General features: G+C 72.9%; 55 protein-coding genes, 1 pseudogene and 1 riboswitch (1 of these 57 only partly in view). Of the genes and pseudogenes, 19 read left to right on the top strand and 37 right to left on the bottom strand.

All coding sequences use genetic code 11. The features are described from left to right. From V7S47_RS04380 to V7S47_RS04400, 5 genes and pseudogenes are all read right to left on the bottom strand, one after another. A pseudogene (locus tag V7S47_RS04380) lies at positions 1-371 on the bottom strand (HNH endonuclease signature motif containing protein); the annotation flags it as partial. Between the two features lie 371 nt (positions 372-742). Next, on the bottom strand, positions 743-2,002 hold the full coding sequence (efeB, locus tag V7S47_RS04385) for an iron uptake transporter deferrochelatase/peroxidase subunit (protein WP_336560434.1): 1,260 nt from the start codon (positions 2,000-2,002) through the stop codon (positions 743-745). 21 nt (positions 2,003-2,023) lie between these two features. Further along, positions 2,024-3,196, bottom strand: coding sequence for an iron uptake system protein EfeO (gene efeO, locus V7S47_RS04390; RefSeq protein WP_336560435.1), 1,173 nt, complete (start codon positions 3,194-3,196; stop codon positions 2,024-2,026). Beyond that, positions 3,189-4,049: an iron uptake transporter permease EfeU gene (gene efeU / locus V7S47_RS04395; RefSeq protein ID WP_336560436.1), complete on the bottom strand. Its 861-nt coding sequence runs from the start codon at positions 4,047-4,049 to the stop codon at positions 3,189-3,191. The genes efeO and efeU overlap by 8 nt, the downstream gene beginning before the upstream one ends. Positions 4,050-4,102: 53 nt before the next feature. Next, positions 4,103-4,810, bottom strand: a complete 708-nt coding sequence (locus V7S47_RS04400) for a DsbA family oxidoreductase (RefSeq protein ID WP_336560437.1) — start codon at positions 4,808-4,810, stop codon at positions 4,103-4,105. A 51-nt stretch (positions 4,811-4,861) separates the two neighbouring features. Here V7S47_RS04400 and V7S47_RS04405 point away from each other — a divergent pair, with 51 nt between their 5' ends. Further along, positions 4,862-7,207, top strand: coding sequence for an excinuclease ABC subunit UvrA (locus V7S47_RS04405; RefSeq protein WP_336560438.1), 2,346 nt, complete (start codon positions 4,862-4,864; stop codon positions 7,205-7,207). Between the two features lie 135 nt (positions 7,208-7,342). Here V7S47_RS04405 and V7S47_RS04410 read toward each other — a convergent pair whose 3' ends face one another. After that, the gene (locus V7S47_RS04410; RefSeq protein WP_336561002.1) at positions 7,343-8,050 is read right to left on the bottom strand and encodes a DNA polymerase beta superfamily protein; all 708 of its coding nucleotides are present in this window, start codon (positions 8,048-8,050) and stop codon (positions 7,343-7,345) included. Positions 8,051-8,162: 112 nt separating this feature from the next. Between V7S47_RS04410 and V7S47_RS04415 the strand changes: the two genes are divergently transcribed. Next, positions 8,163-8,519, top strand: a complete 357-nt coding sequence (locus V7S47_RS04415; protein ID WP_336560439.1) for a hypothetical protein — start codon at positions 8,163-8,165, stop codon at positions 8,517-8,519. On the opposite strand, the gene V7S47_RS04420 is transcribed toward V7S47_RS04415, so the two are convergent. The 9 genes from V7S47_RS04420 to V7S47_RS04460 form a co-directional block, all read right to left on the bottom strand. Further along, positions 8,516-9,658 carry a GDSL-type esterase/lipase family protein gene (locus V7S47_RS04420; protein ID WP_336560440.1) on the bottom strand — a complete coding sequence of 381 codons (1,143 nt, stop codon included), beginning with the start codon at positions 9,656-9,658 and terminating at the stop codon, positions 8,516-8,518. The genes V7S47_RS04415 and V7S47_RS04420 overlap by 4 nt on opposite strands. Next, on the bottom strand, positions 9,655-10,221 hold the full coding sequence (locus tag V7S47_RS04425; protein WP_090853081.1) for a TetR/AcrR family transcriptional regulator: 567 nt from the start codon (positions 10,219-10,221) through the stop codon (positions 9,655-9,657). The genes V7S47_RS04420 and V7S47_RS04425 overlap by 4 nt, the downstream gene beginning before the upstream one ends. Positions 10,222-10,421: 200 nt before the next feature. Beyond that, entirely contained in the window at positions 10,422-11,657 is a 1,236-nt protein-coding gene (locus V7S47_RS04430; RefSeq protein WP_090853087.1) for a calcium-binding protein, read from the bottom strand. A 71-nt stretch (positions 11,658-11,728) separates the two neighbouring features. Beyond that, complete coding sequence (locus V7S47_RS04435) at positions 11,729-12,892, bottom strand: calcium-binding protein (protein WP_336560441.1); 1,164 nt, start codon at positions 12,890-12,892, stop codon at positions 11,729-11,731. Continuing rightward, complete coding sequence (locus V7S47_RS04440) at positions 12,886-14,112, bottom strand: hypothetical protein (protein WP_336560442.1); 1,227 nt, start codon at positions 14,110-14,112, stop codon at positions 12,886-12,888. Before V7S47_RS04440 ends, V7S47_RS04435 begins: the two co-directional genes overlap by 7 nt. A gap of 142 nt (positions 14,113-14,254) precedes the next feature. Continuing rightward, positions 14,255-15,283 (bottom strand): ketol-acid reductoisomerase, encoded by a 1,029-nt coding sequence (gene ilvC, locus V7S47_RS04445; RefSeq protein WP_336560443.1) that lies wholly within the window; start codon positions 15,281-15,283, stop codon positions 14,255-14,257. Between the two features lie 56 nt (positions 15,284-15,339). Then, a complete protein-coding gene (gene ilvN / locus V7S47_RS04450; RefSeq protein WP_090853093.1) occupies positions 15,340-15,879 on the bottom strand; it encodes an acetolactate synthase small subunit in 540 nt (179 codons plus the stop codon). Positions 15,880-15,882: 3 nt separating this feature from the next. Beyond that, positions 15,883-17,634: an acetolactate synthase large subunit gene (locus V7S47_RS04455; protein ID WP_336560444.1), complete on the bottom strand. Its 1,752-nt coding sequence runs from the start codon at positions 17,632-17,634 to the stop codon at positions 15,883-15,885. A gap of 224 nt (positions 17,635-17,858) precedes the next feature. Then, entirely contained in the window at positions 17,859-18,539 is a 681-nt protein-coding gene (locus V7S47_RS04460; RefSeq protein ID WP_336560445.1) for a 4a-hydroxytetrahydrobiopterin dehydratase, read from the bottom strand. Between the two features lie 107 nt (positions 18,540-18,646). Here V7S47_RS04460 and V7S47_RS04465 point away from each other — a divergent pair, with 107 nt between their 5' ends. From V7S47_RS04465 to V7S47_RS04475, 3 genes are all read left to right on the top strand, one after another. After that, complete coding sequence (locus V7S47_RS04465) at positions 18,647-19,300, top strand: hypothetical protein (RefSeq protein WP_336560446.1); 654 nt, start codon at positions 18,647-18,649, stop codon at positions 19,298-19,300. A 166-nt stretch (positions 19,301-19,466) separates the two neighbouring features. Next, complete coding sequence (locus V7S47_RS04470; protein WP_336560447.1) at positions 19,467-19,688, top strand: histidine kinase; 222 nt, start codon at positions 19,467-19,469, stop codon at positions 19,686-19,688. Next, positions 19,685-20,326 (top strand): response regulator transcription factor, encoded by a 642-nt coding sequence (locus V7S47_RS04475; RefSeq protein ID WP_336560448.1) that lies wholly within the window; start codon positions 19,685-19,687, stop codon positions 20,324-20,326. Before V7S47_RS04470 ends, V7S47_RS04475 begins: the two co-directional genes overlap by 4 nt. Here V7S47_RS04475 and V7S47_RS04480 read toward each other — a convergent pair. Beyond that, positions 20,295-21,011: a GNAT family N-acetyltransferase gene (locus V7S47_RS04480; RefSeq protein WP_336560449.1), complete on the bottom strand. Its 717-nt coding sequence runs from the start codon at positions 21,009-21,011 to the stop codon at positions 20,295-20,297. The genes V7S47_RS04475 and V7S47_RS04480 overlap by 32 nt on opposite strands. Before the next feature lie 22 nt (positions 21,012-21,033). On the opposite strand from V7S47_RS04480, the gene V7S47_RS04485 reads away from it, so the two are divergent. Beyond that, the gene (locus V7S47_RS04485; protein WP_336560450.1) at positions 21,034-21,678 is read left to right on the top strand and encodes a Pr6Pr family membrane protein; all 645 of its coding nucleotides are present in this window, start codon (positions 21,034-21,036) and stop codon (positions 21,676-21,678) included. 9 nt (positions 21,679-21,687) lie between these two features. Further along, complete coding sequence (locus V7S47_RS04490) at positions 21,688-22,026, top strand: UBP-type zinc finger domain-containing protein (RefSeq protein WP_336560451.1); 339 nt, start codon at positions 21,688-21,690, stop codon at positions 22,024-22,026. A gap of 6 nt (positions 22,027-22,032) precedes the next feature. Here the strand turns inward: V7S47_RS04490 and V7S47_RS04495 are convergent, their stop codons facing one another. From V7S47_RS04495 to V7S47_RS04525, 7 genes are read right to left on the bottom strand one after another with little or no spacing between them, the layout of a single operon-like run. After that, complete coding sequence (locus V7S47_RS04495; protein ID WP_336560452.1) at positions 22,033-23,046, bottom strand: S66 family peptidase; 1,014 nt, start codon at positions 23,044-23,046, stop codon at positions 22,033-22,035. 5 nt (positions 23,047-23,051) lie between these two features. Further along, positions 23,052-24,251 (bottom strand): kynureninase, encoded by a 1,200-nt coding sequence (locus tag V7S47_RS04500; RefSeq protein ID WP_336560453.1) that lies wholly within the window; start codon positions 24,249-24,251, stop codon positions 23,052-23,054. 34 nt (positions 24,252-24,285) lie between these two features. After that, positions 24,286-24,672, bottom strand: coding sequence for a hypothetical protein (locus V7S47_RS04505; RefSeq protein WP_090853123.1), 387 nt, complete (start codon positions 24,670-24,672; stop codon positions 24,286-24,288). A 56-nt stretch (positions 24,673-24,728) separates the two neighbouring features. Beyond that, positions 24,729-25,760: a hypothetical protein gene (locus tag V7S47_RS04510; RefSeq protein WP_336560454.1), complete on the bottom strand. Its 1,032-nt coding sequence runs from the start codon at positions 25,758-25,760 to the stop codon at positions 24,729-24,731. Continuing rightward, complete coding sequence (locus tag V7S47_RS04515) at positions 25,757-26,317, bottom strand: pyridoxamine 5'-phosphate oxidase family protein (RefSeq protein ID WP_336560455.1); 561 nt, start codon at positions 26,315-26,317, stop codon at positions 25,757-25,759. The genes V7S47_RS04510 and V7S47_RS04515 overlap by 4 nt, the downstream gene beginning before the upstream one ends. A gap of 15 nt (positions 26,318-26,332) precedes the next feature. After that, positions 26,333-28,027, bottom strand: coding sequence for a dihydroxy-acid dehydratase (gene ilvD, locus V7S47_RS04520; RefSeq protein ID WP_336560456.1), 1,695 nt, complete (start codon positions 28,025-28,027; stop codon positions 26,333-26,335). A gap of 55 nt (positions 28,028-28,082) precedes the next feature. Beyond that, positions 28,083-28,562, bottom strand: a complete 480-nt coding sequence (locus tag V7S47_RS04525) for an SRPBCC family protein (RefSeq protein ID WP_336560457.1) — start codon at positions 28,560-28,562, stop codon at positions 28,083-28,085. Between the two features lie 95 nt (positions 28,563-28,657). Here V7S47_RS04525 and V7S47_RS04530 point away from each other — a divergent pair, with 95 nt between their 5' ends. Genes V7S47_RS04530 through V7S47_RS04540 form a run of 3 tightly spaced genes read left to right on the top strand, consistent with a single transcriptional unit; the run spans position 28,658 to position 33,110 of the window. Then, the gene (locus V7S47_RS04530; protein WP_336560458.1) at positions 28,658-29,389 is read left to right on the top strand and encodes an HAD family hydrolase; all 732 of its coding nucleotides are present in this window, start codon (positions 28,658-28,660) and stop codon (positions 29,387-29,389) included. Between the two features lie 26 nt (positions 29,390-29,415). After that, a complete protein-coding gene (locus tag V7S47_RS04535) occupies positions 29,416-31,995 on the top strand; it encodes a glycoside hydrolase family 65 protein (RefSeq protein WP_336561003.1) in 2,580 nt (859 codons plus the stop codon). Between the two features lie 32 nt (positions 31,996-32,027). Continuing rightward, positions 32,028-33,110: an SGNH/GDSL hydrolase family protein gene (locus V7S47_RS04540; protein ID WP_336560459.1), complete on the top strand. Its 1,083-nt coding sequence runs from the start codon at positions 32,028-32,030 to the stop codon at positions 33,108-33,110. Positions 33,111-33,149: 39 nt separating this feature from the next. On the opposite strand, the gene V7S47_RS04545 is transcribed toward V7S47_RS04540, so the two are convergent. From V7S47_RS04545 to V7S47_RS04560, 4 genes are all read right to left on the bottom strand, one after another. Then, positions 33,150-33,890 carry a MerR family transcriptional regulator gene (locus V7S47_RS04545; RefSeq protein WP_336560460.1) on the bottom strand — a complete coding sequence of 247 codons (741 nt, stop codon included), beginning with the start codon at positions 33,888-33,890 and terminating at the stop codon, positions 33,150-33,152. Then, complete coding sequence (locus tag V7S47_RS04550) at positions 33,877-35,109, bottom strand: MFS transporter (RefSeq protein ID WP_336560461.1); 1,233 nt, start codon at positions 35,107-35,109, stop codon at positions 33,877-33,879. Before V7S47_RS04550 ends, V7S47_RS04545 begins: the two co-directional genes overlap by 14 nt. Positions 35,110-35,152: 43 nt before the next feature. Beyond that, positions 35,153-35,362 (bottom strand): hypothetical protein, encoded by a 210-nt coding sequence (locus V7S47_RS04555; protein ID WP_336560462.1) that lies wholly within the window; start codon positions 35,360-35,362, stop codon positions 35,153-35,155. A gap of 127 nt (positions 35,363-35,489) precedes the next feature. Beyond that, a complete protein-coding gene (locus V7S47_RS04560; RefSeq protein WP_336560463.1) occupies positions 35,490-36,569 on the bottom strand; it encodes a WD40/YVTN/BNR-like repeat-containing protein in 1,080 nt (359 codons plus the stop codon). Positions 36,570-36,612: 43 nt separating this feature from the next. Here V7S47_RS04560 and V7S47_RS04565 point away from each other — a divergent pair, with 43 nt between their 5' ends. The 4 genes from V7S47_RS04565 to V7S47_RS04580 all read left to right on the top strand — a co-directional run bounded on the left by V7S47_RS04565 (position 36,613) and on the right by V7S47_RS04580 (position 39,886). Next, complete coding sequence (locus V7S47_RS04565; protein ID WP_336560464.1) at positions 36,613-37,479, top strand: EamA family transporter; 867 nt, start codon at positions 36,613-36,615, stop codon at positions 37,477-37,479. Positions 37,480-37,574: 95 nt separating this feature from the next. Next, positions 37,575-37,796 carry a hypothetical protein gene (locus tag V7S47_RS04570; protein ID WP_336560465.1) on the top strand — a complete coding sequence of 74 codons (222 nt, stop codon included), beginning with the start codon at positions 37,575-37,577 and terminating at the stop codon, positions 37,794-37,796. A 22-nt stretch (positions 37,797-37,818) separates the two neighbouring features. Then, entirely contained in the window at positions 37,819-38,733 is a 915-nt protein-coding gene (locus V7S47_RS04575) for an alpha/beta fold hydrolase (protein ID WP_336560466.1), read from the top strand. A 1-nt stretch (position 38,734) separates the two neighbouring features. Continuing rightward, a complete protein-coding gene (locus tag V7S47_RS04580) occupies positions 38,735-39,886 on the top strand; it encodes a PQQ-dependent sugar dehydrogenase (RefSeq protein ID WP_336560467.1) in 1,152 nt (383 codons plus the stop codon). Here the strand turns inward: V7S47_RS04580 and V7S47_RS04585 are convergent. The 8 genes from V7S47_RS04585 to gatC all read right to left on the bottom strand — a co-directional run bounded on the left by V7S47_RS04585 (position 39,873) and on the right by gatC (position 49,342). Continuing rightward, positions 39,873-40,688 (bottom strand): ECF transporter S component, encoded by an 816-nt coding sequence (locus tag V7S47_RS04585; protein WP_211752784.1) that lies wholly within the window; start codon positions 40,686-40,688, stop codon positions 39,873-39,875. The two genes, V7S47_RS04580 and V7S47_RS04585, sit on opposite strands and share 14 nt — an antisense overlap. Then, positions 40,685-42,253 (bottom strand): ABC transporter ATP-binding protein, encoded by a 1,569-nt coding sequence (locus V7S47_RS04590; protein WP_336560468.1) that lies wholly within the window; start codon positions 42,251-42,253, stop codon positions 40,685-40,687. The genes V7S47_RS04585 and V7S47_RS04590 overlap by 4 nt, the downstream gene beginning before the upstream one ends. Next, positions 42,250-43,347, bottom strand: coding sequence for a CbiQ family ECF transporter T component (locus V7S47_RS04595; protein ID WP_336560469.1), 1,098 nt, complete (start codon positions 43,345-43,347; stop codon positions 42,250-42,252). Before V7S47_RS04595 ends, V7S47_RS04590 begins: the two co-directional genes overlap by 4 nt. After that, on the bottom strand, positions 43,344-44,252 hold the full coding sequence (locus tag V7S47_RS04600; RefSeq protein WP_336560470.1) for a hypothetical protein: 909 nt from the start codon (positions 44,250-44,252) through the stop codon (positions 43,344-43,346). Before V7S47_RS04600 ends, V7S47_RS04595 begins: the two co-directional genes overlap by 4 nt. Before the next feature lie 2 nt (positions 44,253-44,254). Continuing rightward, on the bottom strand, positions 44,255-45,751 hold the full coding sequence (locus V7S47_RS04605; RefSeq protein WP_336560471.1) for a hypothetical protein: 1,497 nt from the start codon (positions 45,749-45,751) through the stop codon (positions 44,255-44,257). 66 nt (positions 45,752-45,817) lie between these two features. Further along, positions 45,818-45,970, bottom strand: a riboswitch (cobalamin riboswitch). Positions 45,971-46,032: 62 nt separating this feature from the next. Then, on the bottom strand, positions 46,033-47,526 hold the full coding sequence (gatB, locus tag V7S47_RS04610; RefSeq protein WP_336560472.1) for an Asp-tRNA(Asn)/Glu-tRNA(Gln) amidotransferase subunit GatB: 1,494 nt from the start codon (positions 47,524-47,526) through the stop codon (positions 46,033-46,035). Further along, on the bottom strand, positions 47,523-49,046 hold the full coding sequence (gene gatA / locus V7S47_RS04615; RefSeq protein ID WP_336560473.1) for an Asp-tRNA(Asn)/Glu-tRNA(Gln) amidotransferase subunit GatA: 1,524 nt from the start codon (positions 49,044-49,046) through the stop codon (positions 47,523-47,525). The genes gatB and gatA overlap by 4 nt, the downstream gene beginning before the upstream one ends. After that, positions 49,043-49,342: an Asp-tRNA(Asn)/Glu-tRNA(Gln) amidotransferase subunit GatC gene (gatC, locus tag V7S47_RS04620; protein WP_090853493.1), complete on the bottom strand. Its 300-nt coding sequence runs from the start codon at positions 49,340-49,342 to the stop codon at positions 49,043-49,045. Before gatC ends, gatA begins: the two co-directional genes overlap by 4 nt. 81 nt (positions 49,343-49,423) lie before the next feature. On the opposite strand from gatC, the gene wrbA reads away from it, so the two are divergent. Then, positions 49,424-50,035 carry an NAD(P)H:quinone oxidoreductase gene (gene wrbA / locus V7S47_RS04625; RefSeq protein ID WP_090853184.1) on the top strand — a complete coding sequence of 204 codons (612 nt, stop codon included), beginning with the start codon at positions 49,424-49,426 and terminating at the stop codon, positions 50,033-50,035. Between the two features lie 69 nt (positions 50,036-50,104). Here wrbA and V7S47_RS04630 read toward each other — a convergent pair whose 3' ends face one another. Then, positions 50,105-50,533, bottom strand: coding sequence for a hypothetical protein (locus tag V7S47_RS04630; protein WP_336560474.1), 429 nt, complete (start codon positions 50,531-50,533; stop codon positions 50,105-50,107). Between the two features lie 129 nt (positions 50,534-50,662). On the opposite strand from V7S47_RS04630, the gene V7S47_RS04635 reads away from it, so the two are divergent. Both V7S47_RS04635 and V7S47_RS04640 read left to right on the top strand, forming a co-directional pair. Beyond that, positions 50,663-51,181, top strand: a complete 519-nt coding sequence (locus tag V7S47_RS04635; protein ID WP_336560475.1) for a SigE family RNA polymerase sigma factor — start codon at positions 50,663-50,665, stop codon at positions 51,179-51,181. Further along, positions 51,174-52,271, top strand: a complete 1,098-nt coding sequence (locus V7S47_RS04640; RefSeq protein ID WP_336560476.1) for a hypothetical protein — start codon at positions 51,174-51,176, stop codon at positions 52,269-52,271. Before V7S47_RS04635 ends, V7S47_RS04640 begins: the two co-directional genes overlap by 8 nt. On the opposite strand, the gene ligA is transcribed toward V7S47_RS04640, so the two are convergent. Next, positions 52,259-54,364, bottom strand: coding sequence for an NAD-dependent DNA ligase LigA (ligA, locus tag V7S47_RS04645; RefSeq protein ID WP_336560477.1), 2,106 nt, complete (start codon positions 54,362-54,364; stop codon positions 52,259-52,261). The genes V7S47_RS04640 and ligA overlap by 13 nt on opposite strands. A 75-nt stretch (positions 54,365-54,439) precedes the next feature. On the opposite strand from ligA, the gene V7S47_RS04650 reads away from it, so the two are divergent. Then, positions 54,440-55,078, top strand: a complete 639-nt coding sequence (locus tag V7S47_RS04650) for an alpha/beta hydrolase (RefSeq protein WP_336560478.1) — start codon at positions 54,440-54,442, stop codon at positions 55,076-55,078. Between the two features lie 88 nt (positions 55,079-55,166). Then, positions 55,167-55,347: the start of a TetR/AcrR family transcriptional regulator gene (locus V7S47_RS04655; RefSeq protein WP_336560479.1), read on the top strand. Its footprint extends 410 nt past the window's final position; the window shows 181 of its 591 coding nt (coding positions 1-181); its start codon is at positions 55,167-55,169; its stop codon lies off the right edge, out of view.

Raw genomic sequence — 55,347 nt, forward strand, 5'->3', positions numbered from 1 at the left:
CGGGCCTTCCACACCGGCAGGTCCAACGACTGGACGCGTTCGTAGACCCGCGGTAGGCGGTGGGCGAGCTCGACGGCGTGGCCGAGGTAGATCCGCCCCGAGTCCGACGACAGGCCCAGCGCGGCGGAGAACTCCAGCACACTGAACTCCGCGATCAAGGGTGCGCCGGGGCCGGCGATGGCCATCTCGTCCTCACAACCAGGGATCCACACCGCTGCCGCATCCTGCAGGGAGCCGGTGGAGTGCATGCCGGCCCAGGCGACCGCAGCAGCGAGCTGGTTCGCGGCCGCGCGCAGCTCGTCTCGTCGCTCGAAGCGCACGTACGACAGCACCGCCGCAGCGGTGTCGCAGTCGTCGAGGTCCCGAGCCATGGCCCCATTCTAGTCGAACAGGTGATCGAATGCGATGGTTGTTCACAGCCTTGTTCGAACGGTCGACCCCAAGGAACCGAAAGCCAGAAGCAGCCTCGTGATGGCCCTTGATCACCGCGGACGGTGAGCCCCCTTGTCTCTGTAAAAAGTCTTTGAACCGGCCTGGTGCAGCGAGCAGACGCCGCGGCAGGGACCGCCCTACCGAAAGGTTGCTTGTTGGCTGCGGGGGTCTCGACGGACGCTCGACCGCTAGCGCGGCCTCGCTGCTCGACCACCGGAGGGGCGACTGGTCCGAACGATGTCGCTTGTTGGCTGCGGGGGTCTCGACGGGCGTTCAGGACTTCGTCTTTCGCTGCTCGACCACCGGGGGATCAACCGCCGAAGAGGGACTGGCCGACGTACTCGCCGGGGGCGGCGCCGGGAGGGACGGCGAAGAGGGCGGAGCCGGTGAACTTCAGGTACTCCATGAGGGCGTCGGAGCGGGCCATGGCGTTCTGGATCGGGATGAAGTGGGTGCGGGGGTCGCGGACGTAGGCGATGAAGAAGAGGCCGGCGTTCAGGCCGCCGAGGGCGTCGGTGCCGTCGACGAAGTTGTAGCCGCGGCGCAGCATCCGGGCGCCGTCGTGGAGGTCGGGGTGGACGACGCGGACGTGGGCGTCGGTGGGGATCGCCGGGCCGTTCGAGCCGGGGAGGTCGAAGTCGGGCTCGGTGAACTCGGAGCCGCCGGAGAGCGGGGCGCCGGAGTCCTTGGTGCGGCCGACGAAGTTCTCCTGGTCGCCGAGCGGCTGGCGATCCCAGACCTCGATGGTCATGTTGATCCGGCGGGCGACGAGGTAGGAGCCGCCGGCCAGCCAGTCGCCGGGCGAGTCGCCGGCGGCGACCCAGACGTGCTTGTCGAGGGCGGCGGCCTCCGACGACTTCACGTTGGCCGTGCCGTCCTTGAAGCCGAACAGGTTGCGCGGGGTGTCCTCCCCCACCGACGTGGTGGAGGTGCGGCCGAAGCCGAGCTGCGACCAGCGGACCGCGACGGTCCCGAAGCCGATCCTGGCCAGGTTGCGGATGGCGTGCACGGCGACCTGCGGGTCGTCGGCGCAGGCCTGGATGCACAGGTCCCCGTCGGAGCGGGCCGGGTCGAGGTTGTCGGCCGGGAAGTGCGGCAGCCGGGCCAGCGCCTCGGGCCGGCGGTCGGCGATCCCGAACCGATCACGGCCGGACGCGTCGCGGAACAGCGACGGCCCGAAGCCGAAGGTGATGGTCAGCCCGCTCGCCGGCAGCCCAATCGCCTCGCCGGTGTCGTCCGGCGGCAGGTTCGACGCACCCTCGACCGGGCCGACCGGACCGGCCGGTCCTCCCCCGGTCATCCGGTCGGCGGCCTCGGTCCACGCCTGGAGCAGCGCGACCAGCTCCTCGCGCGACTCCGTCCGTACGTCGAAGGCCGCGAAGTGCAGCCGGTCCTGGACCGGGGTGTCGATGCCGGCCTGGTGCTCGCCGCGGAACGGGTAGGTCTTCTCGCGCGCCGGACCGGCGGACGACGGCGACGCCTCCGAGGCCCGGCCGGCCACGAAGGCGCCCGCCACCCCGGCGGCGGCAGCGCCGCCACCGAGGAGGCCACGGCGGGAGAGTCGAGTCACGGGATCATCATGAGCCAGGACTCAGGAAAGAACCGCAGCGGTGAGCCGTGAGAGCGGCTCGGAGAGCGCGTTGACCGCGTCCGAGAGGCCCTTGACCTGGTCGGCGCTCATCTCGTCGTAGAACACGAAGCCGTCGCCGGAGCGCTCGGCGTCGAGCAGCTCCTGGAGCTCGGCGAACCGGGCGTCGAGCTGCTCGGCGAGCGCGGCGTCCTTCTGCTCGACGAGCGGGCGGACGCCGTCGTACCCGACCTTGGCGCCGTCGACGTTGGCCTGGAAGTCCCACAGGTCGGTCCGCGACCAGTACTCCTCCTCGCCGGTGACCTTGCCGGTCGCGACCTCCTCGAGCAGCCCGCGCGAGCCGTTGGCGATCTGGTCGACGGTGAAGTCGAGGTCCTGGATCCGGCCGTCGAGGGTCTCGGTGTTGGTCAGCAGGTCCTGGGCGTACGTCGTCCGCTCATCGGGCGTCAGCGCGGTGTAGCCCTTGGCGCGGGCCGGCCAGAGGTCCTTCTCGATGAGGTGCCAGCCCGTCCACTTCTGGCCGGGCTCGAGGTCGGCCTCGCGGGCGTCCATCATCGGGTCGAGGTCGCCGAACGACTCGGCCACGGTCTCGATCCGCTCCCAGTGGGTGCGGGCGACCGGGTAGAGCTCGCGGGCGGCGTCGTCGTCACCGGCCTCGTAGAGCTCGACGAACTCGCGGGTCTTCACCAGCAGCTGGTCGGACTGGTCCTGCACGTAGGCGGCGTAGTTGGTCTGCGCCGCGGTGATCAGCTCCTGCTCGTCGGTCGAGACCTTCACGTCCTCGTCGGACTCGGTGACCGTGAACGTGTCGCGGATGCCGTCGCCCTTCATGCCGGGCTTGCAGGCGGTGACGTACTCGCCGGCGGGCGCGTTGACGGTGAGCTTCCGGTCGAGGTTGGGACCGATGTTCTCGACCTCGGCGACGATCCGCAGGCCGTCCTCGCCGAGCAGGTAGAACTCGGTGACCTGGTCGCCGGTGTTGGTCACGTCGAAGGTGAGCGTGCCGGCTGGCGCCTCGGTCGCCGACAGCTCGCAGGCGTCGGCCGAGGAGTTCACGCTCAGGGCGCGGACGTCGTCGGAGCCGCCGCCCCCACCGCCGTTGTCGGTGTTCTCGGTGCAGGCCGCGAGGGCCGGGGCCGCGACCAGCAGCGCGGTCACGATGAGCGCTTTACGCATCGGCGTTTTCCTTCTGGATGGGAGTGGAACGGCGTCGGACGCCGAGGAGGAAGAGAGTCATGACGGGGACGGCGTAGAGCACCCACGCCGCGGCCTCGAGCCAGGTCGTGGCGGGCGAGAAGTTGAAGACGCCCTTCAGCAGCGCGCCGTACCAGCTGTTCACGTCGACGGTGTCCGAGACGTCGAACGCGAGGTTGTTCAGCCCGGGCAGGAAGCGCGCCTCCTGCAGGTCGTGGACGCCGTACGCGAGGACGCCGGCGGCCACGATGATGAGGAAGCCACCGGTCCAGGTGAAGAACCGCGACAGGTTGATCGACACCGCGCCGCGGTAGATCAGCGCCGCCAGGACGACGGCCGTCGCGATGCCGAGGGCCGCGCCGAGCAGCGGCTCCCAGGTCGGCGGCGCGACGCCGCCGGCGTCGCGGGTGCCGGCGCGGGTGGCGGACCAGAGGAAGAGGGCGGTCTCCAGACCCTCCCGACCGACGGCCAGGACGGCGACCAGCACCAGCGACCAGCGCCCGCCCTCGGCGGCCTCGTCGATGCGGCCGCGCAGCTCGCCGGAGAGGCTGCGCGCGGCCTGGGCCATCCAGAAGATCATGTAGGTCACGAAGCCGACCGCGACGATCGACAGCGTGCCGCCGATCAGCTCCTGTGCCTCGAAGGTCAGGGTCTGCGGGCCGTAGGTCAGGGCGGCGCCGAAGGCCAGGCTGATCACGACGGCGACCCCCACGCCCGCCCAGATCCGCGGGAGCAGGTGGCGTCGGTCGGTCTTGACGAGGTAGGCCACCAGGATGCTGACCACCAGGCCGGCTTCGAGGCCCTCGCGGAGGCCGATCAGGTAGTTGGCGAGCACGAACGACGAGCGTACGCCTGCCTACTTAGGTTCGCCTAAGTGATACGTGTCTCTCAGATCGCGCAGCCGTCGGGACCGCACGCGTCCGCGTCGCCGCCGACCGACTGCAGCACCGGGTGCGCCTCGGTCCAGGCCGTGTCCAGCACCTGCGCGAAGACCGCGGCCGGCTGGGCGCCGGAGACGCCGTACTTCTTGTCGACGACGAAGAACGGCACGCCGGTGGCGCCGTACGCGCGGGCCTGGGCGATGTCGGCCGCGACCGCGTCGGCGTACTCGTCGGAGACCAGGACCTCGGACACCCGCGCGGCGTCGAGGCCGGTCACCACGGCGACCGCGGTGAGCACGTCGTGATCACCGACGTCCTCGGCACGCGTGAAGTACGACGTCAGCAGCGCCTCCTTCAGCTCGCGCTGCAGCGCCGGGCCCCCGGTCTCCAGGGCCAGGTGGAGCAGGCGGTGCGCGTCGATCGTGTTGGTGTGCACGTTCTCGAAGAGCCGCAACTCCAGTCCGTCGGCCGCTGCGGTGTCGATGAGCTGCTGCTGCATGTCGCGCATCTCGTCCTCGCTGCGGCCGTACTTCCTCGCGATCACGCCGGTCGTCAGCTCGTGGCCGTGCCGGGGCGCGCTCGGGTCGAGCTCGAAGGAGCGGTAGACCACCTCGACGTCGTCACGGTGCTCGAAGTCCGCCAGGGCCGACTCCAGCCGGCGCTTGCCGACGAAGCACCACGGACACACGACGTCGCTCCAGATCTCGATCTGCATGTCCGGTGCAACGCACGCCGGGTCCGATTTACTCCGACTATGGTCACGGCCATGACGACGGAGCACACCGCCGACCGCCACGACCTGATCCGGGTGCACGGCGCCCGGGTCAACAACCTCAAGGACGTCAGCGTCGAGCTGCCGAAGCGCCGGCTGACGGTGTTCACCGGCGTCTCGGGGTCCGGCAAGAGCTCACTGGTCTTCGGCACCATCGCCGCGGAGTCGCGACGGCTCATCGACGAGACCTACTCGACCTTCGTCCAGGGCTTCATGCCGAGCCTCCCGCGCCCGGAGGTCGACGTACTCGAGGGCCTGACGACCGCGATCCTGGTCGACCAGGAGCGGATGGGGGCCAACCCGCGCTCCACCCTCGGCACGGTGACCGACGCCAACGCCATGCTGCGTCAGCTCTTCAGCCGACTCGGCGAGCCCCACATCGGCGGGCCGACGGCGTTCTCGTTCAACATCCCGACCACCAAGGTCGGCGGCGCCTCCGTCACGGAGTCGGGCAAGAAGAACGTCATCAAGCAGCAGACCTACCTCGGCGGCATGTGCCCGACCTGCGAGGGACGGGGCACCACCTCCGAGCTCGACCTGTCGGTGATCGTCGACGAGTCCAGGTCGCTGGAGGACGGCGCGATCCTGGTGCCGGGCTACACCGCCGACGGCTGGATGGTGGCGCCGTACAAGGAGGTCGTACCCCCCGACGTCCCGGTCAGCACGTTCACGGCGGCCCAGCGCGAGGACCTCCTGTACGCCGAGCCGCGCAAGGTCAAGGTCGACAAGATCAACATCAGCTTCGAGGGTCTGATCCCCAAGATCCGCAAGTCGATGTTCAGCAAGGACCCGGAGTCCCTGCAGCCGCACGTCAAGGCGTTCGTCGAGCGGGCGGCGGTCTTCGGGACCTGCCCCTCCTGCGCCGGCAGCCGCCTGAACGACTCGGCCCGGTCGTCCACGATCGGCGGCCGCGACATCGGTCAGGTCAGTGCGATGCAGGTGACCGACCTCGCCGGCTGGCTGCGCGGGATCGACGCGCCCGGCGTCGCCCCACTCGTCCAAGCCCTCCTGCACCTGCTCGACTCGTTCGTGGAGATCGGGCTGGGCTACCTCTCGCTCGACCGGCCGTCCTCCACCCTCTCCGGGGGCGAGGCGCAGCGCACCAAGATGGTGCGGCACCTCGGCTCGGCCCTCACCGATGTGACCTACGTCTTCGACGAGCCCACGATCGGGCTGCACCCCCACGACATCCAGCGGATGAACCAACTGCTCCTCGAGCTGCGCGACAAGGGCAACACGGTCCTCGTGGTCGAGCACAAGCCCGAGAGCATCGCCATCGCCGACCACGTCGTCGACCTCGGCCCCGGCGCCGGCAGCGACGGCGGCGAGATCGTCTTCGAGGGCGATGTCGAGGGCCTGCGGCGCAGCGGCACCCTCACCGGCCGGCACCTCGACGACCGCGCCACCCTCCAGGCCTCGGTCCGCGAGCGCAACGGCGTCCTGGAGGTGCGCGGCGCGGACCGACACAACCTCCGCGACGTCGACGTGGACATCCCGCTCGGCGTGCTCACGGTCGTGACGGGGGTCGCGGGCTCCGGCAAGAGCTCGTTGATCCACGGGTACGTCGCCGGACGCGACGGCGTGGTGACCGTCGACCAGTCCGCGATCAAAGGCTCCCGGCGCAGCAACCCGGCGACGTACACGGGTCTGCTCGAGCCCGTCCGCAAGGCCTTCGCCAAGGCCAACGGCGTCAAGCCCGCCCTGTTCAGCGCCAACTCGGAGGGCGCCTGCCCGGCGTGCAAGGGCGCCGGGGTGATCATCACCGAGCTCGGGTTCATGGACACCGTCTCGACCCCGTGCGAGGAGTGCGACGGCAAGCGCTTCCAGGCCGCCGTGCTGGACCTGCGCCTGGGCGGCCTCAACATCGCCGAGGTGCTCGACCTGCCGGTCACGCAGGCGCACGCGTTCTTCGCCGACGGGGACGCGAGGACCCCGGCGGCCGCGTCGATCCTGGCCCGGCTCGAGGACGTCGGCCTCGGCTACCTCCGGCTCGGCCAGCCGCTGAACACTCTCTCCGGCGGCGAGCGCCAGCGGGTCCGGCTGGCGATGAACCTGGGCGACCAGGGAGGCATCTACGTCCTCGACGAGCCGACGACGGGTCTGCACCTCGCCGACGTCGAGAACCTGCTCGGCATGCTCGACCGGATCGTCGACTCCGGCAAGACGGTCATCGTGATCGAGCACCACCAGGCCGTCATGGCGCACGCCGACTGGATCATCGACCTCGGTCCCGGTGCCGGCCACGACGGCGGCACGGTCGTCTTCGAGGGGACACCCGCCGAGCTGGTCGCCGCCCGGTCGACGCTCACGGGTGAGCACCTGGCGGCGTACGTCGGGTGAGCGGTCCCCCGGCCCAGTAGGCCAGGTGAGACCGGTGCAGCCAGGCGTCGACCCAAGCGTGGTCGGGGCGGGTGGGCACGTCGGCGCTGCTGGCCAGCTCGATCAGGCGGTGCTCGGCGCGGTCGACGGCCGCCATCACCTCGTCCAGGCGACCTCGCCCCGCCGTACGGCGCGCAGGTAGCCGCGGTCGGGCTCAGGGACCGGCAGGGTGATCCGGCCGGTGGTGAGCAGCTCGACACCCTGGAAGCCGAGCCGCAGTGCGTGCATGGCGAACTTGGTGTCGTAGCCGTGCACCGCCACCAGCTCGGGACGGTTGGTGTGCGCCCCGGACTCGCCGACCATCGCCTGTCGCTGAGACCGCAGGTAGCCGAGGAACCGCTCGGCCGCCAGCCGCGAGACGAACCGGTGGGCGTTGGCGACCAGCTCGGCCCCCGCCTCGTCGCGGAAGACGACCTCCTCGTCCGGGACGAACAGGGCGAGCAGGACGGTCGGGTTGCCGGCGAGCGCCAGGCGGCACCACTTGCGCGCGGAGTAGACGACCACGTCCAGGTCGCCCGCCCCCGAGCGGTTGGCCAGCCCACCGGGTCGGTCCCACACGGTGTGGCGCTGGTACTGCTCGAACTCGACCTCGCGGTCGGGGTCGTCGATGCCGCGAGGCACCCGGGCCAGGCCGGTGACGAACCGGGCCGGCTCGAGGCAGATGCCCATCTCGTCGCGGTCGTCCTGCCCGCTGATCGAGGTGCCGTGCACGCCGGAGCCGACCTGGACCCGCAGGATCAGGCCGGCCTCCGCGACCGCCCGTGCCTCCTCCGAGGCGTGCGGGTGCGCGAACCCGGGCGGCAGGGTTCGGTCCCCCGCGACGGGGTGACGGTCGACATGCGGCCGAGCCTAGGCACCGGCCCGTCCGCGGTGCCACGGGTTTCGGGCTCGCTCGCTGCGCGGAAGACTGCCGGGCATGGCTCGGTACGACGTCAACGACGCCGCGGTGGCGAAGGTGCGGTCGCTGATCGCGGCGCGGCAGTACGTCCTCGACAGCGACTGGGGCGAGGTCCAGCCCGATGCGGAGGCGGCCAACACCTTCCTCGACCGCCACACCTGGGACGAGTACGCCGCCTGGCACCTCGGCCTGACCGCGGGGGCCAACGACGAGACCAAGGCCCGCCACGCCTTCGGGTACGGCGACTTCCGCCGCGTGCACCGATCCGGCCTGATCGCCTGCGTCTACCGCGCCGCCGAGTGGCGCCACAAGCAGGTCGAGGTCGCCGCCCACGACCTGCTCCAGGAGCTGGACCGGGCCGCGGGCATCTCCTAGAACCCCAGCTTCGCGAACCGCTCCCCCATCAGGCGATGGGTGGCGGCGTCCGGGTGGAGCTGGTCGAGGAGCGGGAGCTCGTCGTGGTCGGCGGGGCCGTAGAGCTCGCGCCCGTCGAGGTAGCGCAGCTGCGGGTCGGCCGCGGCGCGCTGGGCGACGATCCGGGCCAGCTCGGTCCGGATCACGCCCAGCGTGAGCTTGCCGGCCGCCACCTCGGCGGGGTCGCCGGTGGCGCGGAAGGCCAGCCGACCCTCGGCCATCGCGGCGGGGTCCATCGCGGCCGGCCCGGGGGTGTCCTCGTGGATCGGGCAGTGGATCGCCGAGATCACCAGCAGCGGCGTCGCCGGGTGGCCCTCGCGGATCGTGTCGAGGAACCCGTGCACCGCGGCCGTGAACGCGCGCAGCCGCATCAGGTCGGCGTTGACCAGGTTGATCCCGATCTTGACGCTGATCAGGTCGGCCGGGGCGTCCCGCATCGTGCGGGCCGTGAACGGGTCGAGCAGCGCGCTGCCGCCGAACCCGAGGTTGACCAGGTCGACGCCGGCGAGCCGCGCCGCCACGGCCGGCCAGGTGCCGGTCGGCGTCGTCGCGTTGGAGCCGTGGCTGATCGAGCTGCCGTGGTGCAGCCAGACCGGGCGGTCGGCGGGCACCGGAGCCACGGCCGCGTCGGCGCGGAGCGCGACCAGCTCGGTGGTCTCGTCGTGCGGGAGCCAGATCTCGACCACCTTGTCGCGGTCCGGCAGGCCGGCGAAGCGCGCCGTCCCGGGCTCACCGGGCTGGAGGTCGAACGAGCCGGCCGCCACGTCGATGACCAGCGTCCGGCCGCCCGGCACGGTGGCGCTGCCGGCGGGCTCGCCGTCGACCAGCAGCTCGTAGACGCCGTCCGGCCGGGGGGGCACGCCCGCGTAGGCGCGCTTGGTGGGGATCGTGTCGAGCTCGACCACCGTGGCCGTCGTCCGGAGCACGAGGCGTACGCCGGAGGGCTGCGACTCAGCCATCGCGAGCTGGCCGTCGGCGACCTGGGCCCGCGCCCAGGCGGGCAGCCGGTGCGGCTGCAGGCCGGTGGCGGTCTCCTCGAGCTCGATCGCCCCGCGGACGAGGTCGGGGGTGATGGGCGTCCCCCTCAGGTGATCAGTCATGCGGTCCAGCTCCTCAGCATCGTGTCGACGGCATCGAGGACGCGGACCCAGCTCTCCTGCGCGTCGGGCGCACTGTGGTCGAACCCGCCCGCGAGCTCCAGGCTGGTGAAGCCGTGGAAGACGCTGCCGAGCAGCCGGACCGCGTGGGTCTGGTCGGTCTCGGTCAGGTCGTAGGCGCGCAGCACCGCGCGTGCGAGCGCCGCGTGCCGCGGACCGGCGCTGGTCGCCGCCGTGGCCGGGTCGAGCCGGTGTCGGGCGGCGTCGTACCGTCCCGGGTGCTCGCGGGCGTAGTCGCGGTAGACGTCGCCCAACGCGACCAGGGCGTCCCGGCCCGCGCGGCCGGCGAGCGCCGCGTCCCCGCGGTCGGCCAGCTCCTCGAGCGCGAGCAGGGCGATGCGGGTGCGCAGGTCGTCGGTGCCCCGGACGTGGGAGTACAGGCTCGCTACCTGGACCCCGACCCGGCGCGCGACGGCCGAGGCCGTGACGTGCGCAAAGCCGACCTCGTCGGCCAGCTCCGCCCCGGCCCGGGTCACCCGGTCCGGCGTCAGTCCCGCGCGAGCCATGCCCGCCTCCTCTGCCTAATGTGTTTAGGCAGCTTACATCAATGCTTAGGTCGGGACGACCTCGCCCCGCGGACGGCCCGTCCCGTCACGGCGCGGACCCGCCGGCCGTGACCGGGGCCTGGGTGAGCGACCTCCTCGGTCTCCCCCAGGCCCCGGCGCAGCCCGGTCGGGCCGCGTGGCTCCCGCCCGCGGCGCGGCCGTCAGCAGCTGACGCGGCGCTCCGCGTTGCGGCAGACGTCGTTGCCGAGCCCGCCCTTGACCACGTCGCGGCCCGGACCGCCGTCGAGGATGTCGTTGCCGTCGCGACCGTTGATCGCGTCGTCGCCGCCGTTGCCCGAGATCCGGTTGGGGCCGTCGTCGCCGCGGATGATGTCGCGCACGCCGCTGCCGCGGACGTACTCGATCGAGGCCAGGTTGGAACGGCCGCCCGCGACCCGGACCCGGCCGGACTCACCCGACTGCAGGTCGACGATGCCCTGGCGCCGACCCACGAGGCTGAGGATGTCGTTCCCCTCGCCACCGTCGACGGTGCCGCGGACGAAGGCCTTCCCGGCCCCACTGGCGAAGACCGGCGAGAGGACGTCGTTGCCCGCGCCACCGTTCAGCACGGACGGGAGGGCCGTCACCGGGCCGCCCTCCTTGAGCGAGCTGGCCGCGGTCAGCACGTCGGCGCCGGAGCCGCCGTTCGCCGTACCGCCGTAGCGCTGGTCGATGGTGTCGCGCCCGGATCCGCCCTCGACGACCGCGGCGTACGCGAGGACCCGGTCGCTGCCCGACCCGGCGTCCACGGTCCCGCCGTACGCGGTCACCGTGTCGTTGCCACCGCCGGTCCTGATCGTGTCGCCGTCGGTCGCATAGCTGGGCCCGATGCTGGACACGTAGACATCCGCTGCCGCGGTGCCGGTGAAGGTGTCCGCGAAGGCGCTCCCACGGACCCGGTTGATCCCGGTCACGGTCTCGGTGTCGCCGCCGTCGGTCACCGTGCCGGCCGCCAGGTCGACGGTGACGCCGGCGGTGGCCTTCTCGAAGGTCAGCACCGTGCTCGCGACGCCGGTGAACTGGTCCTTCCCGGGACCGGCGAAGATCTTGGTGCCCCGGCCGGTGCCGGCACCGGTCGCGACGTCGACCAGGACGTCGTCGCCCTCCCCGCCGTCGAGATCGGCGCGCGTGCCGGCGATCGCGCAGATGATGTCGGCGCCGCCCCCGCCCTTGACCTTGACCCCGGTGAAGCCTCCGGTGTGGATCACGTCGGCGCCGTCGGTCCCCGTCAGCGTCTGGGCGTCAGCGGTCGCCACGATCGTGGCGTCCTGGCCCTGGCACTGCTCGCCAGCCGCCTGCGCGGCCGGGCCCGTCACCGCGAAGCCCACGCCCGCGACCACCAGCCCCGACGCCGCTAGCGTCGCCTGAACCGTGCTCCTGCGTCCCTGCTTGCTCATCTGTCCTCCGAGTCGGTCACGCGTTTCTTTACTTTCCGGAACTTTCCCCGTGTACGACGATCCACGCCTGATCAGCAGGAACGCCTCACCTCTGCGCGGCAGTGGTCGCGCCCGGGCCCGCCATCGGCCAGGTCCCGCCCACCACGGCCGTTCAGCACGTCGCGGCCCTTCCCGCCCGCGAGCCGGTTGGACCGTTCGTTGCCGAGGAGGACGTCCGGGCGCTTGGTGCCGACGACGTCCTCCACGCTGCGCAGGGCGCTGACGAACCGGCCGTGCCGGGCCCGGCCCTGTGCGAGGTCCACCCGGACGCCGCGCCCGGCGCTGGACTCGAAGTGGACCAGGTCCCGCCCGACGCCGCCTCTCAGCTCGATGCGGCAGCGTCGCATCGCGCACTCTCGGCTCGGTAGCGCTGCCAGGAAGTCGGACCCCGGGCCGCCGTCCGCCACGGAGCCGTTTCCCCGCACCCGCAGGGAGTCCCGCCCGGCCTGCCCGAACGCCGAGCCTCGCAGGTCGAGGCTGTCGCGGCCCGGGCCGCCGACCGCCATGTCCGGCGCACCGTCGAACTTCCCCTGCTCACCGGTGAAGTCGTCCGGGCCTGCGCCACCGACGAAGCTGTCGGACGCCTCGGTCCCGACGAAGCGCCGGACGCCGCTGAACGTGTCGTGGCCCTCGCCGTCGGAGACACCGTCCGGCACCACGATCCGCACCCCGCTCGTCCCCCCGAGGATCAGCGTGGTGGAGCGCCCGCCGCCGACCACGACGTCATCCCCCGGCCCGGGCTCCACCTCCACCGAGGCGAGGGTCTCGACGCCCTCGACCACCAACCGGTCGTTCCCCGGGCCTCCGGTGAGAGTGCCCGGTGTCAGGATCCTCAGCACGTCGTCCCCCGCTCCGCCCGCGAGCGCGACCACCTCCGCGTGGCCGACCTCCTCGTATGCACGGTCGCCGCCCTCGATCCGGTCCGCGCCGTCGCCCCCCTCGATGACCACGGCCACCCCGGGACCCGAGCAGATGACGTCGTCCCCGCCGAGACCCAGGATGGTGATGCTGTTGCGCCCGATCCCGTCGATGACGTCCGGCCCCTTCGTGCCGCGCACGGTCGTGCCGCTCGCGGGCGCCTCGATCGTGACCTCCTCGCCCTGGCACAGCCGTACGGCGGCCCCCGCCGGACCGACCCCGGCCGCCAGGAGCGGCGCCGCCAGGGCTGCTAACGCGACCGTCCTGAGGCTCAGCACGACGTCGTCACCTCCGCGCGGCAGTGGTCGCGCCCCACGCCACCGTCGGCCCGGTCGCGCCCGCTGCCGCCGCTCAGCCGGTCGTCCCCGCCGCCGCCGAGCAGGACGTCGTCGCCGCGCCCCCCGCCGATCCGGTTGGCCCTGGCGCTCCCGCGGATGACGTCGCCGTACCTGCTGCCGCTCACGTCCTCGATCGACCTCAGGATCGACCGGCCACCGGGCACCCGTCCGCGACGCGCGGCGAGGTCGACGACCGAGCCGGGCCGGCTCAGCACGAGGGTGTCGCGCCCGGTGCCACCGGCGACGCGACCGCGGGTGCAGTACTCCGGGCAGTCCACCGGCGCCTCCTGCCCCGCGAACGGGATCGAGAGCCGGTCGGCCCCGGGGCCGCCCAGGAGGCGGATCCGGCTGGGCTCGGGACCGCCGAGGTCCATGTCCGCGCGGCCCGTGAGGACATCGCGACCCGGACCGCCCACCGCGGTCCCCGAGAGCTCGATCTCCAAAGTGTCGTCGCCGGAGCCACCGCGGATCACCGAGTCGAGACCGCTGCCCTCGTCGTCCCCCGGCCCCAGGTCCACCGTCGAGTGGAAGGCCGAGACGGAGTCGTCGCCCGCGCCGAGGTCGATCACGTCGCCCTGGAGGTCGCCGTCGTACTCGAGCGCCGAGGTGTAGCCATCGGGGCCGTCGCTCCCGACGACCGTGTCGCGGTACGGGCTGCCCGCCGCGACACGGATGCCCAGGAGCGCGTCGGTGCCGTCCGCCGCGACGACCGAGCCGGTGTCGAACCGGATCGTGACCCCGGTGCGGTCGTCCTCGTAGCTCGCCATGGTCCTCGAGCCACCCGCCCCGACCAGGAGGTCGGCCCCGGGGCCGCCCAGCAGCCGGGTGCGCCCGTCGTACCGGGCCCGGGGCCTCGTGAGCACGTCCTGCAGCGTGTCGTCGCCCGCGCCCCCGCGGACCACCGAGTCCGACCAGGCGCTGCTGCAGACCAGGTCGTCGCCGCCCCGCGCGTCGACCTCGACCCGGTCGAAGCCGACGATGCTGATGACGTCCGCCCCCTCGGTGCCCTGCAGCTTCTCGGCGTCGGCGGTCGCGACGAGCGTGGGCGTCCTCCCCTGGCAGCTCTCGGGTGCCGCCTGCGCGGAGGCCGGCGCGGTCGCGGCACCCAGCCCGGCCAGGACGAGTACGGCGGTGGCGAGCGCGTTCGGTGACGCGGTCATGGTTCCTCCCGGGATCGGCGGTGCTGACACCAGGTCCGATGCTCCGGAGGTCCGATCGGTTCGCGCCGACGTCCCGAGAATCGCGCGAGCCGGCGCACCAGGGGTGCGCCGGCTCGGCGGGTGGGACAGGTGGAGCGGTGGATCAGCGGGCGGAGGTGCCCTCGACGTAGTCGGAGTCGTGGCTCTTGACCCAGGCCATCAGCTTGCGCAGCTCGCGGCCGGTCTTCTCGATCGGGTGCGACTCGCCCTGCTCGCGGAACTTGGTGAACTCCGGCGAGCCGTTGTCCATGTCGGTGATGAACCGCTCGGCGAACGCGCCGTTCTTGATGTCGGCGAGCACGTCCTCCATGTTCTTCTTCACGTCGGGCGTGATGACCCGCGGGCCGGAGACGTAGTCACCGAACTCGGCGGTGTCGGAGACCGACCAGCGCTGCTTGGCGATGCCGCCCTCGTACATGAGGTCGACGATCAGCTTCAGCTCGTGCAGGCACTCGAAGTAGGCGACCTCGGGCTGGTAGCCGGCCTCGGTGAGGACCTCGAAGCCGTACATGACCAGCTGGGAGGCGCCACCGCACAGGACGGCCTGCTCGCCGAACAGGTCGGTCTCGGTCTCCTCGGTGAAGGTGGTCTTGATGCCGCCGGCGCGGAGGCCGCCGATGCCCTTGGCGTAGGACAGGGCGAGCGGCCAGGCGTTGCCCGACGCGTCCTTCTCGACGGCGACGAGCACCGGGACGCCGCGGCCGTCGACGTACTCGCGACGGACCAGGTGGCCGGGACCCTTCGGGGCGACCATGAAGACGTCGACGCCCTCGGGCGGGGTGATGTAGCCGAAGCGGATGTTGAAGCCGTGGCCGAAGACCAGGGTGTCGCCCGCGGTGAGGTGCGGGGCGATCTCCTCGGCGTACAGCTTCCGCTGGTGCTGGTCGGGCGCGAGGATGACGATGACGTCGGCCTCCTCCGCGGCCTCGGCCGGCGTCAGGACGCGCAGGCCCTCGGCCTCCGCCTTGGCGCGGCTCTTCGAGCCCGGCTGCAGCCCGATGCGGACGTCGACGCCCGAGTCGCGCAGCGACAGCGCGTGGGCGTGGCCCTGGCTGCCGTAGCCGATGACCGCCACGTTCTTGCCCTGGATCAGGGACAGGTCGGCGTCGTCGTCGTAGAACATCTCAGCCACGGTGGGCTTCTCCTTCGTTGTTATTTCGTTGGGTACGGCGAGCCGCGCGCGGTCGGTCAGACCGCGGCGGGAGGTGCGGGGATGGCCACCGGGCGCAGAGAGCGCTCGGAGATCGACCGGGAACCGCGCCCGATCGCGACCATGCCGGACTGCACGAGCTCGCGGATCCCGAAGGGCTCCAGCACGCGCAGGAAGTCGGCCAGCTTGGCGGCGTTGCCGGTGATCTGGATGGTCACCGCGTCGGTGGCCACGTCGACCACCTTGGCCCGGAACAGCTGGACGGTGTCGAGCACCTGGCCGCGGGTCTCGGCGGTCGCCGCGACCTTGACCATGAGCAGCTCGCGGTTGACCGAGGCCGTCGGGTCGAGCTCGACGATCTTGATGACCTCGACCAGCTTGTTGAGCTGCTTGGTGACCTGCTCGAGCGGCGAGCCCTCGACGTTGACCACGATGGTCATCCGCGAGACCTCGGGGTGCTCGGTCGGGCCGACGGCCAGGGAGTCGATGTTGAAGCCGCGGCGGCTGAACAGGCCGGCGATCCGGGCCAGGACGCCGGGCTTGTCCTCGACGAGGACGGAGAGCGTGTGTCGGGTCATGGCTTAGAGGTCGTCCTCGTCGAAGTCGGGCGCGAGGTCCCGCGCGTACTTGATCTCGTCGTTGCTCGTGCCGGCGGCGACCATCGGCCAGACCATCGCGTCGCGGTGCACGCGGAAGTCGACCACGACCGGGACGTCGTTGATCTCCATCGCCTTCTCGATCGTGGCGTCCACGTCGGTCGGGCTGTCGCAGGACAGGCCCACGCAGCCGTAGGCGTCGGCCAGCTTCACGAAGTCGGGGATCCGGACCGGGCCGCCGTGCCGCTGCAGGTTCGTGTTGGAGTAGCGCTCGTTGTAGAAGAGCGTCTGCCACTGCCGGACCATGCCGAGCGACTCGTTGTTGATGATCGCGACCTTGATCGGAATGCCCTCGATCGCGCAGGTCGCGAGCTCCTGGTTGGTCATCTGGAAGCAGCCGTCGCCGTCGATCGCCCAGACGGTCGTGTCGGGCATACCGACCTTGGCGCCCATCGCGGCCGGCACGGAGTAGCCCATGGTGCCGAGGCCGCCCGAGTTGAGCCAGGTGTTGGGCTTCTCGTAGCCGATGAACTGCGCCGCCCACATCTGGTGCTGCCCGACGCCCGAGGTGTAGATGGAGTCGGGACCGGCGATCGCGCCGAGCCGCTCGATGACGTACTGCGGGGCGAGCGAGCCGTCTGCGGGAGTGTCGTAGCCGAGGGCGTACTTCTTCTTCACCCCGGCGAGGAACTCGACCCAGGCCTCGTAGTCGCCGGTGTGACCGGCGTCGGCCTCGGCCTTGAGCGCCACGATCAGGTCGCTGATCACCTCGCGGCAGTCGCCGACGATCGGGACGTCGGTGTAGCGGTTCTTGCCGATCTCGGCCGGGTCGATGTCGGCGTGGATGACCTTGGCACCGGGGGCGAAGGAGTCGAGGTTGCCGGTCACCCGGTCGTCGAAGCGGGCACCCAGGCTGATGATCAGGTCGCTCTTCTGCAGCCCGGCGACCGCCGCGACGGTGCCGTGCATGCCGGGCATGCCGAGGTGCTGCGGGTGGCTGTCCGGGAACGCGCCCCGAGCCATCAGGGTGGTCACGACCGGCATGCCGGTGAGCTCGGCCAGCACCTTCAGCTCGCGGTGGGCGCGGGCCCGGATGGTGCCGCCGCCGACGTAGAGGACCGGGCGCCGCGACTCGAGGATCAGCCGGGCCGCCTCGCGGATCTGCTTGGCGTGCGGGCGGGTCACCGGGCGGTAGCCGGGCAGGTTCAGCTCGGTCGGCCAGGCGAAGGTGGTCGTCGCCTGGAGGGCCGACTTGGCCACGTCGACCAGCACCGGGCCGGGCCGGCCGGTCGAGGCGATGTGGAACGCCTCGGCGATCTTCTGCGGGATCTCGGCCGGGTCGGTGACCAGGAAGTTGTGCTTGGTGATCGGCATCGTGATGCCGCGGATGTCCGCCTCCTGGAAAGCGTCGGTGCCGATCAGCGACGCGCCGACCTGTCCGGTCACGGCCACCAGCGGGACCGAGTCCATGTGGGCGTCGGCCAGCGGCGTGACCAAGTTGGTCGCGCCCGGCCCGGACGTCGCCATGCAGACGCCGACCTTGCCGGTGGCGGCGGCGTACCCCTGGGCCGCGTGGCCCGCGCCCTGCTCGTGGCGGACGAGGATGTGGCGGATCGTGGAGTCCATGAGGGGGTCGTACGCCGGGAGGATCGCTCCTCCCGGGATGCCGAAGACGTTCTCGGCGCCCGCTGCCTCCAGCGACTTGATCAGGCTCTGTGCGCCCGTGATCTCGCTCATTCCTTGCTTTCCTTACCCGTGGTCCCGAGGTGTATCTGTGGCAACAAAAAACCCCTCGGTTGCTGGGCAACGAGGGGTGACGCGCTGGCTGATCGGGTCAGCGGGCGCGTCGCGTGCGTACAAGAAGGTCCTGGCGCATGCGACCACGGTAGCCCGTCGGGTCTCGTCGCGTCACCAGTCTGACAGGGCGTCCCAGGATGCGGGACGGCGGTCCCAGGATGCGGTCAGACCTCGCGGCCCAGCCAGGTGGTGATGCAGGCCTGGTTGCCCTGCGCGTCCGCCAGCACCCAGTACGACGGCGCACGGCCGTCGCTCACCAGCCGGCCGCCGGCGTCGACCGCTGCCCGGATCCGCTGCTCCGCGGTCTCCGGCGGCACCCGGACGTCGAGGTGGAAGCGCTGCTCGACGCCCTCGGGCGAGCGGTGGTCGGACTCCTGGAACCACAGCGTCGGACGGCTGCCGTCGGGGTCGACCAGCTCGCGGTCGTCGCCCGCGGACGTCTCGTAGCCCAGCACCGCCGCCCAGAACGGCATGATCTCGTGGCGGTCGTGGGTGTCGAGCGCGAGCTCGGTGACCGACACCTTCGCGGGGTCGGCGTCGGCCCCGAGCCGGCCGGCGGCGTCCGAGATCGCGCGGGCCAGGCGGACGTCGCGGGCGGTGATGCCGCCGACGTCGTGGCTGGCGAGCCGGACCGTCACCAGCGGGTAGGTCAGGTCGACGTCCGGATGGTGGTTCGCGGCCTCGGCGGCCTCGCCGATCGCGTTGACCAGGGCCAGCCCGGTGGCGAAGTCACCGGTGCGGAAGCGGGCGTGCAGCGCGGAGAACATCACCCGCCAGTCCTCGAGCAGCTCGGCCTCGACGGCGTGGCCGTCCAGGCGCTCCTTGTCGGCCTCGGGGATGCTCATGCCGGGACGGTACCCCCGCCGTCGGCGCGCACGCGCGCGACGACCGCCCGGCAGGTGGGGACGCCGCGCCCTGCCGCTCGGGACGCCAGGCGGACCACGCTGCCGCCATGACCACCACCCCCGGACGGACCTGGGCCGTCACCGGCGCGGTCGCCGGCCTGGCCGGCATCGCCGGCATCCAGACCTCCGCCACCATCGACGCCGTCTACGACGAGGCGTACGTCGGCGACGCCGCCCGCATCACCGAGCGTCTCGACGCCTTCGTCCCGGAACTGCTCGTGCTGCACGGCACGATGATGGCGGCCAGCCTGCTGCTGCTCGTCTTCGCCGCCGGCCTGCGCCGCCGCCTCCAGCGCCAGGCCCCGGCCGGCAGCCTGACGCCCGACGTGGCCGCCGGCGGGCTGCTGCTGACGTCGGTCGCGGCCCTGATGGGGGTCGCCTTCACCACCGAGATCGTCTTCGGGCTGACCTCGGACGACCTCGCGCTCGACCCCGAGTTCGGTGCCGTCGTCGCCCACTGGACCGGCACCGTCCCCTGGCTCTGGGTCGGCGCCGGCGTGACCGGGCTGGCCGTCGCGGTGGCGGCGCTGCGGCACGCCGCGGCGCCGCGCTGGATCGGTTGGGCGGCGGCGCTGCTCGGCGGAGTGACCACCCTGGCCGGCGTGTCGCCCCTGCAGTACCTGGCCGGCTTCACCGGCCCCGTCCTCGTGCTCGTGCTCGGCGCCGGCTTCGCGCTCGGTGACCGGCCGGGGCACTCCTAGACCGCCCGTGACGTCGGACGCGGTCGCCGCTGCCCCGTCCCCCCTGCAGGCGACCGCGGGGCGCCGGCCCACGGACGGAGGTCGGCCCCGGGCGGACCCGACTCACGACGGGTCCGCCCGGGGTCCCGCCCTCGACCCCGCCCTCCTCGCGGAGGCACGACGGGCCGTGCACGACGGGCTCGGGCCCGCGCTGGCCGGCATCCGGCTCGGCCTGCAGGGCGCCCGCAACCTGCTGGCCGACCATCCGGAGGCGGGACTGGAGCTCCTGGCTCACCTCCAGGCCGAGGTCGACCTCGCGGTCGAGGCGGTCCGGTCCCTCGACCACCAGCTGTCGCGGGTCCGTTCCGGGTCCGCGACCGACCCCGGGCTGGTAGGAACAGGCCCGTGAGCGAGATCCGCGTCGCCGTCGTCGACGACCACCCCGTCTTCCGGCTCGGCATGGCCGGGCTGCTCGACTCGCTGCCCGGCATCACGGTCGTCGCCCACGCCGCGTCGGCCGCCGAGGCGAGGGAGCGGGTCGACGACGGCGTCGACGTCGTGCTGATGGACCTGCACCTCGGAGACGACTCCGGCATCGAGACCACCCGCGACCTGGTCCGGAGCCTCCCCGACCTGGCCGTGCTGGTCGTCACCATGGACGAGGACGACGAGTCGGTGGTGGCGGCGATCCGGGCCGGTGCGCGCGGCTACCTGCTGAAGAGCTCCTCGCCCGAGCAGGTCGAGCGCGGCATCCGCGCGGTCGCCGACGGCGAGGCGATCCTCGGCCCGCAGGTCGCCGCCCGGGCGATGGCCAGCATGATGGCGGGGCGGACCGCCGTACGCCTGCCGTTCCCGGAGCTGTCCGACCGCGAGCGCGAGGTCCTCGACCTGGTGGCCCGCGGCTACGACAACGCGACGATCGCGCGGCGGATGGTGCTCAGCCCCAAGACCGTGCGCAACCACGTCTCGAACGTGCTGACCAAGCTGGCCGTGCCCGACCGGGCCACCGCGATGATCAGGGCGCGGGACGAGGGCCTGGGAGGGTGACGCGGAGGGGACTGAGCTGCTGCCCGGCCTCATCGAAGTTCGCGGGGTCGAGCCAGGCCTCGTGGGCGGCCCGCACGGCGGGCCACTCGGCGTCGGTGACCGAGAACCAGTCGGTGTCGCGGTTGCGCCCCTTGACCACCAGGTGGTGGCGGAACCGGCCCTCGTAGGTGAAGCCCAGCCGGGCCGCCGCGCGCCGCGACGGCTCGTTGAGGCTGTCGCACTTCCACTCGAAGCGCCGGTAGCCGAGCTCGTCGAGGGTGTGGGCCATCAGCAGGTGGATCGCCTCGGTGGCGGCCCGGGTGCGCTCGAGCGTGCCGGCGTAGAGCACCCCGCCGACCTCGACCTGGCCGTGGTCGGGATTGAGGCGCATCAACGTCGCCAGCCCCTCGGCCTCGCGGCCCTCGGGCCGGATCGCGAAGGTCACCGTCTCCGGGTCGCCGGCGTGGGCCGCGACCAGCCGGGCCATCTCGGCCATGTCGGTGGGCGGCTCGGTCGGCCGGTAGGTCCAGCGCGCGCGGTCGTCGGGGCCGCAGAGGGCGTCGTACAGGGGCTGGGCGTGAGCGGCTGCCACCGGCTCGAGCGTGACGTAGCGACCGGTCAGGGTCACCGGCGCGGGGCGCTCGCGCGGGGTCCAGTCCGGCACCTCGTCGCCCACCGGTTGGCGGAACTCGTTGTCGGTCGGCATGCGGACACCCTAGGTTCCGGGGATGACGTCCCTCGCGGCTCGCCGCTGGCACCTGGTGACCGCGGTCGTGGTCGTGACCGCGCTGGTCCTGCAGCTGGCCCTGGTGGTGCAGGGCGGGCGGGTCCTCGACGACGCGAGCGAGCCGGGGCTGGCGGCGCGGCTCGGACGGCTGGTCTCCTACTTCACGATCCAGAGCAACCTGCTGGTCGCGATCGCGGCGGTGACGCTCGCGCGCGACCCGTCGTACGACGGCCGCTGGTGGCGGGTCGTCCGCCTGGCCGGCCTGGTCGGGATCACGGTGACCGGGCTGGTCCACTTCGTGCTGCTGCGTCCGCTGCTCGACCTCGACGGCTGGGACTGGACCGCCGACAAGCTGCTGCACATGGTGGTGCCGCTGCTGACCGTGGCCGGGTGGCTGCTGGTCGGTCCGCGGCCGCGGGTGACGCTGCTCGAGGTACGGCGGGCCATCGTCTGGCCGCTCGCCTGGCTGGCCTGGACGCTGGCCGTGGGCGCGATCAGCGGCTGGTACCCCTACCCCTTCCTCGACGTCGACGCCGAGGGCTGGCTCCGGGTGCTCGCGGCGTCGGGCATGGTGACCGTGCTGTTCCTGGCGCTGTTCGCGGCGGCGTACCGGATCGACACGCGCTGGCCACGCGCGCCGCACTAGCGTGTCGTCATGACCGACATCGATCCCACCGTCCCACCCAGCGGCCCGGGCTGCGTCGAGTGCGACGCGGCCGGCGGCTGGTGGGTGCACCTGCGTCGCTGTGCCTCGTGCGGGCACGTCGGCTGCTGCGACTCCTCCCCCGCCCAGCACGCCACCGCGCACTTCCGGAGCACCGGGCACCCCGTGGTGCAGAGCTTCGAACCCGGCGAGGACTGGTTCTGGGACTACGGCCGGGAGATCGGGATCCTCGGCCCCGAGCTCGCCGCGCCCACCGCCCACCCCGACGACCAGCCGACCCCCGGCCCGGCCGGTCGGGTGCCCGACAACTGGCGCGACCTGGTCAACTGAACCCGGTCAGCCCAGCCGCTGGGTGATCTCGCGGCGCTCGCCGTCGAGCACCAGGTGGGCCAGCGCGCCGTTGACCAGCGGCAGGAACGGCTGGGCGTGGCCGCACTCGACGTCCAGCACGACAGGCACGCCGAGGCTGCCGAGCGCATCGGCGACCGCCTCGACCTGCGTCATGCCGTCCGCGTCGGACGCCCGGGTCCGCCCGATCACGACCGCGCTCGCGTGCTCGAACCACCCGGCCAGCCGCAGGCCGTGCAGGGCTCGGCAGACGTCGTACGCGCCGTGCTCGGCGGCCTCCAGGTAGACCAGTAGCCCCTCGTCGGCGTGGGCGCGACCGTAGGCCGCAACGTCGCCGTACGGGGTGCCGGCGAGGTGGCACACGGTCTCCAGGCAGCCCCCGACCAGCCGCCCGCTCACCTCGACGGGCGCCCCGTCGAGGGACCACCAGCCGCCCTCCCGGTCGAGGGTCATCGTGGCCACCCCGGGGTCGCCGACGTAGTCGTCCCAGCCCTCGTCGCGGTAGCGACCCGGGCTGCGCTGCGTGAACGGCTCGGTGGCGGAGGCGACGTCGAGCCAGTGCAGCAGACCGTCGGGGGCGTCGTACGGGGTGTCCATCAGGTTGCTGCCGTGCAGCGTGGCCCAGCCGGTGCGGAGGCTGAGCGGCAGCATCAGCGTGGAGAGGTCGCTGAACCCGACCAGCCAGGTCGGCTCGGCGGCCTCGAGCGCGAACCAGTCGACATGGTCGAGCAGGTCGATCGCCGTCTCCCCGCCCCACGGGGGTACGACGGCGCGGACCGCCGGGTCGGTCAGCATCCGGGTCAGCTCGGCCGCCCGCCGCTCCTTCGGGGCGGAGACGACCCCGTCGCCCCCGAGGCACTCCCCCACCTCGACCTCGAAGCCGCGCTCGCGCAGCCGCCGGATCCCGGCGTCCAGTCGCGGCCGCAGCCGCTCGTCGACGCCGCTGGACGGCGCCGTGACGCCGATCGTGTCGCCCGGGCGGAGCGGTCGGGGGAAGCGCATGCCCCTCAGCGTGTCAGGGCGTCGAGCGTCTCGCGAACCGTTTCCAGGCCCCGTCGTACCTCGGCGAAGGAGGTGGACAACGGCGACAGCCCGATCCGCAGGCCGTGCGGGTCGCGGTAGTCCGGGATGACGTCGCGCCGCCAGAGCGCAGCGGTCACCTCGCGCATCAGCGGGTGGTTCAGCGTGACGTGGCCGCCCCGGCGGGCGCTGTCGCGCGGGCTGGCCAGCGCCACGTCGGGCAGCAGCTCCGCGGCGAGCTCGACCGCGTGGTCGGTGAGGGCCACCGACTTGGCGCGGACGGCATCGATGCCGGCCTGCTCCAGCAGCTCCAGCATGTCCTGCAGCGCGAGCATGCCGACCACCGGCGGGGTGCCCGAGAGCATCCGGCGGATGCCGGCCGCCGGGGCGTAGGTCGGCCCCATCAGGAACGGGTCGGTCGCGCCCATCCAGCCCTGGATCGGCTGCGTGAGCGAGTCGAGCAGCCCTGCGTTCACGTAGACGAAGGCGGGCGCGCCCGGCCCACCGTTGAGGTACTTGTAGCTGCAGCCCACCGCCAGGTCGACGCCCCACGCGTCGAGCTCGGTCGGCACCGAGCCGGCGGAGTGGCAGAGGTCCCAGAGCACCAACGCACCGGCGTCGTGGGCGATCCGGGTCAGCTGCTCGACGTCGGCGAGGTACGCCGAGCGGTAGGCGACGTGGCTGAGCACCACGAGGGCCGTGCGCTCACCGGTCGCCTCCGCCAGCTGCTCCGCCGTGACCCCGGCGCTGGTGTCGACGTCGATCCAGCGGATGCTCAGCCCGCACTCGTCGGCGATCCCCTGCGCGACGTACCGGTCGGTCGGGAAGTTGTCGCGGTCGACCACGATCTCGGTCCGCCCGGGCCGGGCCGCCACCGCCGCCCGCATCGTCTTGTAGAGGAGCACGGTCGTGGAGTCGCCGACGATCGTCTGCCCGGCTCCAGCCCCGAGGCAGATCCGGCCGAGGTCGTCGCCGATCGTGGCGGGGAGGTCCATCCAGCCCTCGTCCCACCCGCGGATCAGCCGCCCGCCCCACTCCTCGTCGACGAACGCCTTCAGCCGGTCGCCGGTCACCCTCAGGGGCCGGCCGAGGCTGTTGCCGTCGAAGTACACCAACGGCGTCTCGGCCCCCACGAAGGCGTCCCGGTACGACGCCAGGGGGTCGGTCTGGTCGAGGTCGCTCGTCACCTGCGCAGGGTAGCCGCGCGACGGACGGCGTCGCTCAGCCGGCGGCGTCGGTGCTCAGCCGCTCGACCCGCTGGGCGAACCGCTCCCACGCGGCCTGCCGGGAGGTGCCCAGCGACTGCCCGATGGCGGCCCACGACAGCTTGCGCGAGCGCGCCAGCTCGACCCACTCGACCAGGAAGTCGTCGACCTGGGTCGCGGTCTGGGCGATCAGAGGGATCTTGGCGAGCAGCTCGGCGTCGGTCATCGACTCCCACGGGGGTCGCGAGACCGCCTCCGTGCGTTCCGGGGAGGAGAGGACCGCGTGGTACTCGTCGACGCACGAGTGGCACATCATCGCGCCCAGTCCGCCGGCGAACTTCATGCCCTTCTCACCCTGCACCCCGCAGAACGAACACGACTTGTTCTCGACTGAGAAGTCCACCGTCCGCTGTCTCCTTCCCCCCCGACCATCCTGCCAGATTGTCCGGAACCCGGACGTCACTGGAAGCTCACGAACCGGACCCGGGGCCGGAGCGCCTGAACGGCGCGAGCGTCCATGCGGTGGACGTCCTCGTCGTAGAACAGCTTGAAACCCATCGTGAACTGTCGGGGACGCGCCACCGCCCGGTAGGTCGCGCGCTTCTGCTGGCGGGTCCCGAACCCGTCGACGTGCTGGACCGAGGCGAGTCCCGGACGGCCGACGATCCGCTCGACGGCGGGGAGCATCGAGGTCCGGAACTGGTGCAGCACGAACAGCTTCTCGGGCAACCGCTCGCGGGTGACCAGGCGCGAGAGCCAGGCCGAGGTCCGGTTCACCTCGCGGGCGTGGACCCGGCCGACGACCCGCCCCGGCACCTGGTGGCGCGACATCCGCCACTCGGGGTCGAGCGCCAGCCCGACGTGCGGGTCGCGCAGCGCCCACTCCCAGCGCTTGGCCACGGTCAGGAAGTCGGAGCGTCCCGGCTGGATGTCGAGCAGCAGCAGGAGGCCGTGCTGCCGGGCGGCCCGGACGTAGCGGCGTACGTCGGCGCGCGGGATGTCGTGGCTGAAGTCGCCGTCGCGGCCGGGAAGCCCGTCGGCGACGGTGACGATCAGCTCGAAGACGCCCTGCACCGGGCGGCCCGGACGGCGGAAAGGCCGGGCGGCCCGTCGTACGGCGGCCGCAGCCCGGTCGGGCGACCGCTCCCCCAGCACGCCGAGCGAGCCCGTGCCGGCGGTGCCGTAGTGGGCCACCAGGAACCGGCCGCCCTCGAAGACCCGGGTGCGGCCGCCCGGCAGCGTGGCGACCGGCTCCCCCGAGACCGGCTCGGCGGGGGTGGCCGGCTCGGTCGGCTCCGCGGGTGCGGCCGGCTCCTCGACGGGCGCCTGGGCCGCCGGCGGCCCGGACACCGCAGGCGCGGCCTCCGGCTCGGCGCGCGCCGAGTCGGTCGACTGGTAGCCCGCCTCCCAGGAGACCGCCAGCAGCGCGAGCAGCACCAGCAGCACGAGGAAGAGGATCGGCCAGGTCGGCTCGGGGCGCCGGTCGCTCACGGGACCGGGTCCTGGTCGAACGCGGGTAGGCCGTCGATGCTGGTGCGGTTCTTCTGCACCCGGTAGGCGAGCACCCCGTCGGGTCCGCGCCGCTCCATGTTGGGGGTGAGCAGGTCCCGCTCCTCGTCGAGGCTGAGCAGCGGCAGCGCGTAGCCGCAGGAGTCGCTGACCCGCTCGACGTCGACCACGATCACCGCTCGGGCGGCCGGGTTGGCCGGGAAGCGGGCGGCCCAGGTGGCGAAGTCGTCGTCGTACACCGTGACGACGCGTCCGCGGCCGTGGAACCGGACCACGTTGGGGGTCCGCTCGAACGAGCAGAACATCAGCGTGATCCGGCCGTTCTGGCGCAGGTGGGCGATCGTCTCGGCCCCGCTCGCGGTCAGGTCGAGGTAGGCGACCGTGTGCTCGTCAACGACCGCGAAGGTGTCGGCGAGGCCCTTCGGCGAGACGTTGACGTGGCCGCCGTCGCCGGACGGTGCCGTCGCCACGAAGAAGACGGGTTGGCGCTCGACGAACGCCCGCAGGCGTCCGTCGATCGCGTCGTAGGTCTTCCCCATCCGGCGACGACCGCCTCAGCTGGTGACGGCGCCGTGGGCCGCGGACTGCACGACCTTGGCGTACTTGCCGAGCACACCGCGGGTGTACTTCGGCGGGCGCGGCGTCCAGCCCTCCTGGCGGGCGGCGTAGTCCTCCTCGGAGATCTCGACCTCCAGCGTGCGGTTCAGCACGTCGAGCACGATCGGGTCGCCGTCCTGCACGAACGCGATCGGTCCGCCGTCGACGGCCTCGGGCGCGATGTGGCCCACGCAGAGGCCCGTCGTACCGCCGGAGAAGCGGCCGTCGGTGACGAGCAGGACGTCCTTGCCGAGGCCGGCGCCCTTGATCGCGCCGGTGATGGCCAGCATCTCCCGCATGCCGGGACCGCCCTTGGGGCCCTCGTAGCGGATGACCACGACGTCGCGGGCCTGGATCTTCCCCTCCTCGAGGGCGTCCATCGCGGCGCGCTCGCCGTCGAAGACCCGGGCCGTGCCGCGGAAGACGGTGTCGTCGAAGCCGGCCGACTTCACGACCGCGCCCTCGGGGGCCAGCGTGCCCTTGAGGATGGTCAGGCCGCCGGTGGCGTGGATCGGCCGGTCCAGCTTGCGGATCACGTCGTCGTCGAGGGCCGGCGGGGCCAGCGCCTCGAGGTTCTCGGCCATGGTCTTGCCGGTGACGGTCAGGCAGTCGCCGTGCATGAGGCCCGCGTCGAGCAGCGCCTTCATCACGACAGGGATGCCGCCGATCTTGTCGACGTCGTTCATGACGTACTTGCCGAACGGCTTCAGGTCGCCGAGGTGCGGCACCTTCTCGCCGACCCGGTTGAAGTCGTCGATGGTCAGGTCGACGTCGGCCTCGCGGGCCATGGCCAGCAGGTGCAGCACGGCGTTCGTCGAGCCGCCGAGGGCCATCACGACGGTGATGGCGTTCTCGAACGCCTCCTTGGTCATGATCTGGCGGGCCGTGATGCCGTGCTTGAGGAGGTTCACGACGGCCTCGCCGGAGCGGTGCGCGAACCCGTCGCGACGCCGGTCGACGGCCGGCGGGGCGGCCGAGCCGGGCAGGCTCATGCCGATCGCCTCGGCCACCGAGGCCATGGTGTTGGCGGTGTACATGCCGCCGCAGGCGCCCTCGCCCGGACAGATGGCCCGCTCGATCCGGTCCACCTCGGCGCGGGTGATCTTGCCGGCCAGGCAGGCGCCGACCGCCTCGAAGGCGTCGATGATCGTCACGTCGTTGCCGTCGACCGAGCCCGGCATCGTGGAGCCGGCGTAGAGGAACACGCTGGACAGGTCGAGCCGCGCGGCGGCCATCAGCATGCCGGGCAGCGACTTGTCGCAGCCGGCCAGGAGCACCGAGCCGTCGAGACGCTCGGCCATCATCACGGTCTCGACCGAGTCGGCGATGACCTCGCGCGAGACCAGCGAGAAGTGCATCCCCTCGTGGCCCATCGAGATGCCGTCGGAGACCGAGATGGTCCCGAACTCGAGCGGGTAGCCACCGGCCGCGTGCACGCCGTTCTTGACGGCCTTCGCCAGCCGGTCCAGGGAGAGGTTGCAGGGGGTGATCTCGTTCCAGCTGGAGGCCACACCGATCTGGGGCTTCTCCCAGTCGTCGTCGCCCATGCCGACGGCGCGGAGCATGCCGCGCGCCGCGGCCCGCTCCAGTCCGTCGGTCACGTCCCGCGAACGGGGCTTGAGGTCGTGCGTGGTCGGGTCCTGCTCGCTCATGCCTCCGAGCCTAATCGGGGCCCGGCGCCGCCGTACGCCGGTCTCAGGGTCGGGCTCAGCGGGAGCCGGTCGGCGAGGGGTCGCCCTCGGCCACCTTCTTCAGCTTCGCCAGGCCTCGCTCGAAGTCCCGGCCGACCAGCCGATCCATCGGGATGACCGGGCTCAGCCACGACATCAGGCCGCTCGTCGCGCCCCGCATCCGCCAGGTCACCACCGTCGAGCCGGCGACCGGCAGCAGTTCGAACCACACCTCGTTGGTCGTCGAGAACGGCTTGAGGAAGCGCAGCACCAGCTCGATCCGCTCGGGCTGCGACGAGGTGATCTGCATCGACCCGGCGCCCGCCTTGCGGTTCCCGTGCCACGCGTAGCAGGCGCCCACGCCGTTCGGCGAGCCCGTGTGCACGCGCTCCATGCCGGGGTCGATGTCCTCCCAGGGCGACCAGGCGGTCCACAGGTGGAGGTCGTTGACGAGCGCGTGCACCACCCGGGCGTCCGCCCCGATGGTGGTGCTGCGGACGACCTCGAACGCTCCCATGGGCGGCAGTCTGGGCCCGGAGTGGCCGGAGTCTCAACACGTCCCGGGCGGGTTGTCTGGACGAGCGACCCCTCGGGCCCTCTAGCGTGTTCCCCGTGGCCGACTTCAGCTGGGACGACGTGGACGCTGCCCTGTTCGACCTCGACGGGGTGGTGACCCCGACCGCCGAGGTGCACATGCGCGCCTGGGCCGAGATGTTCAACGCCTTCCTCCAGGCGTACGACGGGGCCGGCGACCGGTCGCCGTACACCGACGCCGACTACTTCGCCCACGTCGACGGCAAGCCCCGCTACGACGGGGTGCGCGACTTCCTCGCCGCCCGCGGCCTCAAGCTGCCCGAGGGCACCAGCGACGACCCGGCGAGCGCCGAGACCGTGCGCGGGCTGGGCAACCGCAAGAACGACGCCTTCAACGCGGTGCTGGCCCGCGACGGCGTGACGGCCTACCCCGGCTCGGTCGCGCTCCTCGACCACCTGCGCGACCGGGGGATGCCGCTCGCGGTCGTCTCATCCTCGGTCAACGCGCCGGCCGTCCTCGAGGCCGCCGGCCTGGCCGACCGGTTCCGGACCGTGGTGAGCGGGGCGGTGGCCGAGGAGCTGGGCCTGCCCGGCAAGCCCGCGCCCGACACCTTCCAGCACGCCGCCGACGTACTCGGGGTCCCGCACGCGAGAGCGGTGGTCCTCGAGGATGCCGTCTCGGGCGTGCGGGCCGGGGCGGCCGGCGGGTTCGCCGCCGTCATCGGGGTCGACCGGGGTGCCGGTCACGACACGCTCAACGACGCCGGCGCGACGGTCGTCGTCAGCGACCTCGCGGAGCTGGTCCCGTGAACCCCCGCAAGGTGGGCCCGGACCCGATGGACCGCGGTCGGTTCCCGATCGACCCGTGGCGACTGGTGGAGACCAGCTACCACCCCGACGACCTGGGCGTGACCGAGACGCTCTTCACCGTGGCCAACGGCTACCTCGGCATGCGCGGCAACCCCGAGGAGGGGCGGCCGTCGTACGCCCACGGGACGTTCGTCAACGGCTTCCACGAGACCTGGCCGATCCGGCACGCGGAGGCGGCGTTCGGCTTCGCCCGCACCGGCCAGACCATCGTCAACGTGCCCGACGCGAAGGTCGTCAAGATCTACGTCGACGACGAGCCGCTGACCTTCGGCACCTCCGACCTGGAGTTCTACGAGCGATCGCTCGACTTCCGCGACGGCCTGCTGCGCCGCAACCTGGTCTGGCGCACGCCGTCGGGCAAGCGGGTGCGGATCCACTCCACGCGGATGGTCTCGATGACCCAGCGGCACCTGTCGTTCCTGACGCTGGAGATCACCATGCTCAGCGGCGACGCGCCGGTGGTGGTCTCCTCGCAGATCATCAACCGCCAGGACGGCCGTGACGAGTACGTCGGGGCGGAGCAGCCCCAGGTCGCGATCGGGATGACCGACCCACGCAAGGCGGCGGCCTTCGCCGGGCGGGTCCTGGAGCCGCGACTGCACTACGCCCGCGACGACCGGATGCTGCTCGGCTACCGCTGCGCGACCTCGGGCATGACGATCGCGGTCGCCGCCGACCACGACCTGACCACCTCCGACGAGCACGAGATCGTCGTCCGCGGCGACGAGGACCTGGCCAAGACCGTCTTCCGGGTCGACGCCACCGAGGGCAACACGATCACCCTCTGCAAGACCGTCGCCTACCACTCCTCGCGGGGCGTCCCGGTGCGCGAGCTGTCCGACCGCTGCGACCGCACCCTCGACCGGGCCAAGCGGCAGGGGCTGAAGCACTACCTGGAGGACCAGCGCGCCTGGTACGGCCGGTTCTGGGACGCCGCGGACGTCGAGGTCGGGGGGCTCGCGGACGACCCCGTCGGTACGGCGAGCCAGGAACTCGCGGCCGTGCAGCAGGCGGTGCGGTTCAACCTGTTCTCCCTGGCCCAGGCCAGCGGCCGCACCGACGGGCTCGGCGTACCGGCCAAGGGGGTGACCGGCTCCGGCTACGAGGGTCACTACTTCTGGGACACCGAGGTCTACGTGATCCCGTTCCTCACCTACACGCTGCCCGAGGTGGCCCGCAACGCCCTGCACTTCCGGTCGCTCATGCTTCCGGCCGCCCGGAACCGGGCCCGCGAGATGGCCCAGAGCGGCGCCATGTTCCCGTGGCGCACGATCAACGGCGAGGAGGCGTCGGCGTACTACGCGGCCGGCTCAGCGCAGGTGCACATCGACGCGGACGTCGCCTACGCGCTCACCAAGTACGTCCGGGCCACCGGTGACCGGGGCTTCCTGGTCCGCGAGGGCATCGACATCCTCATCGAGACCGCGCGGATGTGGGCCGACCTGGGCTTCTGGCGCAGCAACGGCGACGAGAGCTTCCACATCCACGGTGTCACCGGGCCCGACGAGTACACGACCGTCGTCAACAACAACCTGTTCACCAACGTCATGGCCCGCTTCAACCTGGAGCAGGCCGTCGAGGCGGTGGAGTGGGTCCGGGAGGCCGACCCGGTCGAGTTCGACCGGCTCCGGGCCCGGCTCGACCTGAGCGGCGAGGAGGTCGACGAGTGGCGTCGCTGCGCCGCCGGCATGTCGATCCCGTTCGACGCCGGGCTGGGCATCCACCCGCAGGACGACTTCTTCCTGGACCGCGAGGTGTGGGACCTGTCCAAGACGCCGGCCGAGCTGCGGCCGCTGCTGCTGCACTACCACCCGCTGGTGATCTACCGGTTCCAGGTGCTGAAGCAGGCCGACGTCGTGCTCGCGCTGTTCCTGCAGGGCGACCGGTTCAGCGACGACGAGAAGCGCGCGGACTTCGAGTACTACGACCCGATCACCACCGGCGACTCGACGTTGTCGGCCTGCGTCCAGGCGATCATCGCCGCCGAGGTCGGCCACCACGACACCGCGCTGCGCTACTTCCACGAGGCGCTGTACGTCGACCTGAGGAACCTGCACGGCAACACCGTCGACGGCATGCACGTCGCGTCCTGCGGCGGCGTGTGGAGCGCCCTGGTCTCCGGCTTCGGCGGCATGCGCGACCACGGCGGCGAGCTGTCCTTCGACCCGCGGCTGCCCGTCGGCTGGCCGGTGCTGCGCTACCGGCTCGCCTGGCAGGGTGCCCGGCTGCTGGTCGAGGTCACCGAGCGGCAGCTGCGCATCACCCTGGAGGCCCCGCCCGCCGAGGGCGACACGGTGACGCTCAGCGTGCGCGGCACGTCGTACGACGTGAGCGCGGCGGCGCCGCTCGAGGTCGTCCTCGACGACCAGGGCCCGCGGATGACCGGCGTCGTCGACGACCACCCGATCACCGGCGGCATCCGGGCCGACGGCAGCACGATCACCGCGGGCGTCCCCGACCCGATCGTGCACGAGCCCGAGACCGGCGAGCTGCCGGCCTACCAGGAACAGACCCCGCCGATGGGTCCCCACGTGCCGCAGTCGTAGGACCGCCCCGGAGTGGGTAGAACGAGAACGGGTTGCAGAACTCCCGTCTCGTCCCGCCCTACCCCGGAGGCACCATGCGCACCGTCCGTCCTCGCCCGTCCCGGTCGATCCTGTACGCCGCCGCCGCGCTGGTGCTGGCGGCCACGCTCGGGACCGCACCCGGGGGACCGGCCGCCGCCGGACCGGCCAGCGACGTGGTGGCGAGCGGCGAGCCGATCGACTACGTCGCCCTCGGCGACTCCTACAGCGCCGGCCCGCTCGTGCCGGCCCAGCGGCTCGATCCGCTCGGCTGTCTGCGCTCGACCAACAACTACCCGGCGTTCCTGGCCGGCTACCTGAAGGTGCGCAGCTACGTCGACGTCACCTGCTCGGGCGCCGAGACGGCCGATCTCGACCGGCGCGCCCAGACGACGATCATCCCCGGGCCCAAGCCACCCCGGCAGATCGACGCCCTGAGCGCCGGGACCGACCTGGTGACCGTCGGCATCGGCGGCAACGACCGGAAGCTCTTCGGCTCGATGATCGAGGTCTGCCAGAAGGTCGCCGAGCTCGACCCGCAGGGCGACCCCTGCCGGCGCCACTTCACCAACCGTCGTGGTGTCGACACCAAGCTCCGCGACGCCACCCGGATCCAGCGGTACGTCGGCCGCACGCTGCGGGCGGTCGGCCGGCGCGCGCCGAACGCCGAGGTGTACGTCGTCGGCTACCCGCGGCTGCTCCCTGAGCGCGGGACCTGCAAGGCCGTGAAGTTCGCGGCCGGAGACTACCGCTGGGGCAACCGGATCGAGCGGCGGCTGAACCGCTCCCTGCGCCGGGCCGCGGTCAACAACGGCGCCGCCTACCTGAACCTCTATCCCGCCTCCCGCGGCCACGACGCGTGCGCCGGCCAGGAGGCCTGGATCAACGGCAGCACCCTCAAGCCGCTGCGGGCGGCCGACTTCCACCCGTTCCTGCGGGGCATGCGCGGCTCCGCGCAGGAGATCTACCGCCAGCTGACCGGCGGGCGGACCGCGCCCGGCCACGGAGTTGCCCAGCCGCCGATCGGCTCGATCGGCCGGTCGTCCACCACGCCGCCTCCCGGCGTCGTCGCCGCCTGGCGGGGGCAGTCCGGCTGATCCGCAGCTCCCTGAGAGGCAGGCAGCACGCCACCGGCCCTAGCGAGCCAGTGCGGCCAGGATCCGAACGAGCACGGCTCGCTGGGTCGGGTTGAGCAGGTCCCGGCTGTGGGCGTCCAGGAGCGCCTCACCCGCGTCGAGGTCGAGCTCCTCGCCGCCGAGGTCGGCGACCATCCGCCCCAGGAAGGACGTGGTGTCGGCGACCAGGCGGTCGACCTCGGCCGCCGCGGTCTCCGCGGTGAGTCGCTCGAAGCGAGCGCCGAGCTCCAGGTACGCCGCCCGCTGCCCCGGATCCTCGACCTGGGCGTAGAGGCGGGCGACCATCGAGACCGCCCGCGCACCTCCGAGCTGGACCAGGATCAGGATCTGGTCCCGGTCGAGTTCGGCCAGACGACGGGGCTGCCCGGCCTCGACGAGCGCGTGCCACTGCCGCGCGAGCTCCGGAGGCAGGTCGGGGGACGCCCCGTCCCGGCGCAGCGCCGCGATCACGGCCCGCTGCTCCTCGAGCCCGGCCACCTGCGCAGCCAGCTCCGCGTCAAGCTGCTCCAGCACCTCGGCGTGCCCGTCGCCGGTGTCGTCGAGCACGCCCGGAATCGCCTCGAGGCCGAGGCCGAGGTCGGCCAACCGCCTGATCCGCAGCACCCGGACCAGGTCGTGGACGTCGTACTCCCGGTAGCCGTTGGCCGCCCGCTCGGGCTCGTCGAGGATGCCCAACTGGTGGTAGTGCCGCAGGGTGCGCACGGTGACTCCGGCGAGGGCGGCGAGCTCACCGCTGCGCATGCTCGTCCTCCTGCAGGGCCGGGGCGGGGGTGACCGGGAGGTCCAGCCATCGACCGGGAGCCGCGGCCAGGGCCGCCAGCACCCAGACCGCCGCGACCAGCATGGCAGCCTCGCGGAGGCCGACGTACTCGACGATGACCGCCGCGACGACGATGGCCAGCGGGCCCACCGCCGTGACCAGCGCGTTCTGGGTGCCGGTGATCCGACCTCGCAGCGCGTCGGGGACGCGCTCGACCGTCAGGACGCCGAGCAGGCTGGAGAAGAGGCCGCTGAAGACGCCCACGACGAAAGCGCCGACCAGGACGAGCCACCACGACCCGAGGGCCGCCATCACCCCGAATCCGACGACGGAGCCCAGCAGCCCGGTGAGCAGCCAGGTCCGGCGCCGGACCCGCGGACCAGCGGCAAGGTAGGCACCGCTGCCCAGCAGCAGGCCGGCCGCAAGAGCGGTGAGCACCAGACCCAGGCGCCCGGGCTGGTCCTCGGCCGTGAAGTAGACGGGCAGGACCAGACCCTGGAAGGCACCGAGCACGAACACCGACACCAGCGTGAGCCCGGTCAGGACGACCAGGAAGCGACTGGCGAGCAGCGTGTGCCACCCCTCGCGGACCTGTGCCCACGAGGAGGACACCGCGCTCCCCTTCTCCACGCGACCGACCGCGTGCGGCACCAGGAGGGTGGTGAGCGCCGCCAGCAGCGAGGTCGCAGCCGTGATCCACAGAACCGTCGCTCCGTCGAGCAGCGCCATCAGCAGCCCCGCGGCCGCCGGGCCGACCAGCAGGGCGAGCGCCCCGAGCGCCTCGCGGGCCCCGACCAGCCGCTCGACGGAGAGGTCCCCGTGCCGCGCGATCGCCGGCAGCAGCGCCTCGCGCGCGGTCATGCCCGGGACGTCACCGAACGCCCCGATCGCTCCGAGCAGCACGAACCAGCCGAGGCTGAGGCCGGTGACGAGGTCGACGACCGGCAGGGCGGCGACCGCCCCGGCCGAGACGAGGTCGGTCACGACCGAGGAGGTACGGCGGTTCACCCGGTCGATCACCACGCCCATGAACAGCCCCGCCAGCACCGCAGGTACGGCGGTCGCCGCAGCCACGGCCCCGGCGGACAGGGCGCTGCCGGTCGTCTGCAGCACGATCAGCGGCAGCGCGACGGCGGCGACGGAGTTGCCGAGCACCGACATCAGGTAGGAGCCGAGATAGGCGACGGGGATCAGGCGCATGCCCCCAGCACAGACCCTGACGTCGCGTCGGGGTCAAGCGGAGCTAGAGGTAGGGGGCGACGGTGAGCGCCGGCCACGCTCCGGCGGCGACCAGGCCCACGAGCTCCACCCGGCCGGGAAGCTCGTCGTAGCGGTGCCGCGCCCCGGCGAGCGCGAAGACCACTGTCATCGCCGCGCCCCTCCCCACGCCCAGCCACTCCTGCCGGGCGAGCGCGAGGGCCAACCCCGACACGCCGACGAGGGTGGCCAGCACGAACAGCCAGCCGATCCACGCACCGCGGCGCCGGGGCAGGGCGGTGGGAGGTCGAGGGCCGGGTCACTCACCCGGCCATCATCGGAGAGCGGCGGCCCAGCCGGGGGCCGAACACCTGCCCCCGCCACTAGACCCGGGCGGCCCTGACCACCAGCACGTCCGGGAGGTTGGCGACGACCTGCGTCCAGGTGCCGCCGGCGTCGGCGGAGGCCCAGACCGCGCCGTTGCGGGCGCCGACGTACAGGCCGGTGGTGTCGTGGTCGTCGGCGCACATGGCATCGCGCATGACGCCGACGTAGAAGTAGTCCGGGAGGCCGTCGCCGAGCTCCTCCCAGCGCTCCCCCGCGTCGCGGGAGCGCCAGACGCGGGCCTTCCCGTCGGTCGGGTAGCGCCCCTCGCCGGCGTTCAGCGGGAAGACGAAGACGGTGTCGGGCTCGTGCGGGTGCACGACGACCGGGAAGCCGAAGTCGGCGGGCAGGCCGTCGGCGATCGAGACCCAGGTCGCGGCGTGGTCGTCGGATCGGTAGACCCCGCCGTGGTTCTGCAGGTAGAGCCGCTCGGGACGCGACGGGTGCCGGGCGACCTTGTGGACGCACTGGCCGAAGCGCGGGTACTGCTCCCCCTCCGGCAGGAACTCCGCCCGGATGCCGGTGTTGCGCGGTTCCCAGGACGACCCGCCGTCGGCGGTCTGGTAGACGCCGCCGGTCGAGATGGCCACCGTCACCGAGGCCGGGTCGGTCGGGTGCGGGAGGATCGTGTGGAAGGCCTGGCCGCCGAAGCCGGCGCCCCACTGCGGCCGGTCGGGGTGCTCCCAGAGCGCGCGCTCCAGGGCGAACGACGCACCGCCGTCCGTCGAGCGCCAGACCGCGCCGGGTTCGGTGCCGGCGTACACGACGCCGTCCTCGGCGCCCGGCACCAGCTGCCACACCCGCTCCACGGAGGCGCCGTCGTCCTCGGCGAAGCGGATCGCGCCCGGTGTCTCGGTCCACGAGCGACCGAGATCCTCGCTGCGACGCACCTGCGGCCCCAGCCAGCTGGACGAGGAGCCGGCCAGCAGCCGCGGCGACGCCCCGCGGGTGTCGACCAGGCAGGAGTAGACCTCCTCCATGTCATGGTGCGGCCCCGTGAACTCCCAGCCGCTGCGAGCGTCGTCGGACGTCCCGATCCACAGTCCCTTGCGCGTGCCCACCATCAGCACCGTGCCCATCCCTGCCTCCTCGCTCGCCGGGCCTCGTCGGTAGGTTGACCCGGTGACGGCGAGGAAGTCATCGGCGGTCTCCCCGATCTGGTTGGTGCTGATCGGCATCCTGTCCGTCCAGTTCGGCGCCGGCATCGCCAAGAGCCTCTTCGACGAGGTCGACCCGACCACGATCGTGTGGCTGCGGCTCGCCGCCAGCGCGCTGGTCATGCTGGCCATCGCCCGGCCGGTGCTGCGCGGCAAGACCCGCGACGACTGGCTCGTCGTCCTCGCGTACGGCGCCAGCCTCGGGCTGATGAACTGGTCGATCTATCAGTCCTTCCAGCGGATCCCGCTGGGCCTCGCCGTGACGATCGAGTTCGCCGGACCGCTGACCCTCGCGGTGCTCGGCTCGCGGCGGGTCCGCGACCTGCTCTGGGTCGGCCTGGCGGGGCTGGGCGTGCTGCTGCTCGGGTTCGAGCGCAGCGACCTCGACCCGGTCGGGGTGCTCTACGCGCTGCTGGCCGGCGCCGCGTGGGCGACGTACATCCTGATGAGTGCGCAGACCGGCCGCCGCTGGCCGGGCTTCGACGGCCTGGTGGTCGCCAGCGTGGTGGCGATGCTGCTGCTGACCCCGCTCGCCCTGGGCGCGCACGCCGACGAGCTCGGCGACGGACGGATCCTGCTCCTCGGCGCGCTCGTCGGGCTGCTCAGCTCGGTGATCCCCTACACCTGCGAGCTGGTCGCGCTCCGGTCGATCCGACCCGCGGTGTTCAGCATCCTGATGAGCCTGGAGCCGGCGGCTGCGGCGCTGGCCGGCATCGTGGTGCTGGCCGAGTTCCTGAGCCCGGTGCAGTGGGCGGCGATGGCCTGCGTCGTGGTCGCCAGCGTCGGCGCGACCCGCTCTGGACGGGTGCTGGCCGAGCCCGCTCCCGACTAGTTCACGACCTCGTCACACGCCGGTGACCGCGAGGACGCCCGCAGCATCTAGCGTGGGGATCTCCCCACCCGCAGCACCTCCCTCTCGGAGCAGCCATGTCGGTCGCCGCGCTCACGCCTCTGTCCCTGCTGCGCCGCGCCGAGCGGCGGCTCGACCAGTGGTCGGTCGAGTCCCAGCTGCGCGCCCGACGCAACGCCATGGTCGCCTCGACCGCACTCGCACAGCGCCGGGCCGAGCGCGAGGAGGTCGAGGACTTCTTCGCCGCCCTGGCCGCTCCGCCGGCCCCGCCGACGGCCGAGGTGCGCGCCGCGCGCTGACGGAGCACCTAGTCTGCGGGTCATGCCGACCTCCGCCGCCCGCATCGACGATCGCGCCGTCCTGGCCTTCCGCGACGTCCTCTCCGACGACGGCACCCGGCTCCGGGCCTGGACCAACGACCCCGACGGCAGCATCGACGGCCCGACGGTCGTGCTCTGCAACGGCCTCGGCACCAACCCCTGGACCTGGCCGGCCCTACTCCGACCGGACTGCGGCGTCCGCGTGGTCTCCTGGAACCACCGCGGCACCGGCGGCTCGGACCGCCCCGTCGACGTCGACCGCGTCGGCATCGACGAGTTCGTCGAGGACGCCCTGTCGGTGATGGACCACTTCGGCGTCGACCGGGCCGTGCTGGTGGGCTGGTCGATGGGCGTGAACACCATGTTCGAGCTGGCCGCCGACCACCCCGAGCGCGTGACCGGCCTCTTCGCCGTGGCCGGGGTCCCCGGCGACACGTTCTCCACGATGCTCGGTCCGCTGCTGCTCCCCCGCCCGGCCGCGCGCGCCCTCACCGTCGGCCTGGCCCACGGGCTGCGCCTCGGAGGCCGCGCGCTCACGCCGATCGCGTCGCGACTCCCGGTCGGGCGTCGGGCGATCGACCTGCTCTCCCACTCCGGCTTCATGTTCCCCGTCGCCGACCCCGAGCTCGCGGTGGAGGCGGTGCGCGAGTTCCTGACCACGCCGCTCGACTGGTACGCCCACCTCGCCCTGCGCTCGTCCGAGCACCCGCGCGTCCCGCTCAGCCGGATCCGGGTGCCGGTCGCCTTCGTCGCGGCGTCGTACGACGTGCTCGCGGGCTCGCGCCACATGCGGACGGCGGCCGCGCGCCTCGTCGACGCGACGTACGTCGAGCTGCGCGGCAGCCACTTCATCCAGATGGAGCAGCCCGAGCGCGTGCACGAGCTGCTGTTGGCCTTCCTCCGTAGGGTCGGCTGACATGAAGCGAGCACTCGCCCTGGTCCTGTCGGCCGGACTGCTGGCGGGCTGCTCGCAGGGCGGGTCCGAGGTGACCTACGAGATCGAGGGCACGCCGACCCCGACGCCCACCCCGAGCGCCCCGACGAGCGCCGCCGCGCCGTCGTCGCCGACGGGGACCGAGTCGACCGAGGCCGTCACGACGAAGCCCCCGAAGGTGCTGGGGACGATCGCGACCGGCCTCGCTGCCCCCTGGGGCCTGGACTTCCTCCCCGACGGCGACGCGATCGTCACCGAGCGCGACACCCGGCGGGTGCTGCGGATCGGCGGCGAGCGGCCGCACCGGGTCACCGAGCTCGGCACGATCGACGCTGCCGCGCCCCAGGGCGAGGCCGGGCTGCTCGGTGTCGCCGTGTCCCCCACCTTCGACGAGGACCGCTTCGTGTTCCTCTACGTCAGCACCGCCGAGGACAACCGGGTGGTCCGCGCGACGCTGCGCGGCAACCGGCTCAGCACGCCCGAGCCGATCCTCACCGGCATCCCCAACGGCTTCCGCCACGACGGCGGCCGGCTGGAGTTCGGGCCGAACGGCTACCTCTACGTGACCACCGGCGAGATCGGCGAGCCCGACCGCGCCCAGGACCGCGAGGACCTGGCCGGCAAGATCCTGCGGATCACGCCCGACGGCGACCCGGCCCCGGGCAACCCGTTCGACAGCCCGGTGTGGTCGTGGGGCCACCGCAACGTCCAGGGCCTGGCCTTCGTCGACGACCAGCTGTGGGCCTCGGAGTTCGGCGACCAGACCTTCGACGAGCTCAACAGGATCCGGGCCGGAGACAACTACGGGTGGCCGGAGGTCGAGGGCGAGGGCGGCACCGACCAGGGGTTCACCGATCCCCAGGTCACCTGGGGCACCGACGAGGCCTCCCCCTCGGGGCTCGCGTACGCCGGCGGCCACCTCTGGCTGGCCGCGCTGAAGGGCGAGCGGCTGTGGCGGGTCGACCTGGAGGACGGCGAGGCGACGAACCCGACGCCGTACTTCGTCGGTGACTACGGGCGGATGCGCACCGTCGTCACGGCCCCCGACGGGCGGCTGTGGCTGACGACGAGCAACCGGGACGGCCGGATCGACCCGCGCGAGGGCGACGACCGGATCCTGGTCATCCGGCCGTAGTCGGCTCCTCGACACGACCGGTCACCGTCGCCCGCCGGGCCGCCCGGCGCAGGGTCGTCAGCACCGCCGGTCCGAGGACGACCACGGCGACCGCCGTCGTGACCGCCCGCCCGGTGTCGAAGCTGCTGGTCGAGGTCAGCAGCGTGTAGACGAGGAAGGTCTGCAGGTTGTCCAGCAGCGGCGCCCCCGGCACGTAGGCCAGCGAGCCCTCGTGGCCCGGCACCTGCACGCCGAGCAGGAACGGCCAGCCGGAGAGGTTCATCAGCAGGCCGTAGGCGTACGCCGCGACCACGCCGTACGCCGCCAGCATCACGACCTCGGCGCGTCCGGTGACCCGTCGGGGCAGCAGCCCGGCGCCCATGCCGATCCAGGCCGAGCAGATCATCTGGAACGGCAGCCAGGGGCCGACGCCCGCGGTCATCAGGGCCGACGCGAAGAGGGACGTGCAGCCCAGGACGAAGCCGAACCCGGCGCCGAACACCCGGCCGGCCAGGATCAGCAGGAAGAAGACCAGCTCGACGCCCGCCGTACCGGCCGAGATACCGCGCAGCACGGCGTTGATGGCGCTCAGCACGCCGAGGACGGCCAGCACCCGAGGGTCCAGCCCGCCCTCGCTGACCTCGGCGAGCACCACCGCGATCACCACCGGCAGCAGGGCCAGGAACAGGAAGGGCGGATCGACCCGGGTGGTGCCGGCGTCGACCTGCACGAGCAGCGGCCAGCAGAGCATGCCGAGCCCGGCGACCGAGGCGACCAGGAGCACCGCGGCCGAGCGGCGCGAGAGGGCGACGGCGCCGCTCACCGCACGCCGTCCAGGGCGGCGACGACCTCGTCGACCCGCAGCCAGGGCGCGCCCAGCACCTTGGTGACCTGGGGCGCGAAGGCCGGGGACTCGGCGACCACGCGTCGGACCGGACCCGACGAGACGACCTCGCCCTCGGCCAGCACCACCACGTCGTCGGCGGCCTGGGCCACGAACTCGACGTCGTGGGTGGCGACCAGGACGGCGTGCCCGTTCGCGGCGAGGTCGCGCAGGATGGTGGCCAGCACCCGCTTCGCGGCGTAGTCGAGACCCCGGGTGGGCTCGTCGAGCAGCACCACGCGCGGCCGGGCGGCCAGCACCAGGGCGAGTGCGAGCGCGAGCCGCTGGCCCTCCGAGAGGTCGCGCGGGTGCCCGTCGTCGGGGATGCCGGGGACCAGCCGGTCGAGGATCCTGCGGGTGGCCGGGCCGCCCGCGGCGCACTCCTCGGCGACCGTCTCCAGGTAGAGCAGGTCGCCGGCGGTCTGAGGCAGCAGGCCGACCAGCGCGCGGCGGTCGGCCGCCTCCAGCCGGGCCGGGTCCAGCTCGCCGACCTGGACCGTGCCCGCCTGCCGGCGGCCGGTGCCCTGCAGGCTCCACAGCAGGGAGGACTTGCCCGAGCCGTTGCGCCCCATCAGCGCCGTCACCCGGCCCGCGGGGACACGGACGTCGACCTCCCGCAGCGCCACGGTGCGGCCGTGCACGACGGTGACCCCGGTGGCCATCAGGCCGGGTGCCGCGGCCGGCTCGGTCGCCGGCTCGGGGAGAGCCAGGGCCGGCAGCTCTCGAGCCCGCCGGCGCGCGTCGCGCACGCTCAGCGGCAGCGGCGACCAGCCGGCCGCGCGGCCCAGCTCGACGATCGGAGGTACGACGGGGGACGTCGCCAGCAGCTGCGCCGGCTCCCCCACGGCGACCCGTCCGTCACCGGTCAGCAGGCACATCCGGTCGGCGAAGGGGACCACCCGCTCCAGGCGGTGCTCGGCCAGCAGCACCGAGACGCCGAGGTCGTGGACGAGCCGGGTGAGGGTGGCGAGCACCTCCTCGGCCGCGGTGGGGTCGAGCGCCGAGGTGGGCTCGTCGAGCACCAGCAGCCGCGGGTGCATGGTCAGCACCGCCCCGATCGCCACCCGCTGCTGCTGGCCGCCGGAGAGCGTGCGCAGGTCGCGGTCGCGCAGCTCGGCGATCCCGAGCAGGTCGAGGGTCTCCTCCACCCGGCGACGCATCGTCTCGGCGGGCAGGCCGAGCTGCTCCATCCCGTAGGCGAGCTCGTCCTCCACGGTGTCGGTCACGAAGCCGGCGGCCGGGTCCTGGCCGACGTACCCGATCGCGTGGGCGCGCTCGCGTGGCGGCGTACGGACGATGCTGACGCCGTCGAGCAGCACGTCGCCGCCGAGCACCCCACCGGAGAAGCGCGGCACCAGGCCGGTCACCACGCCCAGGAGGGTGGACTTCCCGACACCGGTCGGGCCGGAGACCAGGACCAGCTCGCCCTCGTCGAGGTCGAGGTCGACGCCGTCGAGGATGCGGTGGTCGTCGTAGGCGAAGGTGATGCCGCGCAGCTCGATCACGCCAGCACCACCCGGGGCGGTGGCGCCAGGGCGGCGGCCGCGAGCCCGATCAGGGCGCCGGCCAGGGCGACCGCGCTGACCTGCGGGACGGAGGCCAGTCCCGGGTAGGCCAGCAGCGGCGTCTCGTGGGCGACCCACCAGCCGCTCACCCCGGCGGCCAGTCCGCAGAGCGCGACGCCGGTCTCGGGCCAGCGCCACGGGTCGGGACGGTACGTCGTCCGCTCGGCCCGCCGGCCCGCGCTGCGCAGCCCGGCAGCCGCGAGCACCAGGCCGAGGACGACCATCGGCAGCGCCAGCCAGCGCGGAGCGGTGGCGTCCAGGACGGCGTACGAGCCGACGCACAGCCCGCACAGCCCGAGCAGGAGCAGCGCGCCCGTGGTCCGCCGCTCCCCGCGCGACGCCCCGGAGCTGCGGCCGTAGCCGCGGGCGTCCATCCCGGCGGCCAGCGCCAGCGACCGCTCGAGGGCGTCCTCCAGCACCGGCACGAGGGTACGGCGGAGCCGGCCGACCCGGCGCTCGTCACCGGCCCGCAGCCGCTGGGCGGCCCGGACCCGGCGGACGCTGTCGGCCAGCTGGGGCAGCACCGTGACCGCGACGACCAGGGCGGTGCCGATCTCGTAGAGCGCCGACGGCATCGAGCGCAGCAGCCGCTTCGGGTTGGCCAGCGCGTTGGCGGCGCCGAGGCAGATCACCACCGCGGCCAGCCGCATCCCGTCGTACAGCCCGGCGAGGAGGGCCTCCTGCGTGACGGGGCCGAGCAGGGTGATGCCGAGGACCCAGTCCGGAAGCGGGATCTCTGGCAGATCGAGCAGGACGGTCCCCTCGTAGGACCCCCCGAAGATCAGGCGGAAGACGACCCGGATCACCACGATCGCCAACCCCAGCCAGAGGTAGAGGCGGAACGAGCGGGCCCACGGCTGCTCGGAGCGGCGGGCGGTCACGACCAGGGCTGCGACGCCCACCAGGAGCAGCAGCACGAACGGGTTGGTGGTCGCCGAGGCCGCCGCCGCGAGGCCGATCGCCCACGCCCACCAGGCCAGCGGGTGCAGGTCGCGCGGCAGCCGACCCGCGCGGACGGCGGTGGCCGCGGTCACGGTCCCGACGAGCGAGCGGACCGGCGACGGAGGACGACGGCGCCGGCCGTCCCGCCACCGATCGCGACGAGCAGGATCAGCACCAGCCAGGTCGGGACGCCCTCGTCCTCGGTGGTCTGCTGGGCCGCGGGCGAGAGCACCGGCTCGTCGACGTTGCCGGCACCGGCGGTCGGCGACACCGCTGGGTCGGTGCTCGGTGCCGCGGTCTGCGCGCTCGTGGCGGAGGGGGACGCGGAAGGGGCGGACGGCGTCGCGGACGGGCTGGTGCTCTCGGACGTGGCCGACTCCGTGGGGGCGCCCGACGGGGTGCCGGCGCTCGGGGCGCCCGTGGTGGGCGCGCTCGACGGCTGCCGGGTGGGCGTCGCTGACGGCTTCTTCGTGGGCTTCTTGCTCGGCTTCGCCGACGGCTGCTTGGTCGGCTGGGCGGACGGGGTGGCCTTGGCATGCACCGGCGGTGTGGCTCCCGGCGCCCTCGCCCCGTCGACGTCGTCCCAGGCGAACGCCACGCTGCCCCCCGCCGGGATCCGGAGCGACTTCACGCCCCGGGTGGCGTAGGTCCAGCTGCCGGACGTCCCGTCCGACCACCACAGCGACCAGAAGCGGTCACCGGGCGGCATGCCCTGGCAGGGATCGTCGGCCGGCGCGCCCTTGACCCGGCAGACGGCGCCGGCGAACTCCTGCGTGTAGGTCAGCTCGTAGTCGGCCGCCGGGAACAGGTCCTTGGCCAGGCCGCTGGTCCCGACGCAGGACTGCCCGACCCCGCCTCCGAGGGAGCCGTAGTCGACGACCACGGTCACCCCCGTGCCGGTGGTGCAGGCCGCGGCCTGCGCGGTCGGGGCCGGTACGACGACCGCCGCCGCGGCCACGAGGGCCGCGGCGACGAGTCGCACAAGGTGGTGTCGCACGGTCAGCGGACGACCCGGAAGGCACCCTTGCCGGTGCGGTTGGTGAACTCGCCTCGGACGGTGACCTTGCGCTTGCCGACCTTGCCGGTCGCCTTGACCACGGTGCGGAAGACGCCATTCGCGTTCGCGGTGCCGCGCACGACGCGCTTGCCCGTGACCCGGAGCGTCACCGACTCGCGCGGGGCCAGGCCGGTGACCCGCGCCCGGACCTTCTTGCCCTTCGCGACCCGCTTCGCGACGATCACCCGGAACTTGGTGGCGCCGAGCGCCTTCACCGTGGCCGTCGCCGGGCGGCCGGCGGTGCTGAGCGTGAGGACGTGGTTGCGCGTGCCGGCCGGGATCGCGACGGCCACGGCACCCGGTCCGGAGACCTGCTTGCCGGTGCCGACGCCGGAGACACAGCCGCGCTCGCCGGCGTTCAGGCCGGAGACCTTCAGCGAGATCGTGCGACCCGCCTGGACGTAGTCGGTCGGACCCGAGAGGGCCGGCTTGCTGGTGGGCAGGTAGGCGAGCCCGGCGAGAGCCTGCGCCGTCGCGAAGACGGTCTGCTCACGGTTGTCCTCGGTGACGCCCTCGGGGAAGGTGCTCGACGTCCAGCTCACCGCGCCGGCGGCAGGCGCAGCCGCGCCGCAGGCGGGCAGCGAGACGTACTGGTGGGCGGCGACCCAGGCGGCCGCCTTCGCCGCCGGCGCGTTCGCGCCCGCGAGACCGAGCGACCAGGCGGCCAGGCCGGTGTCGTTGGCGTTGTCCTCGGACTTCAGGCACTCGTAGTTCGGCGGGCCGGCGTACTCGGTGCAGTTCTCGAAGCCGCCGGTGGCCGACTGCTTGCCTCCGAGGAACGCGACCGCCTTGTCGATCGCGGCCTGGGTCGGCGCGTCCTTGACCTCGAGCGACGCCAGGGCCGCCAGCGAGTAGTAGGTGGCGAACTGGTCGCCCTCACCGACACACGGGGTGGAGTAGCCCCAGCCGCCGTCGGCGCACTGCCCGGAGCGGAGGTACTCGGCCGACTTCGCGGCCTCGTCGCTGCCGCCCTCGACCAGCGCGAGGGTCCCGAACCACTGCTGGGCGTACTGACCGCCCAGGGCACCGGTCGTGTCGTCGGTGTTGTCCTCGACCAGGCCCAGCAGGTTGAGGTCCGTGTCGCCGGCCGACGTCGGGTCGCCGACGAGCCCGTAGAACCACGCTGCCTTGGCGATGCTGTTGTTGCCGGTCGCGTAGCTGGCGACCCGAGCGTCGACGCCGGTCTTGACGGCGGCCAGCACCTGCGGGGCAGCGCCCGAGGCCTCCAGGCCGACGCCGAAGTCGAGCGTCTGGCCGAGGCTCGGCAGCGTGCCCGCGGTCGTCTGGGTCGCGAGCCAGGTCGCGGCGGCGGTGGCCGCCGGGGTCGGCGGCGTGGTGGGCGCGGCCAGGGCCGGCGCACCGGAGACGGCGACGACAGCGGCCGACGCCAGGACGGGCGCGGCCACCAGGGCGGCGGCGCGGCGTACGAGGTGGTTCATGGGTTCCTTCCCGCTGCTCAGCGAGAAGGCCGTCGAGGCCGACCCGCTGGTTTCCTCGACAGCGAAGGGTCAGGACGCGTCACGGCAGGTGCTCCGGCTCGCCGCGGAGTACGTCGTACTCCGCGCCACACGGTTGCGGGTCAGCGCCGGGCTCGCACCGGCTTCCCCTGCTGCGGGCGTTGGTGAATGTGTCCCGGCACCATAACCCCGCTCCCGGCGCAGGACGTCATGCGGACCGAGCCCCCGAGGGCTCCCTCCGCATGACGTCCGTCACGCGGGGCTCAGGCCAGCTTCTCCAGGATCAGCTCGCGCACGCGGGCGGCGTCGGCCTGGCCGCGCATCTCCTTCATCACGGCGCCGATGAGGGCGCCAGCGGCCGCGACCTTGCCGTCGCGGATCTTGTCGGCGACGTCGGGGTTGGCGGCGATCGCGGCATCGACCGCGGCACCGAGCGCGCCGTCGTCGGAGACGACCGCGAGCCCGCGGGCCGCGACGATCTCCTCCGGCGTGCCCTCACCGGCCAGCAGGCCGTCGAACACCTGGCGGGCCAGCTTGTCGTTGATCGTGCCGGCGTCGACCAGGGCCTGGACGGCGGCCACCTGGGCCGGGCTCACGCCGAGGTCGACGACGTCGACGCCCGCGTCGTTGGCCCGGCGGGTCAGCTCGGCGATCCACCACTTGCGGGCCGCCTGGGCGGACGCACCGGCGGCGATGGTCTCCTCGATCGGGCCGAGCAGGCCCGAGGCGACCACGTCGCGCATCTCCAGGTCGGTGTAGCCCCACTCGGCCTGCAGCCGGGCCCGGCGCTCGACCGGGTTCTCGGGCAGCGTGCCGCGCAGCTCCTCGACCCACTCCCGACTCGGCGCCACCGGCACCAGGTCGGGCTCCGGGAAGTAGCGGTAGTCGTCGGCGTCGGACTTGGGACGGCCGCTCGTGGTGACGCCGGTGTCCTCGTGCCAGTGCCGGGTCTCCTGGAAGATCGCCTCGCCGCTGTCGAGGATCGCGGCGTGCCGCTGCATCTCGTAGCGGACCGCGCGCTCCACCGAGCGGAAGGAGTTGACGTTCTTGGTCTCGGTGCGGGTGCCGAGCGTGCCGGAGCCCTTCGGGGCGAGCGACAGGTTGACGTCGGCGCGCAGGTTGCCCTGGTCCATCCGGGCCTCGGAGACGCCGAGCGCGACGATCAGGTCACGCAGCTGGCTCACGTAGGCCCGGGCCACCGCCGGCGCCTTGGCCCCGGCGCCGCGGATCGGCTTGGTGACGATCTCGATCAGGGGGATGCCGGCGCGGTTGTAGTCGACCAGCGAGTAGTCGGCGCCGTGGATGCGCCCGGTGGCGCCCCCGACGTGCAGCGACTTGCCGGTGTCCTCCTCCATGTGGGCGCGCTCGATCTCGACGCGGAAGGTCTCCCCGTCCACGTCGACGTCCATCCAGCCCTCGAAGCAGATCGGCTCGTCGTACTGGGAGGTCTGGAAGTTCTTCGGCATGTCCGGGTAGAAGTAGTTCTTCCGTGCGAACCGGCACCACTCCGCGATCTCGCAGTTGAGCGCCAGCCCGATCCGGATCGCCGACTCGACGGCCTTGCCGTTGACGACCGGCATCGCGCCGGGCAGGCCCAGGCAGGTCGGGCAGACCTGGGTGTTCGGCTCGCCGCCGAAGACCGCCGGGCAGCCGCAGAACATCTTGGTCGCGGTGTTCAGCTCGACGTGGACCTCGAGCCCGAGGGCCGGGTCGTACGACGCGAGCACGTCGTCGAAGGCGACGAGGGTGTCACTCATGCCGAATCTCCGTCCAGGGAAGGTGCCTTGTCCAGCAGCGGGGCGCCCCACTGCGCCTCGAGGGCGGCCTCGAGCGCCGCGCCGACGCGGTAGAGGCGGTCGTCGGCGAGCGCGGGGGCCAGGATCTGGAAGCCGGCCGGCAGGCCGTCCTCGTCGGCGAGCCCGCTGGGCAGCGAGATGCCGGGAACGCCCGCGAGGTTGGCGGGGATGGTCGCGAGGTCGTTGAGGTACATCGCGATCGGGTCGTCCAGCTTCTCCCCCAGCTCGAACGCCGTGGTCGGCGCGGTGGGCGAGACCAGCACGTCGACCTGCTCGAAGGCGGCCTCGAAGTCGCGCGTGATGAGCGTGCGCACCTTCTGGGCCGTGCCGTAGTAGGCGTCGTAGTAGCCGCTCGACAGGGCGTAGGTGCCCAGGATGATCCGGCGCTTCACCTCGTCGCCGAAGCCGGCGTCGCGCGAGGCCCGCATGACGTCCTCGGCGCTCGGGTTGTCGATGCCCTCGGGCAGCACCCGCAGGCCGTAGCGCATGGCGTCGAACTTGGCGAGGTTGGAGGACGCCTCGCACGGCATGATCAGGTAGTACGTCGCCAGCGCGTGCACGAAGTTCGGGCAGGACACCTCGACGACCTCGGCGCCGGCCTTGACCAGCAGGTCGACCGACTCCTGGAAGCGGGCCAGCACGCCCGCCTGGTAGCCGTCGCCGGACAGCTCGGTGATCACGCCGACCTTCAGGCCGCTCAGGTCGCCAGCCGCACCCTCGCGGGCGGCCGCGACCAGGTCGGGCAGCGGCTGGTCGATGCTGGTGGAGTCGAGCGGGTCGTGGCCGCCGATCAGCTCGTGCAGCAGCGCGGCGTCGAGGACCGTGCGGGTCACCGGGCCCACCTGGTCGAGGCTGTTGGCCATCGCGACCAGGCCGTAGCGCGAGACCCCGCCGTACGTCGGCTTCACGCCGACCGTGCCGGTCACCGCGCCGGGCTGGCGGATGGAGCCACCGGTGTCGGTGCCGAGGGCCAGCGGCGCCTCGAAGGCGGCGACCGCGGCCGCCGAGCCGCCGCCCGAGCCGCCGGGGATCCGGGTCAGGTCCCAGGGGTTGTGCGTCGGCCCGTACGCCGAGTGCTCCGTCGAGGAGCCCATCGCGAACTCGTCCATGTTGGTCTTGCCGAGGATCGGCAGGCCGGCCGCCTTCAGCTTCGCGACCACCGTGGCGTCGTACGGCGGGACCCAGCCCTCGAGGATCTTCGACCCGCAGGTCGTGGGCAGCCCGTCGGTGGCCAGGACGTCCTTGACCGCGATCGGCACGCCGTCGAGCGCGTGCAGCGGCTCGCCGGCCGCGCGTCGGGCGTCGGAGGCCGCGGCCTGCTCGAGCGCGCCCGCGGCGTCGACGTGGAGGAAGGCGTGCACGGCGCCCTCGACCGCGGCGATGCGGTCGAGCGCGGCCTGGGTCAGCGCCACCGAGGTGGTCTCGCCCGCGGCCAGCGCGTCGGCGGCCTGGGCGGCGGTCAGGCGGGTCAGGTCGCTCACTGCTCGTCCCCCAGGATCCGCGGGACGGCGAAGCGCTGCTGCTCCGAGGCCGGGGCCCCGGAGAGCGCCTGCTCCGGCGTGAGCGAGGGCCGGACGACGTCCTCTCGGAAGACGTTCGTCAGCGGCACGGGGTGGGACGTCGGGGGCACGTCGTCGCCGGCGACGCCGCTGATCGAGGCGACCGACTCCAGGATCACCGACAGCTGCGGGGCCAGGTGGTCGAGCTCGGCGTCGTCCAGGTCGATCCGGGCGAGCGTCGCCAGGTGCGCGACCTCGTCTCTGGTGATCTCAGGCATGGACTCCATCCTAGGAGAGGGAGTCGTTTGTCCCGTCGGCGGTCGGTTACCGGTCTGGTTGAAGGCTCAACCGACCTGCGGATGGAGATCCACCTGATGCCCACCAAGATCGCGATCGTCTACTACTCCTCGTACGGCACGACCCACGCCATGGCGCAGCGGATCGCCGAGACCGCGGAGAAGCACGGCGCCGAGGTCCGGCTGCGGCACGTGCGCGAGACCGCGCCGGCGTCGGCGTACGAGGGGCAGGACGCCTGGAAGGCGCACGTCGAGGAGATCGCCGACGGCCCGTTCGCCGAGCCCGACGACCTGGCCTGGGCCGACGTCGTCGTGATGGGCTCGCCGACCCGCTACGGCCACGTGACCAGCCAGCTGCAGTCGTTCATCGACACCCTCGGCCCGCTGTGGTCGGAGGGCAAGCTGGCCGACAAGGTCTACACCGCGTTCACCTCGTCGCAGACGCTGCACGGCGGCCAGGAGTCGACGCTGCTCGCGCTGCACACGACCTTCGCCCACCTCGGCGGGATCATCGTCCCGCCCGGCTACACCGACGCCCTCAAGTTCAACGACGGCAACCCGTACGGCGTCGGCAAGGTCACCGGGTCCTCCCCCGAGCTCGACGACACCGACCTCGCCGCCCTCGACCACCTGGTCACCCGGGCCCTCGACATCGGCGCGAAGCTCGCCGTCTGACTCCTTCTTCCCCCACGAAGGAAGCGCCGCCACCCGACCGGGTGGCGGCGCTTCGTCGTACGACGGCGATCAGCAGCGGCGGATCTTCTTCAGCTTGATCGGGCCACCGTCGCCCATCTGACCCTGGAACTGGAAGGCCTCCAGGACGAATCGCTTGTCGTTCTTGCGGATCCGCACGGCCACCGGCTTCGAGGTGACGCCCTGGCCGACGATCGGGGTCGCGGCGCGGTCGATCTCCTTCTCGCCCTTCCGCACGATCAGGCCGACGCCGACCTCCGCCTCGCGGCCGTTCACGACCCGGGTGACGACCTTCCAGCTCTTCCCGTTGGGCGTCGACTTCTTGCAGGCCTGCTGCTTCGCGCCCGACCAGGTCTTGATCGTGGCGAACTTCGTCGTCGCACGCTCGGCCGGGGCCGCCTGGGCCTGGGCGAGCGAGGGCACCGCGACGAGCACGGTGGTGGACAGGGTGAGGGCGATGAAACGCCCGATCTTCTTCATGCAACGACAGTTCCACCGATCCGCGGTTCCCGTGGCCGAAGCACGGAACCGAAAGGGTGAATCTCGGACCGCCCAACCGACTACCGGGTCCGCCGCATCTGTGAGGGTGACCCACCGAGGGAGGCGCCGATGCCCAGACCCCCGTCCGACGCGGAGTTCACCGACTTGGTCCATGCCAGCTGGCCGCGCCTCTACCGCACCGCCTACCTCCTGGTCGGCGAGCACGCGCTCGCTGAGGACCTGGTACAGACGGCGCTGGCCAAGACCTACGGGTCCTGGTCCCAGGTGCGCTCACTGGACGCCGCGCCGGCGTACGCCCGCACCGTGCTGGTCAACACCGCCACCTCCTGGTTCCGCCGCCGCTCCTGGCGCAACGAGCGCCCGACCGAGCAGTTGCCCGACCAGGGGTACGACGCCGACCCGGCCGAGCGTCCCGCGATGGTGGCGGCACTCGCCCAGCTGCCGCCGCGGCAGCGTGCCGTGATCGTGCTCCGCTACTACGACGACCTTGGCGTCGCCGAGACCGCCGCCGCCCTCGGCTGCTCCGTCGGCACCGTCAAGAGCCAGACCTCCGACGCCCTCGCCAAGCTGCGCCTGCTGCTCGGCGACGCGGTCGTCCCGCACCCCCTGGGAGCCCCGCATGACTGACCGGCTCAGCACCCTCCTGCACGACGAGGCGGCCGCGCTCGACGTCCCCGCCGCTGACGCGGCCACCGTCCTGCACCGCGGCCGGGCCGTCCGACGTCGCCGCCGGACGGCCCGGATCGCGGGCACCGGCGCCGTCGCCGCGGGTCTCGCCGTCGCGGCCACCCTGGTGGCCGTCTCCCGTGGCGACACCCCCCGCACGGTCGAGCCGGCCGACCCCGAGCCGCACCCGGTCGCCGACACCGGCGTCACCTTCAGCGTCGGCACCACCCTCTGGTACGACGACGCCACCCGCAGCGTGCAGGTCCCGGACGCCGCCGTGAAGTCGCTCTACTACACCTCGGCCGGGGTGCTGGTCCGGCACGGCGACAACGGCTACAGCGACGGAGGTGGCGAGCAGCGCTTCTCGCTGGTCACCCCCGACGGCGAGATCCGACCCGTCGGAGTGGTCACCGAGGAGGTGGCCCACACGACCGATCCCACGCAGCCCTACCTGGCCTGGACCCAGTCGGTGGACGGGGTGGCCGAGCTGGTCGTGCACGACGTCTCCACCGACCAGGAGGTCGCTCGGGTCGCGCTGCCCGATCTCGACACCGATGGCTTCCAGCAGACCGTGCTCACCGGCGACACCGCGTACGTGAGCTCCGGGGACGAGTCGGTCCGGGTGAGCTGGCGCAACGGCGAGACCGAGTCGCTGGACGAGGTGATCACCGAGGTCGGCGGGGAGCATGCCCTCGTCGACGGCTCGGTGATCGACCTGGCCAGCGGCCTCACGGTCTACCGTCCGAGGCAGCGTGACGTCTGGCTGGACCTCTCCCCCGACGGCCACTACCTCCTGATCGGCCGAGAAGTCTCGACCAGGACGTCGTTCAGCGTGGTCGACCTGGACGAGCAGCGGGGTGCCGTTCGCCTGGCCGGCCCGACGCCGTACACCTGGACCGCCGGCAGCGTGCTGGCCAGCGTCTCCGTCGGCGAGGTCGCGGTCTGCGCCCCCGACACCGGCGTGTGCGCGGCGTCGCTGAAGGACTTCGGGATGGACGAGCAGGAGTTCCGGGCCGGCCTCCGCCTAGGCGGCGCGACCTACGAGTCCTGAGCCTCCTCGGCCGGCGGCGGACCGTTCTCGAGCAGCGCCGTGAAGCCGGCCTCGTCGAGCACGGGGACACCGAGCTGCTCGGCCTTGTCGGCCTTGGAGCCGGCGTTCTCGCCGACCACGACGAAGTCGGTCTTCTTCGACACCGAGCCGGACGCCTTGCCGCCGCGGGACAGGATCGCCTCCTTGGCGGAGTCGCGGCTGTAGCCCTCGAGGGAGCCGGTGACCACGATGGTCAGGCCCTCCAGGGTGCGCGGCGTCGACTCGTCGCGCTCGTCCTGCATGGAGACGCCGGCGGCGGTCCACTTCTCGACGATCGCGACGTGCCAGTCGACCTCGAACCACTCGATGACGGCCCGCGCGATCGTCGGCCCGACGCCCTCGGCGGCGGCCAGCTCCTCCTCGGTCGCGGCGCGGATCGCGGTCATCGAGCCGAACTCCTGCGCGAGCGCGCGGGAGGCGCTCGGGCCGGTGTGCCGGATCGACAGCGCGACGAGCACCCGCCAGAGCGGGACGTCCTTGCGGGAGCCGAGGTTGTCGAGGAGCCGCTGGCCGTTGGCGCTCAGCACCCGGTCGCCGTCCTCGCCCTTCTTGGCCGCGCGGGTGAACAGCTCCGTCGCGAGCAGCTTGTCCGCGTCGAGGTCGAAGACGTCGCCCTCGTTGGCGATCACGCCCGCGTCGAGGAGCGCCGTCGCCGCCTCGTAGCCGAGGCCCTCGATGTCGAAGGCGCTGCGGCCGGCCACGAAGTAGACCCGCTCGCGCACCTGGCCCGGGCAGCGCTCGTGGTTGGGGCAGCGCCGGTCCTTGTCGCCCTCCTTCTGCTCGACCAGGCCGGCCCCGCAGGCGGGGCAGGTGGTCGGCGGCACCCACGGCTGGAGCCCCTCGGGGCGCAGCGCGAGCACCGGGCCCACGATCTCGGGGATCACGTCGCCGGCCTTGCGCAGGATCACCGTGTCGCCCGGGCGGACGTCCTTGCGCTCGACCTCGTAGAAGTTGTGGAGGGTGGCGTTCTCGACGGTCGAGCCCGCGACCCGCGTCGGCTCCATGACGCCGTACGGCGTGACGCGGCCGGTGCGACCCACGTTGACCTCGATGGAACGCAGCTCGGCGTTGACCTCCTCGGGCGGGTACTTGAACGCGATCGCCCAGCGCGGAGCCCGGCTGGTCGAGCCCAGCCGGCGCTGCAGCCCGACGTCGTCGACCTTCACCACGACGCCGTCGATCTCGTAGGGAACGATCGTGTGACGCCGCTCGCCGGCGTCGGCGATGAACGCCTCGACCTCCGCGAGGGTCGGCACCACGCGGACCGCTTCGCTGGTGGGCAGGCCCCAGGCGGCCAGCGCCTCGTAGGCGTGGGACTGGGCCTGCGGCTCGAAGCCGCGGCGCTCGCCGATGCCGTGGCAGACCATCCCGAGCGCGCGGGTGGCCGTGACCCGCGGGTCCTTCTGCCGCAGGGAACCGGCGGCCGCGTTGCGGGGGTTGGCGAAGACCGGCCGGCCGGCGTCGGTCATCGACTCGTTGAGCCGCTCGAAGGCCGCGACCGGCAGGAACACCTCGCCGCGGACCTCGATCAGCTCGGGCACCGGGAACTCGTCGGTGCCGCTCAGCCGCCGCGGGACCGAGTCGATGGTGCGCACGTTGGGCGTGACGTCCTCGCCGGTCGTGCCGTCCCCGCGGGTCAGCGCCCGGACCAGCAGGCCGTCCTCGTAGAGCAGGTTGATCGCCAGGCCGTCGACCTTCAGTTCGCACAGCAGCGCCGGTGCCTCGATGCCGTCGCGGCCGAGCCGGGCGTACCAGCTCTCCAGCTCCTCGGTGGAGAACGCGTTGTCGAGGCTCTCCATCCGCCGGAGGTGGTCGACCGCGGTGAACTCGGTCGACACCGCGCCGCCGACGGTCTGGGTCGGCGAGCCGGGGGTGCGCAGCTCGGGGAACTCCTCCTCCAGCGCCTCCAGCCGCCGCAGCCGCTGGTCGAAGTCGGCGTCCGACAGCGTCGGGCTGTCCAGCACGTAGTAGCGCCAGCGCGCGTCCTCGATCTCCTCGCTGAGCCGGCGGTGCTCCTCGCGGGCGTCGGCCGTGGCGGGCGTCGGGTCGGTCATGGGGCTATCTTGCCGGTCCGCACCGACAGTCGGGCCGACCCCCATCCACCCGGCCGGCCGCGCCGAACACCGGAGGTGCCCGACCTCCACCTGACCCGCCTCGACCCGCCCGGGGCGAGCGGCGTCGTCCTGCTCCTGCACGGCGGCAAGCCGACCTCCACCCGCCCGGTCGACGGCCGCAGCGCCTCCTGGCGCCGGATGGCGGCCCTGCAGCGCGACCTCGCGCCGGGGTACGCCGCGCACGGGCTCGCGACCTGGCTGCTGCGCTACTCCCACCGCGGCTGGAACGGCGACGGCGCGGGTCCGGTCGCCGACGCCCGCGCCGCCCTCGACGAGGTACGGCGGGCGCACGGCGCCGTCCCGGTGGTGCTCCTGGGCCACTCGATGGGCGCGCGCACCGGCTCCCGCGTGGCCGACGACCCGTCCGTGCGGGGCCTGGTCGCGCTGGCCCCCTGGTTCGAGCCGGGCGACCCGGTCGCCGCGCTGGCCGGCCGGCACCTGCGGGCCGCGCACGGGCGTGCGGACCGGATCACCTCGGCCCGCCGTACCCGGGAGTTCGTGAGGCGGGCGGAACACCTCGCCGCCTCCGTGGCGTTCACCGACATGGGACCGGTGGGCCACTACCTGCTGCGCCGGGTCGACGCCTGGCGGGCCTTCGCCCTCGACGCCGTGGTCGACATCACCGGACGATCGGCCGGTCTAGACCGGAAATGAGCTGGCGGGAACATCTCGGCCGCCCTACGCTGTTGCCGATGAAACGAAACGGTTTCGTTTCATTGTGTCCACCGTCACAGGAGTGCAGATGACCCCGTCCGAGGCAGCCGCTGTCGTGCGGCCGCGCGTCGAGGGCGACCGTGAGCTGGAGATCCTCACGGCCACGCTCGAGGTGCTCGCCGACCTCGGCTACGACCGGTTGACCATGGACGCCGTCGCCACGCGGGCCAAGGCGTCCAAGGCCACGCTCTACCGGCGCTGGACCAACA

Source organism: Nocardioides sp. CCNWLW216 (assembly GCF_037120545.1).
In the GTDB taxonomy this organism is placed as follows: domain Bacteria; phylum Actinomycetota; class Actinomycetes; order Propionibacteriales; family Nocardioidaceae; genus Nocardioides; species Nocardioides lianchengensis.

What these genes read in the sequence shown, in the direction of transcription:
- V7S47_RS04490 (WP_336560451.1), top strand. Translation starts at nt 21,688, where the DNA reads ATGACCGACATCGATCCCACCGTCCCACCCAGCGGCCCGGGCTGCGTC.
- V7S47_RS04455 (WP_336560444.1), bottom strand. Translation starts at nt 17,634, where the DNA reads ATGAGCGAGATCACGGGCGCACAGAGCCTGATCAAGTCGCTGGAGGCA.
- ligA (WP_336560477.1), bottom strand. Translation starts at nt 54,364, where the DNA reads ATGACCGACCCGACGCCCGCCACGGCCGACGCCCGCGAGGAGCACCGC.
- wrbA (WP_090853184.1), top strand. Translation starts at nt 49,424, where the DNA reads ATGGAGATCCACCTGATGCCCACCAAGATCGCGATCGTCTACTACTCC.
- V7S47_RS04425 (WP_090853081.1), bottom strand. Translation starts at nt 10,221, where the DNA reads ATGGCTCGCGCGGGACTGACGCCGGACCGGGTGACCCGGGCCGGGGCG.
- V7S47_RS04550 (WP_336560461.1), bottom strand. Translation starts at nt 35,109, where the DNA reads ATGCGCCTGATCCCCGTCGCCTATCTCGGCTCCTACCTGATGTCGGTG.
- V7S47_RS04515 (WP_336560455.1), bottom strand. Translation starts at nt 26,317, where the DNA reads ATGGGGAAGACCTACGACGCGATCGACGGACGCCTGCGGGCGTTCGTC.
- V7S47_RS04575 (WP_336560466.1), top strand. Translation starts at nt 37,819, where the DNA reads ATGCCGACCTCCGCCGCCCGCATCGACGATCGCGCCGTCCTGGCCTTC.
- V7S47_RS04420 (WP_336560440.1), bottom strand. Translation starts at nt 9,658, where the DNA reads ATGACTGATCACCTGAGGGGGACGCCCATCACCCCCGACCTCGTCCGC.
- V7S47_RS04560 (WP_336560463.1), bottom strand. Translation starts at nt 36,569, where the DNA reads ATGGGCACGGTGCTGATGGTGGGCACGCGCAAGGGACTGTGGATCGGG.
- V7S47_RS04630 (WP_336560474.1), bottom strand. Translation starts at nt 50,533, where the DNA reads ATGAAGAAGATCGGGCGTTTCATCGCCCTCACCCTGTCCACCACCGTG.
- V7S47_RS04605 (WP_336560471.1), bottom strand. Translation starts at nt 45,751, where the DNA reads ATGAACCACCTCGTACGCCGCGCCGCCGCCCTGGTGGCCGCGCCCGTC.
- gatC (WP_090853493.1), bottom strand. Translation starts at nt 49,342, where the DNA reads ATGCCTGAGATCACCAGAGACGAGGTCGCGCACCTGGCGACGCTCGCC.
- V7S47_RS04545 (WP_336560460.1), bottom strand. Translation starts at nt 33,890, where the DNA reads ATGCGCAGCGGTGAGCTCGCCGCCCTCGCCGGAGTCACCGTGCGCACC.
- V7S47_RS04440 (WP_336560442.1), bottom strand. Translation starts at nt 14,112, where the DNA reads ATGACCGCGTCACCGAACGCGCTCGCCACCGCCGTACTCGTCCTGGCC.
- ilvN (WP_090853093.1), bottom strand. Translation starts at nt 15,879, where the DNA reads ATGACCCGACACACGCTCTCCGTCCTCGTCGAGGACAAGCCCGGCGTC.
- gatB (WP_336560472.1), bottom strand. Translation starts at nt 47,526, where the DNA reads ATGAGTGACACCCTCGTCGCCTTCGACGACGTGCTCGCGTCGTACGAC.
- V7S47_RS04525 (WP_336560457.1), bottom strand. Translation starts at nt 28,562, where the DNA reads ATGGGAGCGTTCGAGGTCGTCCGCAGCACCACCATCGGGGCGGACGCC.
- V7S47_RS04580 (WP_336560467.1), top strand. Translation starts at nt 38,735, where the DNA reads ATGAAGCGAGCACTCGCCCTGGTCCTGTCGGCCGGACTGCTGGCGGGC.
- ilvD (WP_336560456.1), bottom strand. Translation starts at nt 28,027, where the DNA reads ATGAGCGAGCAGGACCCGACCACGCACGACCTCAAGCCCCGTTCGCGG.
- V7S47_RS04405 (WP_336560438.1), top strand. Translation starts at nt 4,862, where the DNA reads ATGACGACGGAGCACACCGCCGACCGCCACGACCTGATCCGGGTGCAC.
- V7S47_RS04485 (WP_336560450.1), top strand. Translation starts at nt 21,034, where the DNA reads ATGACGTCCCTCGCGGCTCGCCGCTGGCACCTGGTGACCGCGGTCGTG.
- V7S47_RS04635 (WP_336560475.1), top strand. Translation starts at nt 50,663, where the DNA reads ATGCCCAGACCCCCGTCCGACGCGGAGTTCACCGACTTGGTCCATGCC.
- V7S47_RS04415 (WP_336560439.1), top strand. Translation starts at nt 8,163, where the DNA reads ATGGCTCGGTACGACGTCAACGACGCCGCGGTGGCGAAGGTGCGGTCG.
- V7S47_RS04535 (WP_336561003.1), top strand. Translation starts at nt 29,416, where the DNA reads ATGGACCGCGGTCGGTTCCCGATCGACCCGTGGCGACTGGTGGAGACC.
- V7S47_RS04640 (WP_336560476.1), top strand. Translation starts at nt 51,174, where the DNA reads ATGACTGACCGGCTCAGCACCCTCCTGCACGACGAGGCGGCCGCGCTC.
- V7S47_RS04400 (WP_336560437.1), bottom strand. Translation starts at nt 4,810, where the DNA reads ATGCAGATCGAGATCTGGAGCGACGTCGTGTGTCCGTGGTGCTTCGTC.
- V7S47_RS04495 (WP_336560452.1), bottom strand. Translation starts at nt 23,046, where the DNA reads ATGCGCTTCCCCCGACCGCTCCGCCCGGGCGACACGATCGGCGTCACG.
- V7S47_RS04430 (WP_090853087.1), bottom strand. Translation starts at nt 11,657, where the DNA reads ATGAGCAAGCAGGGACGCAGGAGCACGGTTCAGGCGACGCTAGCGGCG.
- V7S47_RS04460 (WP_336560445.1), bottom strand. Translation starts at nt 18,539, where the DNA reads ATGAGCATCCCCGAGGCCGACAAGGAGCGCCTGGACGGCCACGCCGTC.
- V7S47_RS04480 (WP_336560449.1), bottom strand. Translation starts at nt 21,011, where the DNA reads ATGCCGACCGACAACGAGTTCCGCCAACCGGTGGGCGACGAGGTGCCG.
- V7S47_RS04465 (WP_336560446.1), top strand. Translation starts at nt 18,647, where the DNA reads ATGACCACCACCCCCGGACGGACCTGGGCCGTCACCGGCGCGGTCGCC.
- efeO (WP_336560435.1), bottom strand. Translation starts at nt 3,196, where the DNA reads ATGCGTAAAGCGCTCATCGTGACCGCGCTGCTGGTCGCGGCCCCGGCC.
- V7S47_RS04570 (WP_336560465.1), top strand. Translation starts at nt 37,575, where the DNA reads ATGTCGGTCGCCGCGCTCACGCCTCTGTCCCTGCTGCGCCGCGCCGAG.